This window comes from Chryseobacterium sp. ISL-6, from assembly GCF_018613715.1.
In the GTDB taxonomy this organism is placed as follows: domain Bacteria; phylum Bacteroidota; class Bacteroidia; order Flavobacteriales; family Weeksellaceae; genus Chryseobacterium; species Chryseobacterium paludis.
Genome location: NZ_JAGGPT010000005.1, coordinates 1 through 57,671 on the forward strand (window position 1 = coordinate 1; position 57,671 = coordinate 57,671).

Consider the following 57,671-nt stretch of genomic DNA (forward strand, 5'->3'; position numbering starts at 1 on the left):
CATCTCTTACAATAAAAGGAATGACCGTTAAGTTTACCGTAATAGTTTCACAGTCAATGAATTCTGGTGCATTTCCGCAGAATGTATATACAATGACATCAGGTCCTAAATAACCAGATGTGGGATTGTAGGTAATAACACCTGTAGAAGCGTTTATGGTAGCTGTTCCATGAGTTGGTGCTGTTAAAATTGAAACCGTACTTGGAACAGGAGTTTGTGTTGAACTTGAAAAAGCAGGTGTGATTACTTTAGTAGCACAAGCATTTACATTAATTGTTGTATTCTTAACACAATTGAAAACTTTATATACTGGTGTTGTTACAGTAGGGCATGTTCCCATTCCTACATTTACAGTATAATTTCCTGGTTGTGTAGGCGTGTAAGTATTGGTTGTAGCACCAGGAATAGCAACTCCATTTAGATACCATTGGTAGGTTTCATATCCATCATCAACTTCCAATACAATACCTGGTATACACTCTCCTGTTTTTTTAGCAATGACAGGAATGGATGAAAATCCGGCAAAGTATCCTCCATATCCTGCAGTATTGAAACCACCATTTACCCCTGCTGTTACAGCTTTGGTAGAAGTAATGGATAAATTTCCTGCAATTCCCTCAATGGCATAGGTTTGCCATTGGGTATTTCCGGTTAAAGGATAAGGGCCTTGCGCCGCTGTGGGTGGTGCTCCATTTACTAAAACAGTTGCACCAGTCTCCGTTAAAATATTTAATTTAAGACCTATAGTATTTGTTGAAATAGTAGGCATTTCGTTAATCTTACCGATTTCGTCAATTTTTCTGGGTAGAAAACAGTTTAAAGGTGGGATATAATTAAATCCACAGGTTGCATTACTGCTTCCAACTGCTACGAATTGATATAAATATACTTTTTTAGAAGTAGAAATAAACATATTAGAATGTGTTCCGGCGCCAGTTTGTGTTACATAATTGGTTTCATTAATTCTGTACCATTGTCCCGCATTTATTGATGCTGCTGCTGTAGTGGAACCATTTAGGAATATATCTGTGTTGTCTTCTACTGCGATAATAATCCCGCCTTCCATGTTTTCACTTGGAGCAGTTGATCTGGTTTTAACCATAGCAAATGTATTACCAAGTCTTTCTACCGGAACAGATTGATCGAGAACAGGATCTGAGCCTCCCGGGCTTCCCATTCCAAAGTTCCCATTACAGCTTCCATTGGTAAGGGAAATAGGTTTGTCTGCTACTACTTTAGCTCCAATAAATCCTGTTAGGTTTGCATTTACTCCACCATCACCAGCAAATAAGAATGATTGTCCTTTATTTAAAGTAAAAGTATGAGAATTCCCGGCAGGTGTTCCTCCAAAAAAGGTTACACCTATGCCATTCCATGTTACCGTAACAGTTGTATTATCTTCTGTAGCAAGAATTCCTGCTGTAAAATTATAGAGTGTGTTGGTCGAAGTGTTTGGGCTGGTTGCCACAAAAAACTCTTTACCAATACCAGCTTTTCCTTTACTTGTAATAATTTCTCCATGGGCACTCTGTGCCATTCTTAAACTGCAATAATAAGGTTTGTCTCCCTTAAGATACAGACCTTTATTAATGACTTTAAAACCATCAGCAGGAGTGCTGGCGGAAATTATATCATTATCAGTAATAGTATAAACCTTTGGATCACCTTTGCTAATTGTAAGTGTAGTAACTAAGGCATTATCACTGAAAATTTGCACATCAAAAGGAGTTACTGAATCTGTGGAAAGGTACAAGGCATTAGTATACTCGCCAACATTGGAATTGGCATAAAAAGGTGCTATCCAATGTTCTGTATCTCTTTGTGCAAAGACTGTATTAACTGTAAAAAAAACCAATACTAAACTGAGTAGAAATCTTTTCATAAACTTGGGAATTAGGATTTCTACAAATTTAAAATAATATTTGATATATTATTAATAAATAATAAGTGAAAGTGAAAAAATATTCTTGATTCTTTATTAAAATCTATATAGAATAGAAAACTTGTAATTTTATTGAGTCTTTTTCGTAGTATATAGCTTGATGAAGGATACTCACTTTTAAATTCAAATATAATTTTGATTGAATTTCTAGATTTTTCTACCACTAATAAAAAATCCCGATGAAACTTCATCGGGATTTTTATGTTTCTTTTAAAAGATTCGATTAGCTTAAGCTTACTCTTACAAATCCTGTAACTTTTAGATCTCCGTTTACAGATTTTACATAATCAGCAACAGACTGGCTTCCATCTTTAATAAAAGCTTGGTGTACCAAAGTATTTTCTTTGTAGAATTTCTGCATTTTACCTTTCAAAATATTGTCGATAATATTTTCAGGTTTTCCTTCTTTAGTAAGAAGTTCTCTTTCAATCTCTAATTCCTTGTCAATAGTTTCCTGAGAAACCATAGTCTCGTCTAGAGCGATAGGGTTCATTGCAGCAACCTGCATAGAAACAGCTTTAGCAGCTTCGTCAGCTCCATCTACTTTAGTAGAAAGAGACGTAATTGCAGCAATCTTGTTTCCAGCATGGATGTAAGCTCCTAGGTAAGGACCTTGAATTCTTTCGAAAGCACCAATTTCAATTTTTTCACCGATAACTCCTGTTTGCTCGATAAGTTTATCAGCAACAGTGATTCCGTGGAAATCAGTAGCAAGAAGCTCTTCTTTAGTAGCAGCAAAAATCGCCATTTCAGCTAATTCATAAGCTAATTCAATGAAAGCTTCGTTTTTAGCAACAAAGTCAGTTTCAGAGTTTAAAGAGATAATAACACCTAAAGTATTATCCTCGTTTACTCTAGCAATAACTGCTCCTTCTGAAGATTCTCTGTCAGCTCTGTTAGCAGCAACTTTTTGTCCTTTTTTTCTAAGGATATCTACTGCTTTTTCGAAGTCTCCTTCTGCTTCAACTAAAGCTTTTTTGCAGTCCATCATACCTGCACCTGTTTGGTTTCTCAATTTTGCTACGTCTGCAGCAGCTGGTGTATAAGACATAATATCTATTATTTTTTTTATTAAGATTACTTTTGATTTTTTAGTTTATTTTTGAGCAATGCAAAGATAATGATTTTAATGACAAACTAAAAAATGACTTTTTACGTTATTTTAATACTTAATAATTTATTTAAATGCTTCGTTAATGAAAAAAATTTTTCTACTTATATTTTTATGCATTTTTACACTTGGTTTTTCTCAGAAAAAGAAAAGAGCCAAATCTAAGGCTGTTGTGGAAAAGGAAACGCTCATCATATACACAGAGCAGGACGCTGAAAGCTCAAAAGAAGCGAGAGTTATTGCCGGTTTTTTAAAGCAAAATCCAAATCATGCTAAGACTGATTATTTCAAAAGAAAACTAATCGAAATTATCATGGCAGATAATTCTCCGGAAGCAAAACCAACGATTAAACCTATTAGTAAAGAGAAGATTGAGAAGATTGTTAAAAACAATGAATTAAATAGTGGAAAGACTGTAGCTGTAAACTCAGCACCCACATCGCCCGAGAAAAAAGTGAACTATGCAAGCATTAGTGGTAGTAAGAAATCTGAACCAAGTGAGGAGAATAAAAGAACAGCTGCAATGTTGACACATATTTTCAGTAATGATGCCAGTTTAAATGAAGCGTATATCAATATTAAAAACAGGTCTTCTTGTAATTTAATAGTAAAAATCAGTGGAAAAAAATATTACAATCTGACTGTTCCGGCAAAAGGGCAGAATTTTATTCTCATAGATAAAGGAGAGTATGTATTAACAACAATGGTTTGTGATGCAAAATATTCCTCAATCAAAAAGATAAGTAAGGATATTGAAATAGAATTGAATGTATCTGCTGAATAAAATGATTGATTACAGATATGAAAAAAGGTTAAGAATCAACATTCTTAACCTTTTTTATTTTATCCTTTAAATTGCCCCATTGCAATAAATTTTTCTTGTCGCTGGGTCTCAAGTTCTTGTCCTGTAAACTTCGAGAAAGCTTTTATATTTTGCAAAATAGAACTTTTTAAGTTCAGATATGCTGTTTCTGGATCATAATGTGCCCCTCCAAGAGGTTCTTCAATAATACCATCAATAAACTTTTCTCGTAAAGCATCTTTTGGCGTAAGATTTAAAGCATTGGCAGCGTCTTCTTTGTGATCCCAGTTTCTCCACAGAATGGATGAACAGCTTTCCGGTGCAATTACAGTATACCATGTATTCTCTAGCATATATACCTTGTTTCCTACACCAATTCCTAAAGCTCCACCACTAGCTCCTTCGCCAATAATATAAGTGAAAATTGGAGTTTTCAGCTGAACCATTTCAAAGATGTTTCTTGCAATAGCTTCCCCTTGCCCTCTTTCTTCAGCTTCCAGTCCTGGATATGCACCAGGAGTATCAACCAAAGTTACAATAGGAATATGGAATTTCTCAGCCAATTTCATCAGCCTTAAAGCTTTTCTATATCCTTCAGGATTTGGCATTCCAAATCTTCTAAACTGTCTTTCTTTCGTTGTTCTCCCTTTCTGAGTTCCTATGATCATCACTTTATGACCATCTAGGGTAGCTAAGCCTCCAACTAATGCTGGATCATCCGCAAAATTTCTGTCTCCGTGAAGTTCCAGAAAACTACCTTTATCTGTAATCCCTTTAATATGGTCTAATGCATAAGGACGATCAGGATGACGAGATAACTGTACTCTTTGCCAAGGAGTAAGATTCCCATAGATCTCTTTTTTCTTTTCTATGATCTTGTCCTCAATTTGACTACATGCTAATTTTACATCAACACCACTTTCTTCTCCTACTAAAGAACATGTTTGGTATTGATCCATTAATTCTTTTATAGGAAGTTCGAAACTTAAATATTCCATTCTTGAAGTAAATTTAATCTTTCAAATTTATGAAAAATTATGAGACTCTATTTAAAATTATTAATAGCATTGTTTATTCTTGCTATACTTTCTTCTTTTCCAAGTAGTTCTAAAATATCCGGGACATCAGGTCCTTTTAATTCTCCAACTAAAGCTAAACGAAGAGGCATCATCACTTTTCCCATTCCTAAGCCCTTATTTTCGGCAAAATCATGGACAGTTTGTTTTAAAACTTCAGCTGCAAATACCTCAGTACCATTGAATACATTGGCTAATTCACCCAATGTTGCAGAAGTTTCATCATTCCATGCTTTTTTAGCTGCCTTTTCATCATAAGAATCTGGAGCGACAAAGAAAAACTTTCCGTTTTCATAAATGTCCTTTGGGAAAGTAGCTCTTTCTTTCATCAAATGAATTATTTTGATCAGTTTTTCGTCTGAAATATTTGAAATGTCAAGATCTGTATTTCTTAAAATCGTTAAAATTTCTTTGTCGGATTTTAACTGAATATATTGATGGTTGAACCATTCAGATTTTTCTTTGCTGAATCTCGCACCTGCTTTGTGAACTTTATGAAGATCAAACTCTTTAATCATTTCCTCTAAAGGCAGGATTTCTTTATCATCAGCAGGAGACCATCCGAGTAAAGCAACCATATTAATAAAAGCATCCGGAAGATATCCGTTTTCTCTATAACCTTTAGAAATGTTTCCTGTTTCCGGATCTTTGAAATCTAATGGAAATACAGGAAAACCGAATTTGTCACCATCTCTTTTACTTAATTTTCCTTTCCCCTCTGGTTTTAGAATAAGTGAAAGATGAGCAAACTGCGGAGCATCCCATTGCATTGCCTCATATAATAAAGTATGTAAGCCTAGAGAAGGTAGCCATTCTTCCCCACGAATAACATGGGTTATTTCCATTTCATGGTCGTCAATTACATTAGCAAAATGATATGTTGGCATTCCATCATTTTTAACTAAAACTTTATCATCTAAAGTATTCGTATTGACAGATGATTTTCCACGAATGATATCCTCAAGATTTAAAGTCCTGTCAACTGGCATTTTAAATCTTACAACATAAGGTGTTTTTGCATCCAGTAATTGTTGCAATTCTTCTTCGGAAAGAGCAAGACTGTTTCTTAATCGATTTCTGGTTTTGTTGTCATATGAGAAAACATCTCCTTTTGCTTCATACTCAGCACGAATGGCGTCCAGTTCTTCAGGGGTATCAAAAGCAAGATAAGCATAATCAGTTTTTAATATCTGCTCTGTATACCTATCATAGATGTCTCTTCTTTCAGACTGTCTATAAGGAGCAAATTTCCCTCCTTTTTTAGGACTTTCATCAGGAATGATCCCGCACCATTCTAAAGCTTCTTCAATATATTCTTCAGCTCCCTCTACATACCTCGCTGTATCTGTATCTTCAATTCTCAATACAAATTCACCACCTTGGTTTTTAGCAAAAAGATAATCATATAATGCGGTTCTTACACCTCCCAAATGCAAAGGTCCCGTAGGACTTGGAGCAAAACGTACTCTTACTTTCTCCATTATCAATTTAAATTTTGTGCAAATTTACTTAAAACCAATTGAAGTGGCATTAAATAAAATTAACCTTTTGATGGATATAACCAAGATTGTCATATAGTAAAAGTTTTTAGATGGTACATGTGCTCTATTTATTTTTTTTCTTGTTGGAATTAACTGAAATTTTTAGGATAAATTTTAAGAAAACCATCATGATGATTAATAAATGGAAATAAAAGCAATTACGATTTAACTTTTTTTCCTTTAATTCAATGAATCGTGATGATAATTTCATTTATTGTAAGTAGTTGCATGGGGCTGTAAATTCCTTTTTTTGTGATTTATATCATGGGGTTATTTTTTATCACTACGGAAAGAGTTTTATCTTTGCAGAAAATTTTAAAAAATGATAAAAAAACAATTTTCATTTTGCATTAGTGCCATACTATTACTTTTTGTAGCTTCATGTTCTACAGAAGAACTTAATAATGAGACTACACCGGAAAATCTGAATCGTCTGAATCGTTCAGCTGCTGGGAAATCTGCAGGAGATGGGGTGTATGATGTTTTAGGGCATGGTTTTAATGCAACTGGCGAATATGCAAATGCTAATTCAGCAGGATTTCAGGTAATTGATATAACTAGATTAAAAGCTGAACAACCTGCTAGATTGGTGGCTGAAAATGTAGGTACTCAGGAATATAAAGAAGAATATGGTGAAAATGCAGAATCTTATTCTAAAATGGTTTCAACTAAAGTGGGAGTTACTGCAGGATTTCCATTATTTAAGAAAATTCTTTCAGCATCTTTTAATTTGTCTGTAACAAATAATAACAAATTTGATGCTAAGTATATTTATGGAAGTTATAATCTTACTATCAAGCAGAAGAGATTAAGATTAAATTCAACGGTTGATGCTTTGTCAAATTATTTAACTCCAGAATTTACACAGGATTTACAAACCAAAACTCCACAACAAATCGTTAATGATTATGGGACTCACGTATTAATGGATATTTATACGGGAGCGAAAATGGATATCCTATTCCAATCTGAAACGACCAATGAAGATCGTGAATATGCAGCTAGAGTTGGAGTTAAGGTAGGAGTGGCATCTATTTTTGATGCTAATGTGGACAATGATGTAAATACTTCAAGTTCAAATAAAAATTATTCTAAAAAATTAGCATACAAAACAAGAGGGGGAGATCCGTCAAAAGGATTGATGGGAGATTTAAATTTAGATCAAAGCAATCCTAAAATCAACTTTTCAAACTGGCAAAACAGTTCTACGCCTAGCAATTCTGTTTTAGTGGACTTTGGTAATAATGGATTAATACTTATTTATGATTTAGTAAAAGATCCAGCTAAAAAAGCTCAGCTTAAGGCATATGTTGATCAATATTTAATTGATAACAAAGCGTCTTTAGATTTTACAACATCAATGTTGTATGGTTATAAAAATGATGCAAGTAGTGATCATTATTTCTCTTTTGAAACTAATCTACAACCGTCTAGTTATTGGACAAACGAAGGACCGACATTTAGAGTATTTAAATATAAAGCACCAAATACAGTTCCTATTTATGCTTATAAGAGCACTTCTGGAACAGAGCATTATTTTTCAAAAAATAGTACTATACAACCGACTTCTTATTGGAATGAGTATATGGGGATTGCTTTTTATGCGTATAAAGAAGCTGGTGCAGGAAGAGTTGCAATCTATAATTATAAGGCAAGGAATACGGGTGATCATTATCTTTCTACATCTCCAAACTTAGGTCCATCTAGTTACTGGGTTAATGAGGGGATAGAATTTTATGCTCCAACGAACTAATTTAATAGTTGTCACATAAATATTTAATTCTATAAATAAACTGCTGTCAAAAAACTTGACAGCAGTTTATTTTTAAAATGTATTTTTGCAACATATAAAAATTGAAGCTGTAAATGAAAAAAGCAATCTGCCTTTTTATAGTCGGAGAGAAATATCAGAAATTGTTTAATAAAAGCAAAGTTCAATTTGAAAACTATGCCAAAAAATGTGAGGCAGATATCGTGATTATTGATAAGCCTTTAGATGAAACTTTTTTTCGACCTCTTTTATCTCAAAAATTATTGATTCCCTCAAAAACAGAGAATTATGATATTGTACTGTTTCTAGACTTGGATATTGTAATTTCAGAAGAAGCTCCGTCTGTTTTTGATTTTCTTCCGGAGGACAAGTATTTTGGTGCCGTTTTGGATCCAAGAGGAACAGAAGAATTTGATAAAACTTGGGGGCATATACCAAGAATATTGGAGGAAACGAGTGAAAAATATTTTACAGATCGCCATTTTGAAGCCCATCCTTTATTACAGGGAAGTATAAATGGAGGTGTTTTTGTTTTCCGGCCAAAAAGAGTAGCTGACATTTATAAAAACTATTATTTTTCAAATCATAACCAAGGAGCATTAAATAGTTTTGAAGAGACTCCTTTTGCTTACTTTTCTCAGATTAACAACTGGTTTGAAGCGCTGCCTGCAAAATTTAATACTCAGATTTTATACAAGATAAAAGGAACAGCAATTGGTCATCAAGTTGAAATTAGTGAAAAAAATATTCCCAAATTCTTTAGAAAATATTATTATAAGAAAAAAGGAAATTGTTTGTATCCAACAAGACAGTATAAAAACTTTGTAAAACGCATTATTGAAAACAATTTTTTCATTCACTTTTCGGCTAATTATCCTATAATATATAATTAATCTTATGAGAATACTTTCACGTTTATTTAGTTCTTTTATTACCATATCCTATGGTATAACTGTGTGCAATGAATCTAAAGAACTAAAAAAGCTCTTAGATACTTTGTTACCTTTAATTGATAAAAATGATGAAGTTATTGTATTGAGAGACATAACAAATCCTGATCAGAAAGTGGCTGAAGTATTAGAAAATTATAAACCGTATATTAAAATAGTGGAAACTAAATTGAATGATGATTTTGCGGCATTCAAAAATAATCTTATTAAATATACCAAGTGCGAATATCTTTTTCAAATTGACGCAGATGAATATCCTACTAAAGATCTTATAAGAACACTTAAGACTTATTTAAGAAAAGAGAGGAAGGGAGATTGTTTTTTTGTGCCGAGGATCAATACAGTTGAAGGAATTACAAATGAGTACATCCAAAAAATGAACTGGAGAATAAATGAGGATGGGTATATTAATTTTCCAGATTATCAACCCAGAATTATTAAAAACAATAAAAAAATATTCTGGAAAAATAGAGTTCACGAGACTTTTTATGGATATAAAAGAATCAAAGAAATGCCAAAAGATTACCACCTTTGCTTAATCCATGCAAAAGATTTTGAAAGGCAAAAAAGGCAAAATGATTTTTACGATACTCTTGCTGATTAATCCTCCCAAAAATATTTTCTGTTTTTACCAGTTAATTTATTTTTAAAATTTTTGAATTGTAATTTTATTTTTACAAAGGATAGGTTACGCAAAATATCGATTTTATCCAATAAAATTTTATTTTTGTCTTCTAATGCTTGATACTCCAATTTCATCAGCATAATTTTATTTTCTATATTTTCTGTTTTTTTTGATAGCATATTAGTTTGAATATACTCTAATCGTCTTTTCATCTTATGCCCTATAGACAGAGAATTAAAACTCTGCATATCATCTTGAGCTCTCTTTCCAATTTTTTTTGCCTCATTAGTATGACTAAAAACAAAATTCATTAATTGAGCAGCATGCAAGATATTTGGATCTGCCCAAAAAAAGCCTTTTTGTAGTTGCCCAATATTCTCTGTCAATTCTACCATTTTATATTCTACAGAAAATGAATTATTAATATTCATAAACTCCAAATTGCCTGAATAACCTGTTGCAATTACTGGTTTTCCAAGAGCCATTGCCTCTGCAATGGTTAATCCAAACCCCTCAGATCTATGCAATGATATATAACAATCACATTGGTCTATTAAAGATAACAACTGCTCTCTCCTTAGCATTTCTTCGATTATAATAATATTATTCTGCTGCTGTATTCTGTTTAAAAGTGTCTCCTTATCCTTAGGAAAATAGGTCGGAATGGACGTTTTGATTACTAATTGAACATGCTCATTATCTGAAAAAGCCTTTTCAAAAGCATCTATGATAGCAATAGTATTTTTTCTTTCCAGATGACTATTGTAATCAAACATGAAAAGAAATGTAAACTTATCCTTACTAAAATCAAATTTCTTGATTTTATCTATGTCAGATTCTTTTATTTCAATAATATGAGGAATATTAATAACAGGAATCGGGGACTTTTCTGCTATTATCTTTTGACAAAAAGAGGATGGTGTCCAAATTTCATTAAAAAGATCAAAATATTCATTGTAACTATCTGGGAATTCGGATAGTTCCCATGCCCAAAAACCTATATTATATTTGTTTCTAAAAAAATCTGCACCTTTTTCTTTAAAAAATGCAGGTATAGTATCTGGGTTAATATGTATAATATTTATATCATAAATCGGATGTTCAGAGAGATTTTCTAAAGAGGTGTCATTTAACCTATCTTGAAGATTAAGATTGAAGTTTATAGCCACATAAGGTATGGACACTGCTTCAAAGGCCTTTATATTACCCCTTATTGCTTCTCCAAAACCAATTTCCGCTTTAAAAAAGCCGCTAATATTTACTCCGAAATTACTTTCAGTCATCAAATTTTAATTTATTTTGTAAAAATAGAATATTTAATAAGATTGTTAAAGTTCAATATTTTGAATTTGTAAATTTACCTTATTGCTAAATGTAGATGAGCCCCTGTTACTTTTTATAATTGGCTTGTGGTATAATTTTATTCCAAATAGTTACTGTGTCATTTTCTTCATTTGCGATATTATAATTTTCTAAAATAAAACTAGAAGCGCTATTTCCTTTTTGTAAAATTTCATGAGGATCTTTTTCGTATATTTTTATAGATTCTTCTATTTTTTCTACGAACTCAATAATATTCCCATCTTCAACATAATTTGAGAATTCATCCTTGAAATACTCTTTGCCTCCCTGTCCCCTATATCCTATAACATAACAGCCACAGGACATTGCCTCTACAGGAGGTAATCCAAAGCCTTCTTTATGATTAAAACTTAAAAAGAAAATACTCTTTTTCATTATATCAGCTACTTCATGCTCTGATTTGTTATCTATAGGAACAAGCTTCCAACCATGTAAAGAGCCTCTCTGTTTTAATATAGAAATCACTTGCGTAACATCATCACCTAGCTTTCTAGGCATAAAACAAATTTGTTTTTCTTTATTTTCAGAATAATTAAAAATGTTATGATCAACTCCTAACCTCATTTTTAAGATGTTGGATGCTGAGAAAGCCAATTTCATGTAAGAAAGAGCATCTTCTGATGCGACAATAGTTGCTAGTGTATTAGGGTGATTATAAGGATTGATTTTGTAATCTTCGTAAATGGAAAAATATCCAAAAGTATAGTAACAATTTTGATTGAAGATAACTTTTGGAATATCAGGTTCGATAGAATGTATCTGAGGTCCATAAATTTCAGGAAATACAAGAATAGCATCTTTTCCAATTTTTTCGCTTCTTTGTTGTAGTAAGAATAGTGTTAGTTTTCTGAAAAAATTGATACTTTTATCTTTATATAAATATTTTAATTTCTTAAAAAGAAGTGGGCTGTATTTGATAGGTACATCAATATTAAACCAAGAGTCTTTTTTGCCAATCTTTTTATGCAATATATATGCACTAAAGCCATTTTTATTTAGTGTTTCTACCTGACGGTAGATTTGTTTAACTCCTCCACTGGCAAATTTATTATTTGGGCAGATGAAATATATTTTAGTTTTCATTAATGGAAAGTATCGTTTTTATCCAGTTTTTAATGTAATATTTTTCTTTGATCCACCCAGCAGGTTCTTCATAATCAGCTGTAATAAATTCTTGTGGAATATTAAAATTTCCTATGTTTTCGATGATTAGAATATTTTTAGGATTATAAAAATCATAATGTACGATTTCTTGATTGGTTGTAATAAGCTTTTTTTGTAATCCTATTGCCTCATAAGGTCTGAAAGATAGTCCTTTTTGATGCGGATGTGCTATATCCAGTATAATTTTACTGTCCAAATAATAACTGTAAGATATTGAAAAAGGAATAATTTCACTGATAACTTCTATTGTTTTTGGTAGATTTTGTTTGATAGGCGTCGATTTATACGTGAAAATTCTACCTTTTGCAGAAATACTATTTCTGTTAAAATAATTGAAAAAAATTAGGGTTTCTTCTATTCTTTTATCATATGTAGCTAAATAGCTCACATCATACTTTATTATTGAATCTTTATCTTTAACAAAGTAAAAATTTGTAACATGCTTTAGATTATATTTTTCGCAATCATCAGAATCAAAACTACAGCATATGTTAAATTTATTAATATATTCTTCTTGAGATGGGATTTTTTGAATACTGTCCCAGAATAAAGCGATAGAGTATTTAGAGTTTTTTATTGCTAGATCAAAGTCTTTTTTGCTTAATACATCAGGTCTATTAACTAACAATACATCATAATATGAGCTACTAATGACAGATTGAATGTGTTCATTTCTTTTTATATTCTTTAAATTTTTACCTAAAAATGTTTTAAGGAAAAAATTATAGATTTTTTCATAGATGTTTTTATATTGATAAGGAAGAGTAGAGTTAATATGTACTACCTCATAATCACTGTAATTTTTTAATCCTTCAAATACGACTTCATTAAAGCCGTAATACCCTGGAGCTATAAACAAAAGCTTCTTTTTCATAGTCTAAATATTCAGGTCAAATAATCTCTTTACCCAGTTGTCAAGTGTATAATAATGATAAATTTCATCAGGTATCTTTTCATAAGGCTGATTAAAGAAGTGTTCAGTAAGATTACTACAGGTTTCATCAAGAACCAAAATATTATTTGGATTATAGAAATCATAATCCTTAATGAGCTGATTGTCTGTAATAACTTTTTTTTCCAATGCCATGGCTTCAAATACTCTGAAACTTAAACCGTGTTGGTTTTCACGGGTCAAGTCAAGCAAGGCTTTAGAGTTTTTATAATAATTAGGAAGATCTTTATGAGAAACCTTTTTGATACCAAAGATTATTGATAAATTCTCAGGAACGGTTATAAACAGGTTTTTTAGTTGGTTTTTCCAACTTTTCTTTCCAATAATCATTATTTGAAACTTTAAGTTCAGTGCAATTAATTTTTTTGCCAGTAACTTAATGTACGAGACCCTCTTATTGTCATATGATGTGATATAGAAGAGATCTATCTTGGGATTTTGTTGTTCAAAGGAAAGATGATCCAGATAAATATAATTGGTCAGTTTCTCAAATTTATGTTTTTTAATATCAATAGCGTCAAACGAGAACACTTTGTCAAAAAGATCAAGTTTTTCATCTTCAACAGGAAATCTTTCAAGGCTATCATAGAGATAGGTGATTAATCTATAACTATAAGTTTTAATTTCTTCTAAAGTTGATATATCAAAGGCATCAGGATTCAAAACTAAAATTTGATCCTGGCGGCCTAATTTTATTAGAGAATCCAAAACAAACTGTTGCCTTTTTTCTGTTTTTAGATTTTTATTTAAGAAAACCTTGCTAATTGCATTAGTTGCTCTTTCTTGAAAATTAGAATGGGTAACATTGGCAATTTTGATATGATGTGCATCAATACCTTTTTTGCATAATGTTTCTACAATATGTTTATCATAACCCCAAAAATCATAACTAATTACACAAATCTTCATTCAACTAATTTTGTTCCCTTTTTAACGATTCATAAGTTTCATATACGCTTAACGCCTGTAAATATGAAAGTTGATACCCCTCTTTGCCATCTAATATTCCTAACCGCAAAATGTATGCCTTGAAGAATTTAAATGCTGTTTTAGTATATTGTGTTATTGTAGTAAATTTTTTCCCCTTATTTGATAACTCCTGGCCCTTTAAAATTCCGTAATGAATCATCTTGTGTTTGTAGGACTCATAATCTGAAACGGAAAAATGGAGTAATTTATTTTCCAATTCACCAATTGTTCCTGAAACGTCCAATGTTTCATGAACTTTTTTCTCTGAAATATATCTTGCTTTTGATCTTCTGAAAAGTCTAAAATTTTTATCAGTTTGAGTTCCCGAAAAATGAATAGGCTTTCCTGCAAAAAAGAATTTTCTATAAAAATAATAGGCATCCTTTTTATCAGATTTATTGAGCTCATTAATAATTTCAGCTCTTAATAGTGGCGTAATTCTCTCATCACCATCCAAAAATAAAACCCAATCATTTTTAGCATGATCCAGAGCCAGATTTCTTTGTTTTGTAAAATCTTCAAAGACATTCTGGATTATTTTTACTTTAGGATTAGCATCAGCAATTTCTAAAGTTTTATCACTACTAAAAGAGTCAATAATAACAATTTCATCGCAAAAATCAAAACATTCGAGTACTTCCCGAATGTTTTTTTCTTCGTTATAGGTTATGATTAAGCCACTTACTTTTTCAGTGAGTTCAGGCATATTTATTTTTTGAAATCTAAAATAGTTTTTTCGATAATTTTCACACAATCAAGTAAGTGCTCTTCAGTGATTACCAATGGTGGTGCCAATCTGATGATATTTCCGTGAGTTGGTTTAGCTAGCAATCCGTTTTCTTTTAATTTCAGACAGAGATTCCAAGCTGTAGAACTATCTGGTGTATCGTTAATTAAAATAGCATTTAATAAGCCTTTACCTCTAACTTTAGTAATCAAATCAGATTTTTCAATTAATTTTTCGATCTCGCTTCTGAAAAGTTGTCCTAATTGCTCGGCTCTTTCAGATAAATTCTCATCGGCAACAACATCTAAAGCTGCAATTGCAACCGCACATGCTATTGGGTTTCCACCAAATGTTGAACCGTGTTGACCAGGCTTAATGACATTCATGATTTCATTATTTGCTAAAACAGCAGATACTGGATACATACCACCTGAAAGCGCTTTTCCTAAGATTAAAATGTCAGGTTGTACATCTTCATGATGGCAAGCGATCAATTTTCCTGTTCTTGCGATACCTGTCTGTACTTCGTCAGCAATGAAGAGAACATTATGTTTTTTACAAAGCTCAGATGCATTTTTCAGAAATCCATCATTTGGAACATAAACCCCAGCTTCTCCTTGAATAGGTTCAACTAAAAATGCAGCAATATTTCCTGCTTCCTTGCTTAGTACTTCCTCAAGTGCAGCAATGTCATTATATGGGATTTTAATGAACCCGGGTGTAAAAGGTCCATAATTCTGATTAGCATCAGGATCATTAGAGAAAGAAACGATCGTTGTTGTTCTTCCGTGAAAATTATTTTCACATACAACTATTTTTGCAGCATTTTCAGAAATTCCTTTTACTTCATAACTCCATTTTCTGGCAAGTTTTACCGCTGTTTCTACAGCTTCTGCTCCAGAATTCATAGGTAATACCTTGTCAAAGCCGAATAGGGTTGTGATTTTCTCTTCGTATTCTCCTAAGTTAGAATTGTAAAATGCTCTAGAAGTTAAAGCTAATTTTTTTGCTTGATTTACTAAAGCTTCTACAATTTTAGGATGAGAATGCCCTTGGTTAACAGCAGAGTAAGCTGAAAGAAAATCATAATATTTTTTGCCTTCTACATCCCAAACAAAAACACCTTCTCCGCGGTCTAAAACTACGGGTAAAGGGTGATAGTTATGTGCTCCATGTTTGTCTTCAAGGTCAATAAAATACTGTGAGTTTTTTTCTGTTTCTACTGTTGACATATTCTTTTGGTTTTGTACAAAGTTAATAATTTAATATGATAAGGCATAAAATAAAAAACTGCCTCATAATGAGACAGTTTCTGCTTTTTTATATAAAATAATCCTAATGATTATCGTATTTTCTATCCATTACAAAACTCTCCATGAATTTTGTGGTGTAGTTTCCTGCAAGATAATCCTCATCATCCATTAGTTGTCTGTGGAAAGGGATTGTTGTTTTTACACCTTCAATATAAAATTCCTCCAATGCACGTTTCATTTTAGCGATTGCTTCCTCACGGGTCTGAGCCGTGGTGATCAATTTTGCAATCATTGAATCATAGTTGGAAGGGATTGTATATCCTGAATATACGTGAGTGTCAACTCTGATTCCATGCCCACCAGGAATGTTCAATCCTGTGATTTTTCCTGGAGATGGTCTGAAGTCAGCATAAGGATCCTCTGCATTGATTCTACATTCGATAGAATGTAATTTTGGATAATAGTTAATTCCTGAAATAGGCGTTCCTGCAGCCAAAAGAATTTGTTCTCTGATCAGATCATAATCAATTACCTGCTCAGTGATCGGGTGTTCCACCTGAATTCTTGTATTCATTTCCATGAAATAGAAATTTCTGTGCTTGTCTACTAAGAATTCTATTGTTCCCACACCTTCGTAACCAATAAATTCTGCTGCTTTTACTGCTGCATCACCCATTTTCTCACGAAGTTCATCAGTCATAAAAGGAGATGGAGTCTCTTCAGTTAATTTCTGATTTCTTCTCTGTACTGAACAATCTCTTTCAGAAAGATGACAGGCTTTACCGTATTGGTCTCCTGCTACCTGAATTTCAATATGTCTAGGCTCTTCAATTAATTTCTCCATATACATACCTCCGTTTCCGAAAGCAGCTACGGCTTCTTGAATGGCAGATTCCCAATGGTCTTTAAGGTCCTCAGCTTTCCAAACAGCTCTCATTCCTTTTCCACCACCACCTGCAGTTGCTTTGATCATGACTGGGTATCCTGTCTCCTCAGCTACTTTTACAGCATGTTCATAGGATTCGATCAATCCATCCGAACCTGGTACACATGGTACACCAGCCGCTTTCATAGTTGCCTTGGCATTAGCTTTGTCACCCATTTTCTCGATCTGTTCAGGAGAAGCACCAATAAATTTAATACCATTCTTCTGACAGATTCTTGAGAAATTAGCATTTTCAGATAAGAAACCATATCCAGGATGAATAGCATCTGCATTGGTTATTTCTGCAGCAGCAATGATATTTGGAATTTTAAGATAAGAGTCTTTACTCATCGCAGGACCAATACAAACTGCCTCATCAGCAAATCTTACGTGAAGACTGTCTTTGTCTGCAGTAGAATATACTGCAACGGTTTTGATCCCCATTTCTTTGCAAGTACGAAGAATACGCATTGCAATTTCGCCACGGTTGGCTATTAATATTTTTTTGAACATCTTTCCGAAATTTTAAATTATAAATTTTGAATTTTAAATTATTTTAAATGAAAAGTATTCATCTAAAATTTATAATCTTTAATCTAAAATTCCTTAAGATGGATCTACCAAGAATAAAGGTTGGTCATACTCTACAGGTGTAGCATCATCTACCAATATCTTAACGATTTTTCCGCTGATTTCAGATTCTATCTGGTTGAATAACTTCATTGCTTCAATTACACAAACAATTTTTCCGTTAGAAACCTCGTCACCTACATTTACAAAAACATCTTTATCTGGAGATGGCTTTCTGTAGAAAGTACCAATCATTGGAGATTTGATAGTTACATATTTGCTGTCATCAGAAGCGGCTTCAGTCTTTTCAGTAGGAACGACAGGAGTAGCCGTTTGTACAGGAGCAGCTGCTTGCTGTGGAGCAGTATGGTAAACTGCAGGTTGTGCATAGTTCACTTCACTTCCTGCTAATGGAGTTTTAATAGTGATTTCGAAATCTTTAGTTTTGTATTTTACTTCTGAAACCTCAGCTTTAGATACAAACTTAATAAGATTTTGTATGTCTTTAATGTCCATAAATTTGATATTTGATTTTGGGTCAAAGATACCAAAAAAACATAAAAAACAACAAAAAACCGTCCAATTTTATCAAAATTGGACGGTTTTTGTATTAAAATGAGGTTTTTTTAAAAAATAGCCTCTTAGTTTTCTTCAGTAGTTTCCACTGTTTTCTCCAATACTACTTTACCTCTATAGTAAAGTTTTCCTTCATGCCAGTGAGCTCTGTGGTAAAGGTGAAGTTCACCTGTAGTTGCATCTTTAGCTAATTGAGGAACTACAGCTTTGTAGTGAGTTCTTCTCTTATCTCTTCTTGTGGACGACTGTCTTCTCTTTGGATGTGCCATTGTGTAATAACTATTTTAATTTGATGAGCGATGAGATTTTTTTCATCATCTCATCATATTTAAATTATTTTAATTTTTGTCTTTTAATTTTTTAAGCGCTTCCCATCTCGGGTCACTTTCGTGTTCTTCTTCAACCTCTTCAATATCTTTAGGACTGAATTGATCAAGAATTTCTAAATCTTCATCGCTTACGTTTGGAGATACTTTTTTCATTGGTATGGAAAGCATCACATTCTCGTAAATCAACTGTGCTACATTGAAAGCGTGGTCTGTGCTTGGAATGGTAATAACGTTTTCATCACTATCATCATATTCTTCTCCAAACTTTACCAAAACTTTAATTTCATTCTCTATAGGATAGTCGAATTCTGCGTTTGTAATATCACAAACCAATTCTACAATTCCATTGATTTTTATTTCAAATTCTAAAAAAGTGGTGTGCTTTTCTAGGAAAGCATCTACCGTAATTCTAGGATTTGTAAATTCCTGTTCAGTGTCAAATAATTGAAAGAACGATTGATCTATCTCAAATTTGAACTGATGCTTGCCGTTTTTTAATCCGGAAAAGCTTACGTCATAGTTTCTTAACTTGTCCATAAAATGAGTGTGCAAAAATATGCATTTTTTTTATAATTACAAATAAAATGTCAAACAAATTGTTTTAAAATGCGTTTGTTTTATTTACGCTTCGTTTTCATCAGGCAAATCTTCGTCTATTCCATTGTCTATAACCATTTTTCTTGGCTGCATTCTATTGCTCATTAGATCATTATATTCACTCCTGTTGTTGAAAATTTTAATTGCTGTAAAAATAGCCTCCGTAAAACTTTGCTCATCTGCAATGTTTTTTCCGGCAATATCATAAGCAACTCCGTGGTCAGGAGAGGTTCTTATAAACGGTAACCCAGCAGTATAATTTACACCCTCTTCATAAGCTAATGTTTTGAATGGTGCCAATCCCTGATCATGATACATTGCCAAAACGGCATCGAAATTTTTGTATTTATTGGGCTGAAAGAAACTGTCTGCAGGAAATGGGCCAAAAGCTAAAATTCCATTGTCTGACAGTTCTTTTATAGCTGGTCCTATAATTTCTATTTCCTCGCTTCCAATAACTCCGCCATCTCCTGAGTGAGGATTTAATCCTAACACAGCAATTTTAGGTTTCTGAATACAGAAATCCTCTATTAGAGTTTGGTTTAAAGCTTTGATCTGCTTTTTGATTTTCTCTTTGGATATGTTTTCTGCTACCTTGGCAATAGGGATGTGATGGGTAGAAACGGCTACTTTTAAATCATCAGTTACTAGAAACATTAGCCCTTTTTTATTGAATTTCTCTTCAAAATATCCGGTATGACCTGCGTGCTTGAAGCCCATTTTTACCATTTCATCTTTATTGATGGGAGCAGTAACAAGAACATCGATTTCTCCTTTTATCAAAGCTTCAGTAGCAGCTTCCAGAGAAGCAATTGCCATTTGGGTAGACTCTTCCGTTGGAACACCTAATTCTACATTGGAGTTGTCTTTTGCAAGGTTTACCATATTTAGCTTTCCGCCTTGCGCTTGTGAAGCTTCATTAATATAATTGAAATTAAGATTCAGTTTAAAAATATTTTTCTGATAAGTAAAAAGTTTTCCTGATCCGAAAATTATCGGAGTAAAAAAATCTGTAATTGTTTTGTCTTTCAAAGACTTCATGATGATTTCAGGGCCGATACCATTGAAATCACCTATTGAAATTCCTACTCGTACTTTATAGTTTTTTGGACTCATTTTGATTATCTTTGAAGATTATAATTTTACAAATTTAGCAAAAAATAATATGTTCACAGGAATTATTGAAGCAGTTGGGGTTATTGAGAAAATTGAGGAAAAAGGAAGTAATATTGATTTTACTTTAACCTGTCCCTTTACCAATGAATTGAAAATAGATCAGAGTCTGGCTCATAACGGTTGTTGTCTAACGGTTGTTGATATTAAAGATGACCAATATGTTGTAACAGCGATTAATGAAACATTAGAAAAAACGAATCTCGGAAATTGGAACGTTGGAACAGTTGTGAACCTGGAGCGCTGTATGAAGATGGACGGAAGACTGGATGGGCATATTGTTCAGGGGCATGTCGATAAAACGGGAGAGGTTGCAGGAATTGAAAATAAAGACGGAAGTTATTTTATTACCATTAAATATGACAATGAAGGAGGTTTTGTAACTGTTCCTCAGGGTTCAATTACCATGAATGGAATAAGTTTAACAGTAGCAAAAAGTGAAGATTCTCAATTTTCGGTAGCCATTATTCCTTATACCTGGGAGTTTACCAATATGCAACATTTAAAAATTGGAGACAAAGTAAATCTGGAATTTGATATAATTGGTAAGTATATTGCTAGGTTAATTAATAAACAGAATGGCAATTAATAAGTACAAAGGATATAGCTTGAGAAATCGTGTGTTTTTCGGTTTCTTGTTGGTATGTCTTTTAAGTGTAGTTGCTTCATCTCTTGTTCCTTATTTTGTTTTAAGAAGCAATTCATTACAGCAAAGTAAGATAGACATGCAGGAAAAAACCAGTGCTGTAATGAGATTTCTGGATTATGCTGTAAGTCGTACTATTCTTGAGACAAAAGATCTTCCACAAGTTTTAGGAAATAAGATTTTCGAAATTGCAGATATTAATCAACATGATATTGTTATTTACGATTTAAAAGGTCATTATCTGCTTTCAAATAAAGATGAGGGATTGATCTCACAAAAGTCAATTCCGGTAGATATTGTTAATCGAATACTGACAACTGATGCCAGAGTGGATATCAGGGGTTATGATCAGGCTAAAGATGCGGTATTTACTTCCTCTTATATGGTTTTAAAAAACAATGTTTTGGAGCCAATAGGGATCGTATATATTCCGCTTTATCATAATGAATCATCTTATCTGGAGGTGCTTCATAAGTATGTTAAATATATCCTTTTAGTTGACTTTTTCCTTATCATATTTAGTATATGGATCAGTTGGGTAACATCAAACAGTTTAGCAAAAAATATTACTAAATTTTCTGATATGATTACCCGGATTACTTTGTTTGAGAACGAAATGCGTCCGATCAGATATTATAAGAATGATGAATTGAATGCCTTAGCAAGAGCTTATAACAGGATGATCCTTCAGATTCAGGATCAAAAAGAAAGGCTTCGTTTCAAAGCATCTGAGGAAGCATGGAGAGAAATGGCAAAGCAGGTCGCTCATGAAGTGAAAAATCCTTTGACTCCTATGAAACTTACCATTCAGAATTTTGAAAGGAAATTCGATCCACAGGATCCCAATGTTACGGAGAGGGTGAAATTGATGAGTAAGACGATGGTAGATCAGATCGATTTAATTGCTACTGTTGCTTCAGCATTTTCAGAATTTGCAAAGCTTCCTGAAAAAAACAATGAGACAATTAACCTTAATGCAGAAATAGCGGATATTCTTCGGGTTTTCAGCGATGACAGTGTTTTCGTTCATACGAACAAATCCAATATTATGATTAATATGGATAAGATTTATCTTTCAAGAATCATTACAAACCTTGTTACCAATGCGAAACAGGCTCAAAGTGATGATAGGAAATTAATCATTAATGTCGATATAGAACAGCATCAAAGAAGGGTAATGATTTCTGTACAGGATAATGGGGTAGGTATTCCTGATAATATGTATGAAAGAATATTTGAGCCTAATTTCACTTCAAAAAATAGTGGAATGGGATTAGGGTTATCAATGGTAAGAAAAATGGTAGAAGATTATAAAGGTGAGATTTCTGTGAAATCGGAAGTTGATAAAGGTTCTACATTTACGATCACACTCCCCACTAACTTATAGTGAAACCTTTTAAGTTTAAACAATTTGATATTCATCAATCCCCGGAGGTTTTCCGTGTTGGGACGGATGGTGTTTTGCTCGGAGCTCTAGCCTATGTAACAGGTGTACGAAAAGTGCTGGAAGTGGGTACAGGGACTGGTTTAATATCATTAATGCTTGCTCAGAGGAACTCCGATGCCGAATTTTTAGGATTAGATATTCAGGATGTGGCTGTAAACCTAACTAAAACTAATTTTGAAAATTCTATTTTTAGAGCAAGATTAAAAAATACCCTTCAGGATTTTAAAACTTTCGAAACCAATGAAAAATTTGATCTGATTGTTTCTAACCCACCTTATTTTGAAGAGTCTAATTCTGCTAAAGATAAAGTTGCCCGACAAACTGTTGAGTTAAATTTTAAGCAACTGATTTCAAAAGCTTTTTCATTGCTTTCTGAAAATGGAATTTTCTCCGTAATTATTCCTGTTGAGGCCGGAAATGATTTTATGAAGATTTCTGAAGATCATCATTTGTTTTTAAAAAGGAGAATTGATATTAAAGGAATAGAAAATTCAAAGACTAAGAGATTAATCTTAGAATTTTCTTTGAATCAAAGTAATATTGAAGAAGTTGATTTTGTGATAGAAAAAAGTCCGAGAAAATACTCGGACCAATATCTGGAACTCACAAAAGAGTTTCATATTTTTAGTAAATAATTATTCAAATAATTCTGTAGTATCCAATACTGATACTTTTCCATCTTCACATCTGATAGCTTCCCCCGGGAAATTTTGAATCATATGGTAATCATGGGTTGCCATTACTACTGCAGCTCCGTTTTCCAAAGCAACCTGCTTTAGAAGGGTCATGATTTCATTTGAAGTTTCAGGATCTAAATTTCCAGTTGGCTCATCCGCTAAAATAAGATCAGGATGATTTAATAAAGCTCTTGCAATCGCTATACGTTGTTGCTCTCCTCCGGAAAGTTCGTGTGGCATTTTATGCTTTTTGCTTTTCATGTTTACGCTTCCCAGAACTTCATTGATGCGATCCTCCATCTTTATCTTATCACTCCATCCGGTAGCTTCAAGGACGAATTTTAAATTCTTTTCTACGGTTCTGTCTGAAAGCAATTGGAAATCCTGGAAAACAATTCCTAATTTTCTTCTTAGATTAGGAATGTCAGAGGTTCTCATTTTAGCAAGATCAAAACCTACTACATCTCCATGTCCTGATGCTAAAGGAATATGTCCATACAGTGTTTTCAAAAGAGAGCTTTTTCCTGATCCCGTTTTTCCAATAAGATAACAGAATCTTCCTTTCTTAATGTTTAGATTAACGTCGGAAAGTACAGTGAAGCTTTTTTGGGCAATTTTTGCGTGCTGCAAAGTTATAATGCTATCTCCTATGATATTTGTATGTGGCATAATTCAATTTTAAAAGGGCTATTTCTAAAGAAAATCTTTTCAGATTTTAAAAATAGAAAAAAGAAACCTAAAGAACCTAAATTTTAGTAAATTTTAACAACAAAAAATGCCTGAAAAACTTCTTTTCAAGCATGATTTGTATATGATAATTTTGAGATTATCTCTTAGCGCGTGCAGCACTGATCGTTAAACTCTTTCTGCCTTTAGCTCTTCTTGCAGCCAAAACTCTTCTACCGTTTGGCGTTGACATTCTTTCTCTGAAACCGTGTTTGTTTCTTCTTTTTCTTTCTGATGGCTGGAATGTTCTTTTACTCATTACTATATATTTAAATCGTAATTATCTATTTATTTTTCAGGTTGCAAAGATATATATTTTTTTAGAAGTTACAAATTTATATTACTTTTTTTTGAAATAATTTCAAATGTTTTTTGTGTCATATTAATATGGTTGATTGTAAATAGAGCATCTATGTTGCTTAAATTAATGCTTAATGATTTATTTAAAAGCTCTATCTTTGGAGACTCAAATTTAAAGAACATAAAGATGTTTACACCAGCGGAACTTTTAGAAATTAATACACTACTTACTCCTGAAAATAAAATAGTTATTCTTACCCATTATAATCCTGATGGTGATGCTATCGGTTCCAGTTTAGGTTTAAAACATTATTTGAATGCTAAAGGAATTGTAGCTGAAGTGCTTGTGCCAAATGATTTTCCTAAGTTTCTGAAATGGATGCCTGAGGCGAGGAAAAATATTGTCGCTGAATATAAGAGAAAGATTGCTTTTGATCTGATTAATGAGGCTGATGTAATTTTCTGTTTGGATTTCAATTCACCTTCAAGAATTGGAATTTTAGGAGATTGGCTTGTGAAATCTACTGCAAAAAAAATCCTTATCGACCATCATCAGCAGCCTGAAGCATTTGATTATGTGTATTCTGATACGATTATTCCTGCCACTTCACAAATGATCTATCATTTCATTGAAGCAATGGGTGATGAAGATTTAGTGAATAAAGATATTGCAGAATGTCTTTATACCGGAATTATGACAGATACCGGAGGATTTCGTTTTCGTTCCACGAGTGCTACAACGCACCGTATTATTGCTAATCTAATTGAAAAGGGTGCTGATCCTTCTGTTATTACTTCTAATACCTGGGATACCAACACTGTCTCCCGATTACACTTACTTGCTTTAATTCTGGGAAGGATAGAAGTGGTAAATGATGGCACAGTAGCGGTTTTGTATCTGACAAGAAAAGAGCTTCAGGAATATGGTTTCCAAAAAGGAGATACTGAAGGTTTTGTTAATTATGGACTAAGTATCGTTGGCGTTAAAATGTCTGCATTTTTTATGGAAGATTTGTACGAGGATTTCATAAAAATATCTTTCCGAAGTAAAGATGATGTGGATGTGAATCAGTTTTCAAGAAAGTATTTCAATGGCGGTGGTCATATCAATGCGGCAGGTGGAAAATCAAATGAATCTTTACCTGATACCCTCGAGACCTTTAAAACCAGAGTGGCAGAAGAGAATTTGTAAGAAGGTAAAATCGTTTAGATTTAAGAAGTCATAAAGAGAGAAAAATGGTTTTTAAATTTTTGTATACCCCTTGCTCTCCAATTCTTTACAGGTGTATTCGTAGACCTGTTGGAACATTTCATCCAGATTTTTCTTGTGGAATAAACTAAATTTTGTCATTTTCGGCGGATCTAAGAAGATATCGCAGGAACTCACTTTAGAATAAACAGATTTTGCAATTGCTAAATGCAAAATTCTATCAAACTCTTTCATTAAACTCATTTTTTTTAATTCATCATAACTGATCGAATTAACATGAGATGCAATTAAGAAATCACATTTATCAATAATAGGTTCAATAGGTAAGTTATCTAAAACGCCACCATCTACATATATTTTTTCACCCATTCTTACAGGAGGAAGAACAAAAGGAACACTGGAAGAGGCTAACAGAGGTTGAAATAGTGGGCCTTCCGAGAAGAAATCTACAATTCCATGTGTCATTTCTGTTGCAGCAACATAGACAGGGATTTTTAAAATCTTGAAATCATCTTCGGGAAAGTAATCAGTAAGGAGTTTTAAAATAAAATTTGAGCTGAAAATCCCATTTTTAGAAAGCTTTAAATAGGATCTTGAAAAAAAAGTTGTATTCTTTACGATTTCCATCATTTCATCGGGCGTTTTCCCGAAAGAATAGAATGCTCCAACAATAGAACCTGCACTGGTTCCTGAAATAATTTGAGGTTTTAAATTATATTCTTCTAATGCTTTTAAAACGGCAATATGAGCTATTCCGCGCATGCCTCCGCCAGAAAGTGTCAAGCCGATAATGGGGTCCTTTTTTTTGGAAGAGAATAAACTCATTGAGGAAATTAATCTTTACTAAGATACAAGAAATTTTAATAAATCTGAACTAAGGTTCATCGCATTCTGAATCAACTTTTATGAAGAGAGAATTAAATTGATCACTCATTTTTTCATCATAGTTGGGTCTTTCAATTTTATTATTAGCACAGTTTCCCCATCCAAAAACAATCAGATCTATAATTGCATAATCTTTTTTATCAACAGAGTTGAGGCGGTTTTCAAATTCATTCATGATGTTTTCCGGATTGCCATTTCTTTTGCTCATTTCTAATCTCAGCTTCCGCCACTCTTCAACCATTTGAGTGTCATCTGAGATCAGTGCTTTTGCAAAATGGGTGCAGTCCTGAAATTTTTTGCTATTAAGTAAAACGGATGGGTCAGAATAGGCTATGATCTGGATTTTTTGCCTTTCATAATCTTGGAGCAGTTCCTGATATTTTTGTTTCTTCACATTTTGCCAAAAGGGAATGTTTACAATTTTCAGGTTTTCAATTAGCTTTTTCTTCTCGATGAATTCTTTCTCCAATTTTTGCAATATATGATCTTTATCTCTTCTTGTTTCCCGGAGAGCTTCAAGCCCAAAAACGTGCGGTGAATCTAGTAATAAGCCGTTAAGTTCAAAATATAATTTGTAGGTTCCTGTCAGTTCTTCCTTCGTGTACTTGGTCTCATCATAATACCCTTTATTATCACATAGCTCAGTGGTGAAAGTAAAGATGCCAGGTTTATTTTCTGGTGTTTTTATACTGTCCTTTTTGGTGTTTTCAGTTAATTGAATTGAATCCTTTGGAATACTCTTCGCTTCTGCAGTTTCTTTTTTGCAGTTGAGAAATACAATAAAGATGAATGAGAATATCCAGATTTTCATATACTAAATTTTATAAAACTAAATTTTTCGGCATATTATGAAGCAGCTCAGTGTTGATAATTTCGGCACAAATACTTGGTTTTTCCCAGTGTCCGTTATGTCCGCAATCTAAAACGTAAGATTTTATATTTGTTCTGTCAGGAAGATTGCTAATGGTGGTTTCTGTTTTTACCGCATTGTCATGTTTTCCTGACAGAACCAGAATTTTCGCTTCGAGATTTTCTATGACGTGTTTTTTATCTGTTCGTGCAACCATACCTTTTACACATGCTAAAGCCCCAAGGTTATTGGTAGAAAGGGCAACCTCTAAAGCTGTTTCTATTTTTCCTTCAAGCGTATCTCTTTCATTTGGATTGAATAAATTGGGGATTCCCGCTCTGGCATAATTTGGAAATGCTTCCTGAATAATTCGGTAACTTTTTATACGTTGTTTTTTCTTTTCCTCATCGTCAGCAAAGTAGGTGGAGAAAAATAAAGTTAAACTTTTTAGTGATTCGGGGTATTTTTCAGCAAATGCTAATGAAGTATAACCTCCCATGGAGTGTCCTAATAAATGAACTTTGTCAAGTTTTTGATCAACTAAGACTTTTTTTACTTCTTCAGCCATAAGTTCCATGGTATGAACATCGGCTAAAATTTCAGATTTCCCATGACCAGGCAGATCTATTTTTAGAAGAGTGAAGTTTTTTGATAGATGAGACTCAACATCACTCCAAATGGAAAGATTTTCCATAAAGCCATGAAGTAAAACTAATGTCTCTTTTCCATTTCCTGTTTTCTCAAAGTTTAGCATGCGTTCAAAAATTAAAAGTGAATATCGATATAGTCTACAAATCCTGAGCCGTTTACCATGTCCTGGAGTCTCCAGGTTTTTCCACCATCTTTGGATAGGAAAGTTTTTGTACCCTGTCTTATGTCTATTTTTCCGTTCTCATTTTCAGAAATACTTTGTGATATACTTCCTGTAAAATTCATATGTTTCTCAGAAACAATTTTCATATAACCTTGAATATGTACATAATCTTTTCCTGATTTTATATCCCCAAGAACTTTGTAGTGATCCTTTTCTCCTTCTGTCTTTTTGAAATTTACAGAACCCGATTTTTTAATAAGGTTGTGGGTGAATTTGTGATCTCCGTTAAAATCTTTAAAATAATTTGTACTTCTAATACTGTCATTTATTTTTGTTCTTGCAGCATTGATAGAATCAACAATTTTTATGCTGTCCACTTGACTTGATGTTGATTGCATTTCTTTTTTTGAACATGAAACGAATAAAGTGGCAATTGCAGCGGCGATTAAAATGTTTTTCATCGAAGAATAAAATTATATGCTCAAAAGTAAATAAAAAAGAGCATTTTTAAAATGCTCTTTCTTTTTTTATTTTGTTAATTCTTCGTAGACTTTTTTCTCCCAAGGCTTGATATCTGTAACGCCGTATCGTTCCTTTTTAGAAATAGCAATATTGTCTAACATATCTACAAAGTTCTTATAATTGGAATCGTCTGTAGGTTTTACAATGATAGTAAAGATTTCTTTTTTAGGAGCTTTTTTATAAGCTTCTGAAATTACTTTTGAGATATTTACTCCACTGAAGTTTGTCTCCTTTAAATTGTTGGTGTTTAAATCTTCTTTTGCCTCTTGGTGGTAAAACACTCTGTTATCTTTCCCGATAATAAATGTTATTTGATTTTGGGTGTCAATATCTATTGGTGGAGGTATAGGGTTGGGAGTGTGATCCTTTGCAGGCAATCCCAGATCCATTACATTCGGTTTCGTAAAATTGGTAGTGAACATAAAAAAGGTAATTAATAAAAAACCTAAATCTACCATTGGAGTCATGTCAATACGGATTAATTTTTTCCGTTGCTTGCTTCCTGATTTTTCTTGTGCGATAACTTCAGCCATAATACAATTTTTAAATGTTAAACGGTTTTTAATAAAGAATGAAGTGTTTTTCTTTATTTGAGGAAATCTATGCAAAGTTTATACCTAATTAAGTAAAGTGATAATAATTTAATTGTTTTATTGAATATTTATACTTAAATGTTGTTAAAATCAATGCATTAAAAAAGCCTTACCAAAGAGATTGGTAAGGCTGCATTATTTTAAGTTTAAAACTATTTATTCTGTTTGTAATAATTAACTCCGCATTCGAGGAATTTTTTAAAGTCCTCTTTTGGCATGTAGCCGGATACGGGTGAATTGATTACTTTTCCGTCTGGTGTAACCAATACGTAATGTGGTTGTGAGTTATTATTAAAATTCACTTGTTGGAACAAACTCCATCGGTCACCAATTGTTTTTACTTTTTTAATTTGCCCTTCCCCAAGATCAATTTTGGTTTTTTGATCCTCTGGAAGTTCTTCTTTGTCATCCACGTAAAGAGAAGCAAGAACAACATCATTTTGTAAAATAGGTAGAATATCAGGCTCGCTCCATACGAATTCTTCCATCTTTCTACAGTTTTCACAACCATAACCGGTAAAGTCAATTAGAATTGGCTTATTTTCTTTTTTCGCTAACTCAATAGCACTAAAGAAATCATGTTCAGGATGCATTCCCAGAATTCCATCTTTTTCATCATGGAAATAACTAACATTCAGCGGTGGCAAAATCCCACTCAATAATTGAAGCTTTGGACGTTCTGAAGGAATTAACCCTTGAATTAAATAGATGACAAATCCAACACCTAGTGCTCCCAATATTTTTCTTGTAATAGAGATCTTAGGTTTTTTGTCATCGTGAGGGAATCTGATCAGTCCAAATAAATATAGGGTAAGACCTATAGTAATGATAATCCAGATAACGATAAATAGTTCTCTTTTTAGGAAGAATGTTTTAGAAACCAAATCTGCTTTGGATAAGAATTTTAAAGCTAAAGCTAATTCTACGAAACCTAAAAAGACCTTTACTGTATTCATCCAGCCTCCTGATTTTGGAAGGCTTTGTAATGCTTGTGGGAATAATGCTAAAAGTCCAAAAATAATTGCCCAAGCTAATCCAAATCCTGCTAGTGCAAAAGTTAATAACATGGGTACATTCGTAGAACCTGTAACAGCACTTCCTAATAAACTTCCTAAAATTGGTCCGGTACAAGAGAATGAAACGATAACCAGTGTTAAAGCCATGAAGAAGATTCCGATAATTCCTCCTGCTTCTTCAGCTTTAGAAGATTTGTTGGCTATTGAGCTTGGTAATGTAATGTCATAATATCCAAAGAAACTTCCTGCGAAGAAAATAAATATAATGAAGAAGGCTACATTTAGCCAAACGCTCGTAGAAATTTCATTGAAAATATTTCCAGCGATTCCATTAATTAAATGGAAAGGAAGACTTAATAGAACAAATATTAATAAAATAAAAAATCCATAAATAAGGGCATCTCTTTTACCTTTTGCTTTGTTCTTATTTCCCTTTGTAAAGAAGGAAACCGTTAAAGGAATCATTGGGAAAACACATGGTGTTAACAAGGCGATTAAGCCCCCAATAAACCCTAAAAACAGATAAGTCCAATAGTTTTCGTCAACCTTTGAAGATTTAGTGCCACAATCAGTTAAAGGTTTTTTGAAATCTAGTGTTTCTATTTTTAATTGTTTAGGGTCTAAATGTGATGCTTCTGTAACAGTAACATCACCCTTTGCAGGATTTTCTACAACCTTTACTACTGTTTTCGCAGAATCTTTTGCAGCTTCTGTGGTGGTTTCAGGAATTACTTCTTCAGTAACTCCTTTTGGGGTTACTTTTTGATTAAATTCTAATGTATTGGGAGCAAGACAAACTCTATCATCACAAGTTTGATAGGTGATCTCTGAAGTTACGTCAGCTGGTTTTGTAGGATCTTTAAGTTTGAATTTTTGTTTAAAACCTGCAGAGTTTGAATAAAAAACAATGGTACCACCAAAAGCCTCTGAAAATTCCTCGTGCTTTTTTCCAACCTCTTGAAATTTTCCAATCAATTCTATGTTTTTCCCCGAAACTTTATACTCCGTAGGAATTCCTGTATCCTCAGGAATGTCTCTGGAGTAAATATGCCAGCCGCTTTCCATAGTAGCATTCAGTACTGCTTCATATTGATTATTTCCTAGATCATTGACTGTGAATTTAAATTTTACAGGATTTTTGATCTGTGCGTTGAGTCCTGAAAATAAGAATACCAAAGCTAATAACAGCCATGCTTTAAATTTACTTTTCATTTTTACTTTTAGTTAAAAAGGTTGAGGGTATATTTTGTTTTTTCAGTACATACAAATCGTCTGTCTTGTCTGTAAGGAATAACGCCTAATACATTTTTATTGCCGTCTGCTAATACCCAAATTTTTTGCTTCGCTAAAATAGATAATTTTTCATCCTTAAAAAACTTGGAAACTTTCTTTTTTCCCGAAAAGTATAATGGATAAAATAAATCGCCTTCCTGTTTTTTTCGCAAAACTAATGGAAACTCGATCTGTTCTGCATCAAAACACCATCGGAAACTTTTTTCAATATCAGTACCTGGAGGGATAAAGTCGTTAAGATCTATGTTAATATCTGTTGTATTGGAATTGAATTTTTCCATCAGAATAATTTCCTCTTCATTTTCTTTTTCATCGGTTTGATTAATAATAATTAATTCATTCCTATTGACAACCAACTGGTAATTACTGGAAAAAAAAGAACTTCCGGTTTCGGCATTAAAAATTTTTTTAATTTCCTCTTCCTGATTAAAGCCATATTTCTTCAGAATCTCAAACTTTACAAAATCACTTTCCTGATTTAGCTTTTCTTTTGATAGTATTTTATGGTCTTTGTTAAATATTAAAAGGTTATTTTCAATTTCCTGAATTTGTTTCTGAACAAAATCTTTAGTTTGATTTAAATAAGAAGATGTTTTCTTGAAATTTTCTAAAAAATGATCATTTGTTTCCATAAGTTTCGGAACAATTTCATTTCTGATCTTATTTCTTAGATAATCACTTTTTTTATTGGAAGCATCTTCTCTGTATTGAATATTATTATCTTTTGCAAAAGCATAGATCTCTTGTTTGGAAAAGCTTAAGAGTGGTCGCAGTATTTTATTGTCGTTTGCAGGAATTCCACTCAACCCAGTAATTCCGGATGCTTTTGAAAGATTGATAATGAAGGTTTCCAGCTGATCATTTAAATGATGCGCTGTTACGAGAAAGTCTAGATTTTCTTTTTCCTGAATTAGTTTAAAAAAATGATATCTGATTTCTCTGGCCCAAAGTTGAATAGAATTTTCTGGTTTGTTATCTTTCTCTGAAACTTCATACAAATGAAATTTAATATGATTTTTCTCACAAAAATCTTGTACAACTTTTTGATCCAAATCAGAATCCTCACCCCGAAGTTTATAGTTAATATGGGCGACCTCAAAGTCGAGCCCCAAGTTGTGGAAAAGTGACACTAGAACCATAGAATCAGCACCACCACTTACCGCTAAAAGATAGGTGTGTTTTTCTGGTAGGTTAACGAGATTTTCTAGCTGATCTTTAATACTTAATTTTTTCAACATAGATGTTGAGAATTTCTTTTGTGCAAAGATAATTCATATAATTCAATTGAATTTTCTAACTTTGATTCGTCTAAAAAAGATTATTTATGAAGATATTAAAAATTTTAGCAGTTTCTGCAATGGCGTTGGGAATGACATCTTGTGTCAGCAAAAAGCAGTATGATGCATTAAGTTCTAACTATAAGCAATGTATTGAAAACATCGGAGAAAGACAAAGAGAGATTCAGGATCTGAAATCTCAGAACTCTGCATTATCTGGCGAGAATAATTTACTGAAAAGTCAACACGATGCCCTAAAGTCATCTTTAGATGCTTGTTTGTCTAATACAGGAAAAAGTTCTGCAAATATTGATAAATTAGTAGGTGAGATTAATGCTTCCAACTCTTATATCAAGCAATTGATTTCAAATAATGCTAAAAACGATAGCTTGAACTTAGCATTGTCTAATAAACTGAAAAGATCATTGGATAATGTGACGGATGAAGATGTTCAGATAAAAGTATTGAAAGGAGTTGTTATGATTTCTCTATCTGATAAAATGTTATATAAAACCGGAGATTACAATATCTTACCTGCAGCTCAGGAGGTGTTAGGTAAAGTAGCGAAAGTAATCAACGATTACGATAAATATTCTGTATTGATCGAAGGTAACACAGATAATGCTCCTTTAAGTTCAGCGAATTTACCAAGAGATAACTGGGATCTTTCTGCATTGAGAGGTACTGCTGTTGCTAAAATACTACAAACTCAGTTTGGTGTTGATCCTTCAAGAATTACTGCGGGAGGACGTTCAGAATACAATCCTAAGGCAACAAATATGAGCGTTTCCGGAAGAGCTGAAAACAGAAGAACAGAAATTATCATTATGCCTAAACTTGATGAGTTTATGAAACTAATGGATATTACGCCTAAGAAATAATTCAAAAACTATAATAATAAATAAATCCCGAAGAAATTCGGGATTTATTCTTTTAATCAAACTAGTTCTTCTCTTTTCAATAATGAAATAATTCGCTTAAAAAATGAATCGGATAATTTGCGTGTCTTTTCTCCAGAAGAAGATACATTTTCGAGAGATCCTGTAACTCTTCTCTTTTGTTTAACTTTACTTACTTCTGTTTCCATGGTATATATAATATAATATTTGGTGTCGTTATCGCTTAGCAAAGATACCATGTATTGTCGGCGAAACCATCCGGGTTTTTACGGTATTTATAATGAGGGTTTCCCTATTTTTATCATATCTTTTGTTTCGGATTGAGGTATTTTTTTCTTTTATTTAGCTAAATTTGAATAACAAAAATTGGTAACATGAGTTTTTTTGAAGAAAAGAACGCTGAAATGGACAGATATTTGGAAGCACATGCTTCTTCAGAACCTGAAATTTTAAAAAAATTAAGGAGAGAAACTTTCCAGAAAACAACGCAGCCTCACATGATCTCCGGCTATCAGCAGGGAAGGCTTTTGACTATTATTTCCAAAATGATGCAGCCTAAAAATGTTCTTGAAATAGGAACTTTTACAGGTTATGCAACCCTTTGCTTAGCTACAGGCTTGTCTAAAGATGGAAAAATTACGACTTTAGATGTGAATGAAGATCTTGCTTATCTTCCCCAGAAATATTTTTCAGAAAGTGAATATTCAGAGCAGATATATTTTAAACTTCAGGATGCCAAAGATTTTTTAAAAGAAACTGAAGAAGTTTTTGATTTGGTTTTCATTGATGCGGATAAAGATAATTATGCTGAATATTTTAGATTAATTAAACCGCATACAAAATCTGGTTCTGTAATATTATTTGACAATGTTCTTTGGTACGGAAAAGTATTGGAAGAGAATCCAAAACAAAGATCAACACAGGTAATTAAGGAACTTAATGATTTGATTGCAAAAGATGAAGATTTTGAAAATCTTATTTTACCTTTGCGTGATGGCGTAAATTTTCTGAGAAGAAAATAAATTCAAGGGTTTTGGAGAATCTAATTCTTTAATCTTTGAATCATTCAATCTTTTAATATAAACTTAATGAGTAAAGGAATTTGTATTGTTACTGTAGCTCCTGTTCGTGCAGAAAACTCGGATAAAGCAGAAATTGTTACAGAGATATTGTTTGGTGAAAGTGCTGATATTTTGGAAGTAGATAAAAACTGGACCAAAATAAAGATGCACTATGATGGGTATGAAGGATGGATGGATACTAAACAAATAAGATCTGTTTCAGACGAAGAGCTTGCTAAAAGAAAGGTAACTTTAATTACTGAGGACTTTGCTTCAGTGTTAATGAATGATGGGAAAACATTACTTTCCATGGGTTCAGAAGTTGAATTTTCTGCAGTAGCATCCCGAAGAAGTCATGACATTCGTGAAAGTATTGCATTAACAGCAAGAGAATTCATTAATGTTCCTTACTTATGGGGCGGAAAGAGTTTCTTTGCAGTAGATTGTTCTGGTTTTACCCAATTGGTTTATAAGATTCACGATATAAAACTTCCTAGAGATACTTATCAACAGGCGGAAGTAGGAGAACCGCTAACGTTCGTTGAAGAAAGTCAGCCGGGAGACTTAGCCTTTTTTGAAAACCCCGAAGGAAAAATTATCCATGTTGGAATTATGCTGGAGAATCAGAAAATTATTCACGCTTCAGGAAAAGTAAGAATTGATATCCTGGATTCTACAGGGATTTTTAATAAAGAAATGAATAAACATACCCACAAATTGAGGGTCATAAAAAGTGTTCTTTAGTAAGTAAAGGAAATGATTTCAAAGTGTTTATTAATTGTCAGCATTATTTTACTTATTTCAATTTGGGTTTTTACCGGAATGAAATATGCAGGACTGCCAGATATTATTCCCACTCATTTTGATGCTCAGGGAAATATAAATGGGTATGATCATAAAAAAATGATATGGGTTGCCCCTTCTATTTCTACATTTGTCTTTTTTATTCTTGTTGGAGTTACAAGAAACCCAAATTCTCCGATGGTTCATGTTCCTGATGGTTTTCGTAACAAGAAATCAATACAAATATTTGCTTACAGTATCTTAATTCCATTTTTATTATTAATGGGAGATACTGTTGTAGAGAGTGTGTGGGTGGCTGAAGAGAAGATCAGGACATTAAGTAATATGATTTTTGTGTTTCTGGGATTATTGTTTATTGCTTTAGGGTTTAATATATTTATCATGCTCAAAAAAAGTAGAAATGAAAAACTCGAAAGATAATTCCGAACATTATATCTGGGGAAATAATTGTGATAGCTGGGTATTGAAAGATACTCCCGGGCTTTCTGTAAAGCAAGAAAAAATGCCTCCTGGTAGTGCTGAAAAATTACACTTCCACAAGGTAGCCAGTCAGTTCTTCTATATTTTAAGAGGAGAAGCTGTGTTTTATATCAACAATGAAAAAGTTTTAGTAAAAGAAGAAGAAAGTATTTCTATCTTACCTACAGTTCAACATTATATTGCTAATGAAGCAACAAAAGATCTTGAGTTCTTAGTGATCTCTAACCCCTCAACTAACAATGATAGAACCGAAATTGAAAAATAACTAATGTCTTTTATTTATAACATATTTGTCAATTTACTCGTTTTCGGAATGAGACTTTTTTCATTGTTCAATGAAAAGACAAAAAAGGGTTTTGAAGGTCGTAAAGAATCTTTAGCACTTGTTAAATCCAGCTTTTCTCCAAGCGATAAAGTTATTTGGATGCATGCTGCGAGTTTAGGGGAATATGAACAAGGACTTCCTGTTTTAGAAAAATTAAAAGAAGAATTTTCAGATCATAAAATTCTGATTACTTTTTTTTCTCCCTCTGGTTATGAAAACGTGGTTAAAAAGAAACATATTGCAGATGTTGTTTGTTATTTACCCTTTGATAGAAAGAAAGTTATAAAAGAGTTTGTCTCACAGTTTAATGTTAAACTATTTTTTACGGTAAAATATGACTATTGGTATAATCTCTTTGCAGAGCTGAAAAGCAGAAATGTAAAAGTATTTGTGATTTCAGCATTGTTTTATGAAAGGCAGTCTTTCTTTACATCCTACGGAAAATGGTTTGTAAAGGAATTGCAGAATAATGTCGATTGGTTTTTTCACCAAACGGGGTTTTCGTATGCTTTAGCTAAAAATGTAGGATTGGTAAAATCTTCTATAACAGGTGATACCCGATTTGATAGAGTGAAGCAATTGAGAAACGTTGATCATCATGTAGATTATATTAAAGACTTCAAAGGAAAAGACAAGACAATTGTTTTTGGAAGTTCATGGCATGCTGAAGAAAAAATTGCAGAGTTAATTACGGGGATGAATAGGAGTGTTAAAATTATTATTGCTCCCCATGATTTAAAAAGAGTTCATAATTTAAAACAAAGTTTTCCAGATTCCTTATTGTATAGTGAAATAACTAATGACCAATCGTTAATTAAGAATCAACAACTCCTAATTATAGATAGCATTGGTTTACTGTCTAAATTATATTCCTATGCTGATATTGCAGTCGTAGGAGGGGGGTTTCATGATGCCGGATTACATAATATTCTTGAAGCAGCAACGTACGGGGTCCCTGTCGTGTTTGGGGATCACTACAAGAAAAACCCTGAAGCAGATGAATTAATGTCTGCAAATGGAGGGAAAGCCTTCTCAAGTGAAGCTTTAGCTGCCGATTTTATTCTTTTTCTTCTTAATAACGATGAGGTAATTGAAGAAATGTCAGGTAATGCCAGGAAATTTGTAGATGATAAACCAGAATCTTCAGCACTTATTATAGAAAAAATCAAATCATTTTAAAAAGCCCTGGCTTTTTATTCCTTTTATAATCAGATCTAAGTTTTCGGGGATTCCATCGGATTTTAACCAATTAAAATCAAAACTATTATTGATACAAAGCTTTTGTAAATAATTATTTTTAAGGATCTTAGTTTCCAATTCTTCTAATAATTCATCAAATTCGATCCAATAATCTTCATCCAGTTTTTTTATGGTGAGCAGAGCTTTTATCAATTTATTGATCAGATAAAGATATAACTTGTAAACATTGTCGAATCTTTGATGGCTTAACTTATCATTATGATCTAAAATTTTATTGATCAGAAATAAATGAAGAGATACTTCACCAAATTTATCCGCGGTCACTTTTATATGTTCCGTAATTTCTGCACTTAATTTGCGGATGAGAACGAGGAAATATTTTGGATTGCTCAGATGTTTAGATGCGGAAAGAACTTTTTCTTCAATTAATTCTTCCATTTGGTCTCTTTTCTGATCTGTTGTTTCAGTGTCAATAAGCTCGAAATATAATTTCTTAGATAAAAGCTTATCCTTTTTAAGGAGTCTGAAAATAAGACGGTCTTTTTCTATAGAAGAAAAATTACTTAATGCAGTTTTGAATTCTTTTGAATATTCCATTAGTTGAAAATTTTAGAATATTTCATAAATCCATTTAAAGCCCAGTTGGCGGTATAGTATAATGATTTTAATGTAGAAAATTTCATAAAGTCTTTGTATACCAGATATTGATCTTTTATAATATGTTGTTTTTTTCTCGAAACGCTTGTTGAATGCATTCTGTATTTTGCCATAGTTTTAGGAAGAGGTTTTCCTACAGGGATTTTTTTAAGTAAATTCAGCCACATTACGTGATCTTCACGTTTGCTGCCTTCCGGGAAGTATTCTTTTCCTACTCTCTGGGAATCATACATTGAAGATAATAAAGACAGGCGGCATGTTTTTAATAGATTATCAAATGTAACCTCTTTGTCAGCTTTGAAGTCTTCAATTTGGGGAATTAGTTCTTCGTTACATCTGGCATAATTTGAATAGGCAATTTCAGCATTTTCACGTTTCATAAAATTAACCATTTCTTCTAAAAAATTGGGTTCCCAGAAATCGTCAGCATCTAAAAAAGTAATATATCTACCATTTGCTTTTTGTAAAGAAAGATTTCTTGCATGTCCGGCACCACCATTTTTTCCGGCAACAGATAGTTTTATTCTTGGATCACTGATCTTCCGAATAATTTCCACAGAGTTATCAGCAGATTTATCATCTGTGATCAACCACTCCCAATCTGTAAATGTTTGGCTCATTACAGAATGTATCGTTTCTTCCAAAAACCTGGCAGAATTATAACATGGAGTAATTATCGAAACTTGGGGCATGCGTGTTTTTCTGCAAATATAAGGTTTTAAAATATCTGTTTTATTGAAGGAATTTTAAGAAAATGAAAATTATAATTGCAAAACCTAAAAAAAATGACAGAGTATTTAAAAAAAATCATAATTTTAGGCCTTGAAAAATTTGATATATGAAGAAATTAGCATTACTATTTGCAGGTTTATCATTATTAGTAGCAACCGGGTGTAAAGATGATGATCCACAGCAGCTATTTCCAATTAACGGACTTTGGCAACCATTAAAAGAGGTGGTAACAACTGTTCCTGTAAATGGGGCTGGAGTATCAGACGAAATTGCCTACACAACATGCCAAAAAGATTCAAGATGGCTGTTCAATGAGGGGAGTACTGGAAAAAGAACAGATAAAGATGAAATAGGAAATCCAGCAATATGTAGTACAGTCTCTGAAAAGAATTTTACATATACCTACAGTACAAGTGATAACAGAATAGAGATTAAATATCAGGGAACTGTAGTTCCGGATAAAGGAAAAGTAACTACGCTCAATGAAAGTACAATGAATCTTACGATCGAAGATGCTACAGATCCTAATGTATACAAGTCAAAAACTATTACATTCAAGAGAATTCCTCAGTAATATATAAGACTTTACATATTAAATGTACAGATCTCATCTTCGGATGGGATCTTTTAGTTTAGTTAAAGCATGCTAATTAATTAAAAATTAAAGTTCTATTTCTTTTAAAATCTTTATTTTTGTAATTCTTCAAATTTTTTGAAAATAATTTTAAATAAAATCTATACATAAGTGTTTTACGATCATCAGCAGATAGAAAAAAAGTGGCAGAAATACTGGGAAGAAAAACAGACCTATAAGACTTCCGATACAACAGATAAACCCAAATTTTATGTTCTCGATATGTTTCCGTACCCATCCGGAGCAGGACTTCATGTTGGGCATCCTCTAGGATACATCGCATCTGATATCTATGCGAGATATAAAAGACATCAAGGTTTTAATGTACTTCACCCCGTTGGTTATGACAGTTTTGGACTTCCAGCTGAACAATATGCTATTCAAACGGGACAACATCCTGCAATTACTACTGAGCAGAATATTACACGATATGAAGAGCAGTTAAGAAAAATTGGTTTTTCCTTCGATTGGAGTAGAGAAGTGAGAACTTCAGATGCTTCTTATTATAAATGGACACAATGGATCTTTATTGAATTATATCATTCCTGGTATAATAAAAATACAGACAAGGCAGAATCTATCGAAACTTTAATTCAGCATTTTGAAGAAAAAGGAACGGAAGGTTTAAATGCCAATCAAAATGAAGAGTTAAACTTCACAGCAGAAGAATGGAAAAATGCTTCTGATATAGATAAGGAAGATACTTTGTTAAATTACCGTTTATCTTACAGAGCAGAAACGACTGTAAACTGGTGTCCTGCATTAGGAACAGTACTTGCTAACGATGAAGTAAAAGATGGTAAGTCTGAAAGAGGAGGTTTTCCAGTGTTTCAGAAAAAAATGATGCAGTGGAGTATGAGAATTTCTGCATATTCTGAAAGATTGCTTCAAGGTCTGAAAACTTTAGACTGGCCACAACCGTTGAAAGATTCTCAGGAATATTGGATCGGAAAGTCTCAGGGAGCTCAGGTAAAATTTAACGTTGAAAATCATAACGAAATTATCGAGGTCTTCACAACAAGGCCGGATACTATATATGGAGCAACATTCATGGTGTTGGCTCCTGAAAATCCTTTAGTAGATGCTATTACTACAGAAGCTCAAAAAGAAGAAGTAGATACTTATATTGAAGAAACTTCTAAAAAAACGGAGCGAGACAGAATGGCTGACGTTAAAAACGTGAGTGGTGCTTTTACCGGAAGTTATGCGGTCAATCCGTTCAGCAATGAAAAAATGCCGATCTACATTTCAGATTATGTATTGATGGGTTATGGTACAGGAGCGGTAATGGCTGTTCCAGCTCACGATGAGCGCGATCACAGATTCGCTAAGAAATTTAATTTGGAAATTAAAAAGGTTGTTGAAACCGATGAAGATATTCAGGAAAAATCTTTTGATTCTAAAACGAGTACTTGCGTAAACTCAGATTTTCTAAACGGATTAGGTTACGAGGAGGCTAAAGCAAAAATAATTGCTGAAGTTGAAAATCGCAATATTGGTCATGGAACCACAAATTACAGACAGCGTGATGCTATATTCTCAAGACAGCGTTATTGGGGTGAACCGGTTCCTATATATTATAAGGATGGAATGCCGTATACTTTGCCAGTTTCTGCTTTACCTTTAGAGCTTCCTGAAGTTGAAAAATATTTGCCAACTGAAGATGGAGATCCACCATTAGGAAACGCGAAATTTTTTGCGTGGGATGAAGCAAATCAAAAAGTAGTAGCTACAGATCTGATAGATGATGGAACTGTTTTTCCACTGGAATTATCTACAATGCCAGGTTGGGCGGGAAGCTCATGGTATTTCTTAAGATATATGGATCCTCATAATGAAGAAGGTTTTGCTAAAAAGGAATTAACAGACTATTGGGGACAGGTAGACCTATATATAGGAGGAAGCGAACATGCGACCGGACACTTACTATATTCCCGTTTCTGGAATATGTTCTTAAAAGACAGAGGATATATCAATCAGGATGAACCATTTCAAAAATTGATCAATCAAGGAATGATTTTGGGGATGAGTGCATTTGTGTATAGAATAGATGGAACCAACCAATATGTTTCAAAAGCTCTATCAAATGAATATAAGACTCAGAAGATCCATGTTGATGTTTCTTTATTAAAAGGTACGTCTGACGAATTGGATACTGAAGCGTTCAAACAATGGAGACCAGATTATGCAGAGGCAGAATTTATTTTAGAAGATGGAAAATACATTGTGGATCGTGAAGTAGAAAAAATGTCTAAGTCAAAATACAATGTGGTAAATCCCGATGATATCTGTAATGAATACGGAGCAGACGGATTAAGATTGTATGAAATGTTTTTAGGTCCGTTAGAACAATCAAAGCCATGGAATATGCAAGGGCTAAGTGGAGTATATGGTTTCCTTAAAAAATTCTGGAACCTATATTTTAATGGTGATGTATTTGAAGTTTCTGATGAAGAACCTACAAAAGCTGAATATAAAATATTACATACCTTAATAAAGAAGGTTGTTTTCGATATCGAAAACTTCTCTTTCAATACTTCTGTATCCTCATTTATGATTGCTGTAAATGAATTACAAAAAATAAAATGCAACAAACGCAATATTCTTGAACCCTTAGCCGTTATCATCTCTCCTTATGCTCCTCATATTTGTGAAGAGCTGTGGGGTCTGTTAGGAAATGATACATCTATAGAGTTTGAGAAATTCCCGGAATTGAATGAATCTTATTTAGTAGAAGATGAAATTCAGTATCCTGTAAGCGTAAATGGTAAAATGAGGTTCAAAATATCCCTATCTGCTCAATTATCGGCCAAAGAGGTTGAAGATTTGGTGATTAGCGATCCCAAAATGCAACAAATTTTGGAAGGAAAAACCCCTAAAAAAATCATTGTTGTCCCTCACAGAATTGTGAATATTGTAATTTAAAAAAAAATTAACATTGGTAAATTTGAAAAAATGAGGGGTTAATTTTTTCAAATTTTTAAAGTATTTTTAAATATTGGAGAATATCAATAAAAAAAAAGAAAATAATTGAAATATCGAAATCGTAATAATATTTCGTTATCAAAAAAAAGCAAAATGTTTATTTAAGACTCTTGTATTTTAATTAATTTTGCCTTTAATTTACAACTTGATAAAATTTTAAAACAATATAATTTAGTTAAATATGGAAATGAATGTTTCAAAAAATGATGAGCAAGTAATTGCTAGAAAAGCAGGAGGTTTAAACCCGGCTATTATTATTCCTATTTTATTCGTTATAGGAGTTTGTATTTATTTATTCGTATTAGGGAGTCCTGGTAACTTCAAAGATGCAGATAAACTAGGGAGTGGATCTGTAGCTTTTTCAAGTGTTGAAGGAAAAGACATTCACCCAGAGTCGTTTTTAGGTATTATCTACAAAGGAGGGGTTATCGTACCAATCTTGATTACTTTCATGATCACTGTAATCGTTTTCTCTTTTGAAAGATACTTCGTTCTTGGTAAAGCAGCTGGAAAAGGAAACTTAGATAGCTTCGTAGTTCAAGTAAGAAGTTTATTAAATCAAAACAAAATTGATGAAGCTTTAGAAGAGTGCGACAGACAACAAGGATCTGTAGGTAATGTAGTTAAAGAAGGTCTTACGACTTACAAAGCTTTATCTCATGACACGACTTTAAACAAAGAGCAAAAAATGGTAGCTCTTAATAAAGCTATCGAAGAGGCTACAACTCTTGAAATGCCAATGTTAGAAAAGAACATGATGATTCTTTCTACTTTAGGTACTGTTGCAACGTTAGTAGCACTTTTAGGAACTGTAATCGGGATGATCAAAGCATTCTTCGCATTAGGTTCAGGTGGTGGTACTCCAGATGCTGCTGCACTTTCTACAGGTATCTCTGAAGCCTTGATCAACACGGCATTAGGTATTGGTACTTCAGCTATCGCTATTATCCTTTATAACTTCTTTACATCTAAAATTGATGGATTAACTTACAAGATCGATGAGATCGCTATGAGCATCCAACAATCTTTCGCGGAATTCAACTAAGAATTTTTAGCAAGCTATTTGCATTAGCAATAAAAGAAGTTTAATTAAAAATAATAAAAATAATGGCGAGAGTCAAACCAAAAAGACATGGAGTAGTAACGGACATGACCGCAATGTGTGACGTTGCGTTCCTACTACTTACATTCTTTATATTGACCACTCAGTTTAAAAAACCTGACGTGGAGCAGATTAAACCGCCATCTTCAATATCAGAGAAGTTACTTCCTGATGCTAGTTTAATGACTATCAACGCTACTCCGGATGGAAAATTTTATTTCCAGCCTGTTGAGAACGCATCAGAGAGATTACAGCTTTTAGATAAAATGGGTCAAAAATATGGAATTAGTTTTGACAACAACGAAAAAGCTGCATTTCAAAAAGTACAAGCAATTGGGGTTCCTATGAACCAACTTAAAAGCTATCTTGATTTGTCAGATGAGGAGCAGAAAAGTTTTAAGAGTCCTACCGGGATTCCTATGGACAGTACAAATAAGCAGTTAGTAGACTGGGTACAACAAAGTTTGAGCGTAAATCCTGATTACAAATTAGCGATCAAAGGAGACGTTACAACTCAATATCCTAAAGTTAAAAGCCTATTTGAAGGTTTAAGAGATATCGATTTTCTTAAATTTTGGTTGATTACATCACAAGAAGGTAAACCTTAATATCACTAGAAATGGCAGAAGTACAAGTACAGGAAAAAGGCGCCAAAGGCGGCAAGGTACGTTCCAAGAAACAGAGTACCAGAGTCGATATGACTCCAATGGTGGACTTGGGTTTTCTATTGATTACCTTCTTTATGTTCACAACCACGTTTAGTAAACCTAACGTTATGGATTTGGGTCTTCCGGCAAAACCGAAAGAAAAAGATAAAAAACCACCTCCAACTGAAATTAAACTTTCTAACTCAATCTCTTTATTATTAGGTAAAGACAATAAGATTTTCTGGCATCAGCAAGATAATACATCTTTAACTGATCAGAATCTTAATGAAACTACTTTTGATAGAGAAGGTGTTAGAAAAGTAATTGAGCAAGCAAAAGCAAATGCGGCAGATAAAACTAAATTTACTGTTATTATCAAACCGACAGATGATGCTGTATATAAGAACTTTGTTGATATTCTTGATGAGATGGCGATTACCAAAAGCGAACAATACGGGGTTACCGATTTGAAGCCTTGGGAGCAAGCTATTTATAACAAGAAAGTTGGGAATAATGGAGCTGCGGCTACACCAGCTACAAAGTAATTTAACCATAAAATTGTAAATCTATGGCAGATGAAAATGTATACGGTCAGAATCTTACTTTAGACGAGATTGTATTTGAAAATAGAAACAAGGAATATGGTGCCTATGATCTGAGACATCAGTATCCAAGACTTCTGACAAAATCTTTTATTGTTGGAACGGCATTATTCCTAGTTGCGGCTTTGTCTCCTTTTATTTATCTTACTATTAAAAGACTTACAGCACCGGAAAAGCAAGAAGTTAAAGCTGATTTGGTAGAAATTCTTCAGGAAGATAAAATTATTGAGCAGCCAAAAGAAGAAGAACCACCTCCACCACCTCCACCTCCAAAAGAGGAGAAAATTGAGGTGATCCAGAACGTAGTTCCGGAGCCTGTAAAAGCTCCAAAGATTGAAACTCCACCACCGCCAATTTCTAAGCAGTTAGAAACGACGACTGGTTTAAATAATCAGGAGGGGGTAAAAGCTCCGGCTTACACACCACCACCGCCACCGCCATCTACAGGGACAAAAACTTCAACTGCTGAAGTGAAAGTTAGTGATACTCAGGTTTATACCGAGGTAGAGCAAACTGCAGAATTCCCAGGAGGTATTAACGCATTTAGAAATAAAGTGTCTAGTAACTTTGATGGTTCTGCGATGAATGGAGATGAAGGAGCTGTAAAAGCTGAAGTAACTTTCGTAGTTGAAAGAGATGGAAGTATTACAGACGTTAAAGCAACTGGTAAAAATTCAGACTTTAATTCTGAGGCAGTAAGAACCATTAAATCTATTAAGAATAAATGGAGTCCTGCTAAAATTAATGGACAATCTGTACGTTACCGTTTCAGATTACCATTGACAATGAATTTTGAAGGGTAATTTTTATCTTTAAATAATAATTAAAAAAGAGAAGCATATGCTTCTCTTTTTATTTTTTTTGGTATTTTTGTTGTATGATGTTCAATTGGTTATCCCTAGTTACAGGATTGTTTTATATTGTCTTAGGAATTGTAGTTATTTTTTACAAATTCTTCTTTATTATTTTAGAGCCTACTGTAGCGTATCCTCTTGGAGGCGTTATGATCCTATACGGAATCTTTAGAATTTATAGAGCGGTTTCAAGAATAAAAAATTCAGGAAATGAAGAATAGTATAAAAGTTATAATGCTTTTTGTTTTAAGCGTTATTGCTGTAAGTTGTAAAAAAGAGGATAAGTCTCCTTCCTATTATAAAGGAGATCTTACGATTCTTACAGATGAATCCTTTAAAAGTGTTACAGAAGCATTAGCTGATGGCTATATGATCAACTATCCTGAAGCACATATAAAAATCGTTACAAAGAAAGAAGATTTAGGCTTTTTGGATTTATTAAATGATAAAGCCAGAGTTGCTGTCATGTCAAGAGATCTTAGTTCTGAAGAACTTAAAGCCTATAAGGAGCAGGTTGGTTCTAAATTTCTTCCTGCCAGATTCGCTGCAGATGCAGTTGTTTTTGTAGTTCCGAAAAATTCTGCGAAGACCAGTATCTCAATGGATGAAGTTCAAAAAGGTCTTCTCTCCGAAAGTAAAGAGTTTATTTTTGATGGTGTGAATTCCAGTAATCTGAATTTTGTTGCTCAGAAATTAAAGAAACAACCTAAGGATCTGAAATTTTCTATTATTCCAGGTAGTGAAAATATTATTGAGCAGTTGAACAAGTATCCCGACAAAATTGGAGTAATTGGACTCAATACATTTAGTCGTCCTTATGATAAGACTTCTGAACAATTAAGAGATATGGTTAAAATTTTACCTGTAGAAAATAACGGAAAATTATATACTGCGGATGCTGCAGGTTTACGGGAAATGAAATATCCTTTTACAAGAATTTTGTATTTTTTAACAAATGAAGGGAATTTTAATATTGCTAATGGCTTTATTAGATATTCATGTACCCAATTAGGGCAGATGATCGTTCAAAAAGAAGGTTTGCAACCATATAATATCTATAAAAGAGAGGTGCAAATGCGTTAAAAAATATTAAATTAACTTTTTACCCTAAATAAATACACTATTTTGGTCTGAAAATTGTGTATCATTTAAATCGATTTAGAAAATATAAAATGAAAGATATAATGATTATGAATGTAAAAAAGATTGCTTTTGGAGCAGCGGTGGTATTTTTTGCCAATTTTTCGTTTGCACAAACATTGCAAGATGGTATTAACAGCATCGATAGTGATAAATTTGCTCAGGCAAAAACTAACTTCACTGATATGATCGCAAAAGCACCTACTGCTGAAAATTATTTCTATTTGGGAAATACTTTTCTAAGACAAGGTGAACCAGATTTTGCAAAAGCAACAGAGAGTTTCAACAAAGGTCTTGCAGCGGATAACAAAAGTTACCTAAACAAGATTGGATTGGCAGCTGTAAAATTAGGAAAAGGTGATAAAGCTGCAGTAGCTGAAATTCAGAAAATTGTAAGTGATTCAAGAGAAAAAGATGCTGAAGTATTGTTTAGAGCGGCTGAAGCTTTAACTTTATTTGAGAAAAATAACTCTCCTGACTTAGCAATTCAATTCTTGAATAAAGCAATCGAAAGAGCACAGAAAAAAGAAGTTCCAGCAAATTATTACTATACTTTAGGTGATGCCTACAGATTAAAGAAAATTCCTGGTGATGCAATGACGGCTTATGATAAAGCGTTACCACTTGCTAAAAATAAAGCTTCTGTTTATACAAGAATGGGGACTTTATGGATGGCTGCTCAACAATGGAAGTTAGCTAAAGAAAATATTGATAAAGCAGTTGGTGTTGATGCAACATATGCTCCTGCTTATAAAGCTTTGGCTGCCTATGATATCAAGTATCAGCAGAATGATAAAGCAACTCTGGATTTGATCAATTATACAAAATATGCAGATGAAGATCCATATACACAATTAGAAATTTCTAAACTTTATTTTACAAATGAAGATTATACTAATTCTAAAGCAGTATTAGATAAGATTTTTGACAAGATCGATGATCCAATCAAATTTAAATTGAGGGCTTATCAATTGTATGCTGATGGAAAATATGCAGAAGCTAAACAAAATATGGACAGCTTCGCTTCTCAGGCTGATAAATCAAGAATGCAGCCTGCAGATCAAGGTTTACAGGGGCTAATTGCTGCTGGATTGGCTAAAAACGAAAAGGATGCTGCTAAGAAGACTGCTTTAACAACTGAAGCTCAACAAAAAGTTGCTATTGCTAAAGCTGCAAAAGATGAAACCATGAAGTGGGATATGGAGCTTGCTAAAATTGCAGGCGGTGGGGCAACACAAGGTTCTGCAGATTCAGGACCAACAAACCCAACAATTGAAGGTTTAAAACAAAAAGTAGCTGCTAATACTCAGGATACTGATTCATTATTCAAATTAGCAACAGCTTATCAAGATGTTAAAAACTGGAATGGGGCAATCCTTACTTGGCAAAAAATGAGTACTTTACTTCCAGATTGGGCTCCTGCTTATTACAGTCAGGGATATTCTTATCAACAAGCTGGAAATAATGATGCTGCGAAAATAGCTTATGAGAAATTTATCAGTACTGTAAAGCCTGCCGATACGGAAGCTAATAAGCAGACTTTAGCATATGCTTACTTTGCAGTAGCTTATATGAGTAAAGACTCTGATATTGCTAAAGCTAAAGATTATGTTGCTAAGTCTCTTCAATTAGATCCAACATATCAGGATGCTGTAAAACTTAACGGCGAGATCAATAAGTAATTTAAAATTTAAATTATAGATATTAAAACTTCCCATTCGTAATGTTTGGGAAGTTTTTGTTTTAAACTTATCTTTGAAAATATGAAACGCCCTTGGTTAAAAATTCAAAAACATGAGCATAATTGTTGGGCGTTCCATCTGACATATTAAAAAATAAAAAGAACAGATGAAAACAGATATACTAGCTTTTGGAGCGCATCCTGATGACGTAGAATTGGGTTGCGGAGGCACAATAGCCAAATTGGTGTCAGAGGGTAAAAAATGCGTTATTGTTGATTTGACAAAAGGTGAACTGGGAACTCGAGGTACTGATGAGACCAGAAAACTGGAAGCTGCTGATTCTGCTAAGATTTTAGGCGTTTCTGCGAGGGAGAATTTAGGAATGAAGGATGGCTTTCTTGTTAATTCAGAAGAGTACCAAATGGAAATTGTGAAAATGATCCGCAAATACCGTCCAGAAATCGTTTTAGCCAACGCGATTGATGACAGACATCCAGATCATGCAAAAGGATCAAAATTAGTTTCCGATGCATGCTTTTTAGCAGGGCTTAGAAAAGTGGTAACTGTAGCAGAAGGAGAAAACCAAGAAGTATGGAGACCGAAGCATATTTTTCATTATATCCAATGGAAACATATCCAACCGGAATTCGTAATAGATATATCCGAACATCTTGATAAAAAGATTGAAGCATGTTTAGCATTCAAAACTCAATTTTATGACCCAAATTCTAAAGAACCGGTGACTCCAATTGCCACCAAAGACTTCCTTGAAAGTTTAACTTACAGAGCTCAGGATTTAGGGCGTTTATCGGGAGTTGCTTACGCTGAGGGCTTTACGACAGAGAAGTTAATTGCATTGAAAAATTTTGAAGGAATTGTTTTGTAATTAAAAATTCTTTCCTATATTTGCAACCACAAAACGGTGATTGTAGCTCAGTTGGTTAGAGCGTCGGATTGTGGTTCCGAAGGTCGGGGGTTCGAGACCCCTCATTCACCCAAAGAAAGTACACTTTTTAAAAGTGTACTTTTTTATTTTGTATCAATTTAAGATTAAAAAGAATCATAATTATTAAGATTCAATTCTTTTGTTTAATTTTTTTTTATTGATAATTTTCCGCAGAGCATATAAAACGGGGAGAAAAATTTTGAATCACATTAAATAGTGATGTGAAAAAATGATTGAATTTTAATTTAATGAAATTTGGTTCAAAAAAATAAAGAAATGCTATTATTTCCTAGATTTGTAAAAACTAACTCCGTTAAAACTCTTAAATTAAACGTCAATGGAAAATTATCTAGACAAGGAAAAATCGATTCATTCTAATTTTCACAAATTATATAAGTTTATTTATATAGTGCTGTTTATAAGTTGTTTGGGTTTTGCACAGGATAAAAAAGCTTCTGAAATTTACCATACACCAAATGGGATTTTTGACCAAGTTTTCGATAATGAAGGTCGAATATTGAAATTATCCGAAATTGAAATTATAAAACCTCATTCTACAGAAAATGGAAAAACAATATTAAATGCACAGTCTTTCACTTCAGGTATTTTTGAGCTTTATTTTGAAAATGGAAGTGGTATGGAAATTGTCGGAAATGCGGTTCATGACCAAAGAAGGTCTATAATACTTCAGGCATTTCTGGATATTTCTGATTTTATCAACACTCCTTTAAAAAACACAGGAAATAAGGTGAAGTTTTGGATACGAAATCCAACAACTGTAGGGTTGTCCTCAAATAAAGGTAGTTCTGCAAGTGCCTTTTATAGTTTTCCAACATTTTCAGCCGGAATTAGTAATCAAAATATTGATTTTGGGGGAATTTTAGATAATGAAATCTGGAAGACGATACATGCCGGAGTTGATTCGTATTCTAATACTGTTCTTCCTATTATTAACACAAATAGTGTCGGTGAGTTCTATCACGGTTGGGCATGTTTTAATTTTACAGGAACAGTAAACTGGAATTTAGATTATAATAAATATAATACAGCTACGGCATATCCAGCTAATTATCTTGATTTTTACTCCACAATAATTCATGAAGTTACACATGCTTTGGGGGTTAATAGTTTAATGAGATATAATGGAAACAGTTCTTTCTTTAATAATCCGGGAAATTATTTTACGAGATATGATAAAAATTTGAAAACAAGTTCAGATGTATCATTAATTATAAATTCTCCCGCAATTGGTGGCCAAATGTATGGTTTTAATTATAATTTAGCTATTCCAGGTCCTGTTTTATTTCCGAGCTGCAATGTATTTCCACCTGAATTTAACGGCAATAGTGGTTCTTTTAATTGTTCAAGTTCGATGAAGTATGTTGGTAATGTTACAGTGCCTGTTTACAATCCGCCGTGTTTTGAAAATGGAGGTAGCTTAAGTCATTTTGAAGACGCTTGTTACAACGGGAATTCTAACGATCAGTATTTTATGATGAGCGACCGGGCTTCCAGTTTTTTCGCTAAAAGAACTTTAACAAGTGAAGAAAGACAGGTGTTATGTGATATTGGTTATAGTCTTCAAGGAACTTTTGGAAGTACTAGCAACTTTACCTACAAAAATTATGGGGTCGCAAGTTGTGGAGGAATATCAATTGGCGGAGTTAATGACGGATTTTTAAATGGAGTTTATACTTATCAAGGCAATGGAGGCACAAATATTAGTATAGATGGAATATTGAGTAATGATTATACTAGTGGTTCATCGTCCAATTTAAGTTTTGAATTTGTTCAGGATTTATATGATCCGGATGCAATTATATCAGGAATTACCCCCACTTCATTTACATTCAAATCTTATGTCCCGGGTGTTCATCTGTTACGGTATGTGCCATTTGACAATATAACTGGGCAACGTGGAAACATTACCTATATTTATGTTAATGTTTTCAATCATTGTACAAGTGTTACTCAACCCAATTTGGTTAGAAATGGTGATTTTGAAGAACACAGTTACGCTCCCAGTTACACCAGTCAACTGTATAAATCATGTGGTTGGCAATCTCCAAGTTATTTCCCATCTCCTGATTACTTTAATTCAGATTCAACATATCCACAAGTAAGCATTCCTTCAAACGTATTTGGTAATCAGGCCGATAAAATCAGTGGAAACCAAGCTTATGTCGGAATGTTTATCTCTTCAAATAGACCTGCTTTATTACAAAATGTTTATAGTGAATCTTTAAAAACCGAGTTAACGAGTTCTTTGCTGCCGAACACTAAATATCAATTGTCTTTTGATGTATCAAAGGCTGATAATTATTTATTAAACGGCATAAAATTTCAAGTATTTATTACAGATGCTAATTTAGAGTTAACAACAGGCGGAATTATTCCAACTTCAAATATAACTTCGGATAAAGTTTTTTTGACAAATCCAACGTTTTCAAGCTCTACTTCGGCAACTGAATGGGAAACAATTACTTTTACATTTACAACTGGCAGCAACCCGAATTTAAAATACCTTTATATTGGGGGATTAAATAATGTTCAATTTCAAAATAGCAATGGTCCTGATGCATATTATTTTTTAGACAATGTTTCTCTAATTCCTGCTTCTCTGCTTGGGTTATCAGCATTAAATTTTGAGAACGATGATATTGAAGTTTTTCCAAATCCAGCTCATTCAATAATCACCGTTAAAAATTCAAACTCAAATATTAAATCTATTGAACTTTATGACATGGCAGGAAGGGTATTGAAAGCTGAAAAGGTAAATAAAAAAGATGTTCAACTTGATGTGTCAAATTATCAAGTTGGTACTTATTTGATTAAAGTAATTACAAACAATGGTGATGCCGTTAAAAAATTTATTAAAAACTAAGAAATGTATTATACTGTATGGCTTACTTCTATCAAAGTTGTGGAATAAAAACAATGCAAGAGTCAGAAAATGGTTCGAGATTATAGCAGCTAACAGCATACAAGTACACTTTTCAAAAGTGTACTTTTTTATTTTAAATATTTAATAAGGAAAATGGTCACTTTTAGAATTTTTGGACACAAAAAAAGCACCCTTTTTTCAGATGCTTGTGTTTTTAGATATTCTTTTTTTTAAACTTCGTCGTCAGAATCTATAGTATAAGACTTGCTTTTGAAGTCTTTGTCATGTTTTTCTGAAATTACATCCTCACCCTTTTCATTAATGATGAAATCTGTTGACTCATTGAACATTTCCTGGAAACTTTTAAAATCTTCTTTGTAAAGGTATATTTTGTGTTTCTCAAATGTAGCCTCTCCATTTTCTCCGAAATTCTTTTTACTTTCGGTAATTGTAAGATAATAATCCCCTGCTTTCGTCTCACGCACATCAAAGAAATATGTTCTTCTTCCTGCTTTTAACACCTTCGTGAAAATTTCATTTTCATGGCGTTCCTTGTATTCACTCATTGTTAGATATTTTTTAATCTTGTTAAGAACAAATATAAAAGATTTCTTTTAATCACAAAATTTTTTTTATGATTTATTTAACAATTTTGAATGAATCGGCTAAGCAGTTACAGAATTGGTAATTTCGGTAAGATTAATGATCTTATCAGCTTTTTGAGCGCTAGACTCTCTGTGTGTGATGATTATGGATGTTGCGTTATTGATTTTAGTGTCAATATTTTCAAGAATATTTTGCTCTGTTTCGGTGTCTAAAGCAGATAAAGAATCGTCAAAAATAATGATATTTGGATCCTTAATTAATGCTCTTGCGATACAAATTCTTTGTTTTTGGCCCCCCGAAAGCATCACTCCACGCTCTCCAACCGTAGTTTTGTATTGTTCTTTAAACTCTATAATGTTTTTGTGAACATCAGCAATTTTTGAATATTCAACTACTTTTTCATGCGAAGGATTGTCAATCGCAAAACCAATGTTATTTTCAATAGAATCAGAAAACAAATAACTTTCCTGAGGAATATAACCTATAAAATTTCTGTAAACCTCAAGATTGTGTTCTTTAAGGTTTTTACCATCAATCAAGATCTCTCCTTCCGTAGGATCAATTAGACGGCAAAGGAGTAATGCTATAGTAGACTTTCCGCTTCCGGTCTTTCCCATAATGGCTAGTGATTGTCCTGCATTAATTGTAAAACTTAGATTTTCTAAAGCTTTAATTCCTGTATTTGGGTAAACATAAGAAACATTTCTAAATTCAATGTCACCTTTAATAGAATAGTCATCGAAATTCTTATTAGTGATCTCAGATTTTTTATCTAAAAATTCATTAATTCTTTGCATAGAAGCCTCCGCTCTCTGATTAACCGAAGTTACCCATCCGACCATTGAAAATGGAAATATCAAAGTATTAATATACATGAAAAAGTCAGCGATTTTTCCGATGCTCAATTCTCCGGCAATGTATTTTTGGCCACCAATTACAATGATCGCTACATTTAAAAGTCCTATTACAAATAGGATAATTGTAAAAAAATAGGCTTCCGTTTTGGCTAGATCTAAGGCCTTATCCTGATAGTCGGTAACTTTAATACCGTAATTTTTTTTAATGTAATTTTCTTTGGCAAAGAATTTAACAACCCTGATCCCCGAAAAACTGTCTTGTACAAAAGTCGAAATGCCAGACTGGCTTTTCTGCATGATTTTTGACTTTTTATTGATGATCGAGCTTACCTTAAATATAAGATATGATAATATGGGAAGTGGTAACAATGTCCATAAGGTCATTGAAACATCTGTTTTTATCATATAGATGCTGGTGATAAGAAGCAAAATTACCAGGTTCACAACATACATGACACCAGGGCCAAGATACATTCTTACAGCCACTACATCTTCACTTAACCTGTTCATGAGATCTCCGATGGTAGTTTGTTTGTAATCAGTTAAAGATAATTCCTGATAATGTCTGTAAATCTTATTTTTTAACTCGTACTCAATTCTTCTTGAAGCAACGATAATTGTTTGCCTCATCATGAAAGTGAAGAATCCTGTCAATAATGAACAGCCTACAATGATAGCAACGTAAATCAATACCTGCTTATTAAAACCCATCTGTCCTCCTTTTGTAAGCTCATCTACGGATTTTCCCACAAACTGAACCTTATAGGTATTGAAGAAATTACTGGCGATGATGAATAATAACCCCCAAAACAATAATATTTTGTGTTTCCAAAAGTAAGGGTTCAGAGTTTTTAAAGCTTTCATATAGTTTTACAAAATTACAAAAATACCTTCACACTACGAATTTCATAAATTTTAAATTTTGTATCTTTGCACCCATAAAAAGCTCTTTGAATGTTAGGAAGAAGACAAATCCGTGAAAAAGTGGTAGAAAATGTATATTCATACTACCAGAATCCCATTAAGTTCGATGTTTTAGAGAAAAACATGTTTTCTAGTATAGAAAAAATCTATCATCTCTATATTTATCAACTTAATTTTTTAGTAGGTCTTAAAGATCTTGCGGAAAACCAAATGGAAATTGGGAAGAAGAAGTATTTGAAGACTGATTCTGACATTAATCCCAATCAAAAATTTATTAGCAACCAGGTGTTGATTAAACTTGAAGAAAATCCAGAAAGACTTTTCTTTACAGGACAACATAAGGAATTAAAATGGGATTTGCATGATGACCTATTGGTAAAAACTTTCCAAAGGATTACTGCTGGAAAGCGTTATCAGGATTTCATGAAAGTGGAAGAATATTCTTTCGAAGAAGATCAAAAATTTATCGGGAAATTATTTTTGCGATATATCGCTGAAAATGAAGATTTTCATGATTACCTTGGTGATAAAGAATTAACTTGGTATGATGATATTCACATAGCAAATTCAATGGTTCAGAAAACGATTGGTTTCCTTAAAGAAGACGAAGAAAGCAGAACATTGATAAAAATGATCAAAGATGAAGATGATAAAAGCTTTGCGGGTAAACTTCTTAGAGACACATTGAATAACTGGGAGAATAATGAGAAGAAATTAAGTGAGAGATTAGAAAACTGGGATTTGGAAAGAATTGCTTTGATGGATAAAGTTATCTTATCTACAGCTATTTCAGAAATTGATAATTTTCCTTTCACGCCTTCAAGAGTAATAATTAATGAATATATAGAAATTGCTAAAGTATTTGCTACTGATCGATCTAATATCTTCATTAATGGAATTTTAGATAAATATTGTAAAGATCAAAATAGAATTTAACATGAAAAAGACGTTATCAATTATCGCTTTGTCTATTATAGGCTTTGGTTTAGTTTCTTGTAAAAAAGAAAACAAAGAAGTTAAAGGTGCTGAATCTATAGCAGCAGATTCTGCCGCTGTAACTACAGCTCCTGCTGACTCTGCAACAGCTCCTGTAGCTGGAGAAACTGCAGCAGCTCCGGTAAAGTCTGACCAGCCATCTACATCAATTGCTCTATCAGAAAGTAATTTTGATTTTGGAAAGATCAAAAAAGGAGATAAAGTTCAGCATGTATATGAAGTTACTAATACCGGAAAAAATCCATTGGTAATTTCTGAAGTTAAACCTGGATGCGGATGTACTGCTCCTGATTTTACTAAAGAGCCTATCTTACCTGGAAAAAAAGGAAAAATTACATTACACTTTGATTCTTCAAACTTCGATGGAAACGTTCAGAAATATGCTGATGTATATGCTAACGTAGAAAAAGCTCCAATTAAATTAACATTCACAGCGAATATTCAACCATAATAAAATGAATACGTTAACCATATTTTTACAAGCACAGCCACAAGGTGGAGGATCTTCTATGATGCTGATCATGATGGGTGTGATGTTTGTCGGTTTTTATTTCTTAATGATAAGACCACAAATGAGAAAACAAAAGCAGGAAAAAAGCTTTCAGGAGAATCTGAAAGTAGGAAGTAGGGTAGTTCTTACTTCTGGTCTTCATGGAAGAATTGCTCAAATTCAGGATGATGGTTTTGTTATTGAAACATTATCAGGAAAATTAAAATTCGAAAAAGCAGCAGTATCAAGAGAATTTACTGATACTCGTTTTGGAGAAAAAGCAACAAAAGCAGCTGAAAAAACTGCTGAGAAAAAAGAAGTAATTGAAACTGAAAAGAAATAATTTTTAGTTTAAATCGTATAGTATCGGCGCGGTGAACTTTGTTCACCGCGCCGATTTTTTTATACCAGTTTGAATAGCTAATAAATATTTGATTATTTGACTTATCTATGGTTTAATCTATCTTTGCTTGATGAATCAAAATACAAATAAAACTGTTCTTATTTTAGGTGCTAATTCTGATGTTGCTAAGCAGGCAGGTAGACAATACTTGCAGAAGGGATTTTCTGTTATTGCAGCATCGCGAAATACGGAATCCTTGGAGAGTTTTGTAAGAGATAATGATTTAGATGTTTCAAGAATAAAGGTTTTATATTTTGATGCAGCTGATTTTGATTCTCATCAGAAGTTTTATAATGACCTTCCTGTAAAACCTGATATTGTGGTTTATGCCGCAGGTTTTTTAGTTGATAATCAAAAAGCTTTACGAGATTTCAAAGGAACTTACCAGATGATGCAGGTGAATTATATGGGTGGAGTCTCTATCCTTAATATTATAGCCATGGATGAAAGTAATAAAAGATTGGAAAGAATTGTTGGACTTTCTTCACTTTCAGGGGTAAGAGGAAGAAAGAGTAATTTTATTTATGGAAGCACAAAATCTGCATTCACACAATATTTAGCGGGGCTAAGACAAGAACTGTCTTCCAGAAAAGTCATTGTTAATGCTTTAGTGATTGGCTATATCAGAACTAAAATGAATGAAGGTCTGGAGCTTAATGATTCTTTAATGATGGAACCCGACTATGTAGCAAAGTTCATTGTTCATGCAGGTAATTCTTTTACCATTGTACCTAATCTTAAATGGAAGATAATTTATAATATTTTGAAAGTTTTACCTGAAAGTCTTGTTGCTAAATTGCCGTAATTTTTTTCATTTAATTTTTATTTTTGATAATTTATTTTCATGAAATAGAATAAATAGATTTATTTGTTGTTTTTGTGCTTATAGGTTTTCCAAAAGGCAGACTTCATAGAAATTGTGGATTACTTTTTTTTTCAGTATTTTTAAAATTCTAATTACTTCTTTTTACAAGATTCAATTTCAAAAATGATCATTGATTAAGCCTGAAACAGGGCTATTTTGCTATCCAATTTATTTTTTTACTATAATATGTACTTTAAACCAAAGGTTTAGAGTTTGTTGTTTTTT

The 57,671-nt window shown here is 33.0% G+C and carries 57 protein-coding genes and 1 tRNA gene; 30 read left to right on the forward strand and 28 right to left on the reverse strand.

Annotation, left to right across the window (positions count from 1 at the left end; all coding sequences use genetic code 11):
* Window positions 1-1,882, reverse strand: a 1,882-nt coding sequence (locus J7E44_RS07605; protein WP_251040525.1) for an Ig-like domain-containing protein, incomplete at its 3' end; no start/stop codon positions are given.
* A gap of 283 nt (window positions 1,883-2,165) precedes the next feature.
* Complete coding sequence (tsf, locus tag J7E44_RS07610; RefSeq protein WP_214827400.1) at window positions 2,166-2,993, reverse strand: translation elongation factor Ts; 828 nt, start codon at window positions 2,991-2,993, stop codon at window positions 2,166-2,168.
* A 145-nt stretch (window positions 2,994-3,138) separates the two neighbouring features.
* Between tsf and J7E44_RS07615 the strand changes: the two genes are divergently transcribed.
* Window positions 3,139-3,837, forward strand: a complete 699-nt coding sequence (locus J7E44_RS07615) for a DUF6759 domain-containing protein (RefSeq protein WP_214827404.1) — start codon at window positions 3,139-3,141, stop codon at window positions 3,835-3,837.
* A 59-nt stretch (window positions 3,838-3,896) separates the two neighbouring features.
* Here the strand turns inward: J7E44_RS07615 and J7E44_RS07620 are convergent, their stop codons facing one another.
* Together J7E44_RS07620 and gltX are read right to left on the reverse strand one after the other, a co-directional pair.
* Entirely contained in the window at window positions 3,897-4,853 is a 957-nt protein-coding gene (locus tag J7E44_RS07620; protein WP_214827407.1) for an acetyl-CoA carboxylase carboxyltransferase subunit alpha, read from the reverse strand.
* 47 nt (window positions 4,854-4,900) lie between these two features.
* Window positions 4,901-6,412, reverse strand: coding sequence for a glutamate--tRNA ligase (gltX, locus tag J7E44_RS07625; protein ID WP_214827410.1), 1,512 nt, complete (start codon window positions 6,410-6,412; stop codon window positions 4,901-4,903).
* Window positions 6,413-6,794: 382 nt separating this feature from the next.
* Between gltX and J7E44_RS07630 the strand changes: the two genes are divergently transcribed.
* The 3 genes from J7E44_RS07630 to J7E44_RS07640 all read left to right on the forward strand — a co-directional run bounded on the left by J7E44_RS07630 (window position 6,795) and on the right by J7E44_RS07640 (window position 9,797).
* Window positions 6,795-8,225, forward strand: a complete 1,431-nt coding sequence (locus tag J7E44_RS07630; RefSeq protein WP_214827413.1) for an MAC/perforin domain-containing protein — start codon at window positions 6,795-6,797, stop codon at window positions 8,223-8,225.
* A gap of 113 nt (window positions 8,226-8,338) precedes the next feature.
* Complete coding sequence (locus J7E44_RS07635; RefSeq protein ID WP_214827416.1) at window positions 8,339-9,136, forward strand: glycosyltransferase; 798 nt, start codon at window positions 8,339-8,341, stop codon at window positions 9,134-9,136.
* 4 nt (window positions 9,137-9,140) lie between these two features.
* Entirely contained in the window at window positions 9,141-9,797 is a 657-nt protein-coding gene (locus J7E44_RS07640) for a glycosyltransferase (protein ID WP_214827419.1), read from the forward strand.
* Here the strand turns inward: J7E44_RS07640 and J7E44_RS07645 are convergent.
* The 11 genes from J7E44_RS07645 to pdxA all read right to left on the reverse strand — a co-directional run bounded on the left by J7E44_RS07645 (window position 9,794) and on the right by pdxA (window position 20,358).
* The gene (locus J7E44_RS07645) at window positions 9,794-11,101 is read right to left on the reverse strand and encodes a glycosyltransferase (protein WP_214827422.1); all 1,308 of its coding nucleotides are present in this window, start codon (window positions 11,099-11,101) and stop codon (window positions 9,794-9,796) included. The genes J7E44_RS07640 and J7E44_RS07645 overlap by 4 nt on opposite strands.
* Before the next feature lie 106 nt (window positions 11,102-11,207).
* Entirely contained in the window at window positions 11,208-12,263 is a 1,056-nt protein-coding gene (locus J7E44_RS07650; protein ID WP_214827425.1) for a glycosyltransferase, read from the reverse strand.
* Window positions 12,253-13,218: a WaaS/CpsH family glycosyltransferase gene (locus J7E44_RS07655; protein ID WP_214827427.1), complete on the reverse strand. Its 966-nt coding sequence runs from the start codon at window positions 13,216-13,218 to the stop codon at window positions 12,253-12,255. The genes J7E44_RS07650 and J7E44_RS07655 overlap by 11 nt, the downstream gene beginning before the upstream one ends.
* A 3-nt stretch (window positions 13,219-13,221) precedes the next feature.
* Complete coding sequence (locus J7E44_RS07660) at window positions 13,222-14,205, reverse strand: WaaS/CpsH family glycosyltransferase (RefSeq protein WP_214827432.1); 984 nt, start codon at window positions 14,203-14,205, stop codon at window positions 13,222-13,224.
* A 4-nt stretch (window positions 14,206-14,209) separates the two neighbouring features.
* Complete coding sequence (locus J7E44_RS07665) at window positions 14,210-14,971, reverse strand: glycosyltransferase family 2 protein (protein WP_214827435.1); 762 nt, start codon at window positions 14,969-14,971, stop codon at window positions 14,210-14,212.
* A 2-nt stretch (window positions 14,972-14,973) separates the two neighbouring features.
* Window positions 14,974-16,224, reverse strand: a complete 1,251-nt coding sequence (gene rocD / locus J7E44_RS07670) for an ornithine--oxo-acid transaminase (protein ID WP_214827438.1) — start codon at window positions 16,222-16,224, stop codon at window positions 14,974-14,976.
* Window positions 16,225-16,327: 103 nt separating this feature from the next.
* Window positions 16,328-17,683 carry an acetyl-CoA carboxylase biotin carboxylase subunit gene (gene accC / locus J7E44_RS07675; protein ID WP_214827441.1) on the reverse strand — a complete coding sequence of 452 codons (1,356 nt, stop codon included), beginning with the start codon at window positions 17,681-17,683 and terminating at the stop codon, window positions 16,328-16,330.
* A gap of 93 nt (window positions 17,684-17,776) precedes the next feature.
* Window positions 17,777-18,256 carry an acetyl-CoA carboxylase biotin carboxyl carrier protein gene (accB, locus tag J7E44_RS07680; protein ID WP_214827444.1) on the reverse strand — a complete coding sequence of 160 codons (480 nt, stop codon included), beginning with the start codon at window positions 18,254-18,256 and terminating at the stop codon, window positions 17,777-17,779.
* A gap of 125 nt (window positions 18,257-18,381) precedes the next feature.
* Window positions 18,382-18,585, reverse strand: coding sequence for a 50S ribosomal protein L32 (gene rpmF / locus J7E44_RS07685; protein ID WP_034681046.1), 204 nt, complete (start codon window positions 18,583-18,585; stop codon window positions 18,382-18,384).
* Window positions 18,586-18,654: 69 nt separating this feature from the next.
* Window positions 18,655-19,182, reverse strand: a complete 528-nt coding sequence (locus J7E44_RS07690; RefSeq protein ID WP_214827447.1) for a YceD family protein — start codon at window positions 19,180-19,182, stop codon at window positions 18,655-18,657.
* Window positions 19,183-19,266: 84 nt separating this feature from the next.
* A complete protein-coding gene (pdxA, locus tag J7E44_RS07695) occupies window positions 19,267-20,358 on the reverse strand; it encodes a 4-hydroxythreonine-4-phosphate dehydrogenase PdxA (protein ID WP_214827449.1) in 1,092 nt (363 codons plus the stop codon).
* 49 nt (window positions 20,359-20,407) lie between these two features.
* Between pdxA and J7E44_RS07700 the strand changes: the two genes are divergently transcribed.
* From J7E44_RS07700 to J7E44_RS07710, 3 genes are read left to right on the forward strand one after another with little or no spacing between them, the layout of a single operon-like run.
* On the forward strand, window positions 20,408-21,004 hold the full coding sequence (locus J7E44_RS07700) for a riboflavin synthase (protein ID WP_214827452.1): 597 nt from the start codon (window positions 20,408-20,410) through the stop codon (window positions 21,002-21,004).
* Window positions 20,994-22,448 (forward strand): sensor histidine kinase, encoded by a 1,455-nt coding sequence (locus J7E44_RS07705; protein ID WP_214827455.1) that lies wholly within the window; start codon window positions 20,994-20,996, stop codon window positions 22,446-22,448. Before J7E44_RS07700 ends, J7E44_RS07705 begins: the two co-directional genes overlap by 11 nt.
* The gene (locus J7E44_RS07710) at window positions 22,448-23,143 is read left to right on the forward strand and encodes a tRNA1(Val) (adenine(37)-N6)-methyltransferase (RefSeq protein WP_214827457.1); all 696 of its coding nucleotides are present in this window, start codon (window positions 22,448-22,450) and stop codon (window positions 23,141-23,143) included. Before J7E44_RS07705 ends, J7E44_RS07710 begins: the two co-directional genes overlap by 1 nt.
* Here the strand turns inward: J7E44_RS07710 and J7E44_RS07715 are convergent, their stop codons facing one another.
* Together J7E44_RS07715 and rpmH are read right to left on the reverse strand one after the other, a co-directional pair.
* Window positions 23,144-23,854, reverse strand: coding sequence for a cell division ATP-binding protein FtsE (locus tag J7E44_RS07715; protein WP_214827459.1), 711 nt, complete (start codon window positions 23,852-23,854; stop codon window positions 23,144-23,146). It lies immediately after the preceding gene.
* A gap of 157 nt (window positions 23,855-24,011) precedes the next feature.
* Window positions 24,012-24,170 (reverse strand): 50S ribosomal protein L34, encoded by a 159-nt coding sequence (gene rpmH / locus J7E44_RS07720; protein ID WP_034681061.1) that lies wholly within the window; start codon window positions 24,168-24,170, stop codon window positions 24,012-24,014.
* 228 nt (window positions 24,171-24,398) lie between these two features.
* Between rpmH and J7E44_RS07725 the strand changes: the two genes are divergently transcribed.
* Window positions 24,399-25,403 carry a DHH family phosphoesterase gene (locus J7E44_RS07725; RefSeq protein WP_214829195.1) on the forward strand — a complete coding sequence of 335 codons (1,005 nt, stop codon included), beginning with the start codon at window positions 24,399-24,401 and terminating at the stop codon, window positions 25,401-25,403.
* A 51-nt stretch (window positions 25,404-25,454) separates the two neighbouring features.
* Here the strand turns inward: J7E44_RS07725 and J7E44_RS07730 are convergent, their stop codons facing one another.
* From J7E44_RS07730 to tilS, 7 genes are all read right to left on the reverse strand, one after another.
* Window positions 25,455-26,246, reverse strand: coding sequence for a patatin-like phospholipase family protein (locus J7E44_RS07730; protein WP_214827465.1), 792 nt, complete (start codon window positions 26,244-26,246; stop codon window positions 25,455-25,457).
* 49 nt (window positions 26,247-26,295) lie between these two features.
* On the reverse strand, window positions 26,296-27,117 hold the full coding sequence (locus tag J7E44_RS07735; protein ID WP_214827467.1) for a hypothetical protein: 822 nt from the start codon (window positions 27,115-27,117) through the stop codon (window positions 26,296-26,298).
* A 10-nt stretch (window positions 27,118-27,127) separates the two neighbouring features.
* Complete coding sequence (locus J7E44_RS07740) at window positions 27,128-27,910, reverse strand: alpha/beta fold hydrolase (RefSeq protein ID WP_214827470.1); 783 nt, start codon at window positions 27,908-27,910, stop codon at window positions 27,128-27,130.
* Between the two features lie 11 nt (window positions 27,911-27,921).
* Complete coding sequence (locus J7E44_RS07745; protein ID WP_214827473.1) at window positions 27,922-28,431, reverse strand: hypothetical protein; 510 nt, start codon at window positions 28,429-28,431, stop codon at window positions 27,922-27,924.
* A 66-nt stretch (window positions 28,432-28,497) separates the two neighbouring features.
* On the reverse strand, window positions 28,498-29,025 hold the full coding sequence (locus tag J7E44_RS07750) for a biopolymer transporter ExbD (protein ID WP_214827476.1): 528 nt from the start codon (window positions 29,023-29,025) through the stop codon (window positions 28,498-28,500).
* 212 nt (window positions 29,026-29,237) lie between these two features.
* On the reverse strand, window positions 29,238-31,313 hold the full coding sequence (locus J7E44_RS07755) for a protein-disulfide reductase DsbD family protein (protein WP_214827479.1): 2,076 nt from the start codon (window positions 31,311-31,313) through the stop codon (window positions 29,238-29,240).
* Between the two features lie 8 nt (window positions 31,314-31,321).
* Window positions 31,322-32,632, reverse strand: a complete 1,311-nt coding sequence (tilS, locus tag J7E44_RS07760; RefSeq protein ID WP_214827482.1) for a tRNA lysidine(34) synthetase TilS — start codon at window positions 32,630-32,632, stop codon at window positions 31,322-31,324.
* 86 nt (window positions 32,633-32,718) lie between these two features.
* On the opposite strand from tilS, the gene J7E44_RS07765 reads away from it, so the two are divergent.
* The 6 genes from J7E44_RS07765 to J7E44_RS07790 all read left to right on the forward strand — a co-directional run bounded on the left by J7E44_RS07765 (window position 32,719) and on the right by J7E44_RS07790 (window position 37,419).
* Window positions 32,719-33,552 carry an OmpA family protein gene (locus J7E44_RS07765; RefSeq protein ID WP_214827485.1) on the forward strand — a complete coding sequence of 278 codons (834 nt, stop codon included), beginning with the start codon at window positions 32,719-32,721 and terminating at the stop codon, window positions 33,550-33,552.
* 392 nt (window positions 33,553-33,944) lie between these two features.
* A complete protein-coding gene (locus J7E44_RS07770) occupies window positions 33,945-34,592 on the forward strand; it encodes an O-methyltransferase (protein ID WP_214827488.1) in 648 nt (215 codons plus the stop codon).
* A 66-nt stretch (window positions 34,593-34,658) separates the two neighbouring features.
* Entirely contained in the window at window positions 34,659-35,375 is a 717-nt protein-coding gene (locus J7E44_RS07775) for a C40 family peptidase (RefSeq protein WP_214827497.1), read from the forward strand.
* Between the two features lie 12 nt (window positions 35,376-35,387).
* The gene (locus J7E44_RS07780) at window positions 35,388-35,855 is read left to right on the forward strand and encodes a DUF1648 domain-containing protein (RefSeq protein WP_214827500.1); all 468 of its coding nucleotides are present in this window, start codon (window positions 35,388-35,390) and stop codon (window positions 35,853-35,855) included.
* Window positions 35,836-36,180 carry a cupin domain-containing protein gene (locus J7E44_RS07785; protein WP_214827502.1) on the forward strand — a complete coding sequence of 115 codons (345 nt, stop codon included), beginning with the start codon at window positions 35,836-35,838 and terminating at the stop codon, window positions 36,178-36,180. The genes J7E44_RS07780 and J7E44_RS07785 overlap by 20 nt, the downstream gene beginning before the upstream one ends.
* A 3-nt stretch (window positions 36,181-36,183) precedes the next feature.
* The gene (locus tag J7E44_RS07790; protein WP_214827504.1) at window positions 36,184-37,419 is read left to right on the forward strand and encodes a 3-deoxy-D-manno-octulosonic acid transferase; all 1,236 of its coding nucleotides are present in this window, start codon (window positions 36,184-36,186) and stop codon (window positions 37,417-37,419) included.
* Here J7E44_RS07790 and J7E44_RS07795 read toward each other — a convergent pair.
* Together J7E44_RS07795 and J7E44_RS07800 are read right to left on the reverse strand one after the other, a co-directional pair.
* Entirely contained in the window at window positions 37,411-38,037 is a 627-nt protein-coding gene (locus J7E44_RS07795; protein WP_214827508.1) for a deoxyuridine 5'-triphosphate nucleotidohydrolase, read from the reverse strand. The genes J7E44_RS07790 and J7E44_RS07795 overlap by 9 nt on opposite strands.
* The gene (locus J7E44_RS07800) at window positions 38,037-38,789 is read right to left on the reverse strand and encodes a glycosyltransferase family 2 protein (RefSeq protein ID WP_214827511.1); all 753 of its coding nucleotides are present in this window, start codon (window positions 38,787-38,789) and stop codon (window positions 38,037-38,039) included. Before J7E44_RS07800 ends, J7E44_RS07795 begins: the two co-directional genes overlap by 1 nt.
* A gap of 146 nt (window positions 38,790-38,935) precedes the next feature.
* Here J7E44_RS07800 and J7E44_RS07805 point away from each other — a divergent pair, with 146 nt between their 5' ends.
* The 12 genes from J7E44_RS07805 to J7E44_RS07860 all read left to right on the forward strand — a co-directional run bounded on the left by J7E44_RS07805 (window position 38,936) and on the right by J7E44_RS07860 (window position 52,305).
* Window positions 38,936-39,403 carry a lipocalin-like domain-containing protein gene (locus J7E44_RS07805; RefSeq protein WP_214827514.1) on the forward strand — a complete coding sequence of 156 codons (468 nt, stop codon included), beginning with the start codon at window positions 38,936-38,938 and terminating at the stop codon, window positions 39,401-39,403.
* Between the two features lie 171 nt (window positions 39,404-39,574).
* Window positions 39,575-42,388 carry a leucine--tRNA ligase gene (gene leuS, locus J7E44_RS07810; RefSeq protein ID WP_214827517.1) on the forward strand — a complete coding sequence of 938 codons (2,814 nt, stop codon included), beginning with the start codon at window positions 39,575-39,577 and terminating at the stop codon, window positions 42,386-42,388.
* Between the two features lie 241 nt (window positions 42,389-42,629).
* Entirely contained in the window at window positions 42,630-43,493 is an 864-nt protein-coding gene (locus tag J7E44_RS07815) for a MotA/TolQ/ExbB proton channel family protein (protein ID WP_172280800.1), read from the forward strand.
* Window positions 43,494-43,555: 62 nt separating this feature from the next.
* A complete protein-coding gene (locus tag J7E44_RS07820; protein WP_214827519.1) occupies window positions 43,556-44,158 on the forward strand; it encodes an ExbD/TolR family protein in 603 nt (200 codons plus the stop codon).
* An 11-nt stretch (window positions 44,159-44,169) separates the two neighbouring features.
* Window positions 44,170-44,742, forward strand: a complete 573-nt coding sequence (locus J7E44_RS07825) for an ExbD/TolR family protein (RefSeq protein ID WP_214827522.1) — start codon at window positions 44,170-44,172, stop codon at window positions 44,740-44,742.
* Window positions 44,743-44,765: 23 nt separating this feature from the next.
* The gene (locus tag J7E44_RS07830) at window positions 44,766-45,602 is read left to right on the forward strand and encodes an energy transducer TonB (RefSeq protein ID WP_214827525.1); all 837 of its coding nucleotides are present in this window, start codon (window positions 44,766-44,768) and stop codon (window positions 45,600-45,602) included.
* 74 nt (window positions 45,603-45,676) lie between these two features.
* The gene (locus tag J7E44_RS07835) at window positions 45,677-45,874 is read left to right on the forward strand and encodes a DUF308 domain-containing protein (RefSeq protein ID WP_373428030.1); all 198 of its coding nucleotides are present in this window, start codon (window positions 45,677-45,679) and stop codon (window positions 45,872-45,874) included.
* The gene (locus J7E44_RS07840) at window positions 45,864-46,736 is read left to right on the forward strand and encodes a PstS family phosphate ABC transporter substrate-binding protein (protein ID WP_214827528.1); all 873 of its coding nucleotides are present in this window, start codon (window positions 45,864-45,866) and stop codon (window positions 46,734-46,736) included. The genes J7E44_RS07835 and J7E44_RS07840 overlap by 11 nt, the downstream gene beginning before the upstream one ends.
* Before the next feature lie 89 nt (window positions 46,737-46,825).
* Window positions 46,826-48,475, forward strand: a complete 1,650-nt coding sequence (locus tag J7E44_RS07845; RefSeq protein WP_214827531.1) for a tetratricopeptide repeat protein — start codon at window positions 46,826-46,828, stop codon at window positions 48,473-48,475.
* A 166-nt stretch (window positions 48,476-48,641) separates the two neighbouring features.
* Window positions 48,642-49,361: a bacillithiol biosynthesis deacetylase BshB1 gene (gene bshB1 / locus J7E44_RS07850; protein WP_214827534.1), complete on the forward strand. Its 720-nt coding sequence runs from the start codon at window positions 48,642-48,644 to the stop codon at window positions 49,359-49,361.
* A 35-nt stretch (window positions 49,362-49,396) separates the two neighbouring features.
* Window positions 49,397-49,472, forward strand: a tRNA-His gene (locus tag J7E44_RS07855).
* 286 nt (window positions 49,473-49,758) lie between these two features.
* Window positions 49,759-52,305: a T9SS type A sorting domain-containing protein gene (locus J7E44_RS07860; protein ID WP_214827538.1), complete on the forward strand. Its 2,547-nt coding sequence runs from the start codon at window positions 49,759-49,761 to the stop codon at window positions 52,303-52,305.
* A gap of 230 nt (window positions 52,306-52,535) precedes the next feature.
* On the opposite strand, the gene J7E44_RS07865 is transcribed toward J7E44_RS07860, so the two are convergent.
* Both J7E44_RS07865 and J7E44_RS07870 read right to left on the reverse strand, forming a co-directional pair.
* Window positions 52,536-52,871, reverse strand: coding sequence for a DUF3276 family protein (locus tag J7E44_RS07865; RefSeq protein ID WP_034679055.1), 336 nt, complete (start codon window positions 52,869-52,871; stop codon window positions 52,536-52,538).
* A gap of 99 nt (window positions 52,872-52,970) precedes the next feature.
* On the reverse strand, window positions 52,971-54,632 hold the full coding sequence (locus J7E44_RS07870; protein ID WP_214827542.1) for an ABC transporter ATP-binding protein: 1,662 nt from the start codon (window positions 54,630-54,632) through the stop codon (window positions 52,971-52,973).
* A 90-nt stretch (window positions 54,633-54,722) separates the two neighbouring features.
* On the opposite strand from J7E44_RS07870, the gene J7E44_RS07875 reads away from it, so the two are divergent.
* The 4 genes from J7E44_RS07875 to J7E44_RS07890 all read left to right on the forward strand — a co-directional run bounded on the left by J7E44_RS07875 (window position 54,723) and on the right by J7E44_RS07890 (window position 57,386).
* On the forward strand, window positions 54,723-55,628 hold the full coding sequence (locus J7E44_RS07875) for a transcription antitermination protein NusB (protein WP_214827543.1): 906 nt from the start codon (window positions 54,723-54,725) through the stop codon (window positions 55,626-55,628).
* A gap of 1 nt (window position 55,629) precedes the next feature.
* Entirely contained in the window at window positions 55,630-56,139 is a 510-nt protein-coding gene (locus J7E44_RS07880; RefSeq protein ID WP_214827544.1) for a DUF1573 domain-containing protein, read from the forward strand.
* 4 nt (window positions 56,140-56,143) lie between these two features.
* A complete protein-coding gene (gene yajC / locus J7E44_RS07885; protein WP_214827545.1) occupies window positions 56,144-56,521 on the forward strand; it encodes a preprotein translocase subunit YajC in 378 nt (125 codons plus the stop codon).
* Window positions 56,522-56,651: 130 nt separating this feature from the next.
* Window positions 56,652-57,386, forward strand: coding sequence for an SDR family NAD(P)-dependent oxidoreductase (locus J7E44_RS07890; protein WP_214827550.1), 735 nt, complete (start codon window positions 56,652-56,654; stop codon window positions 57,384-57,386).
* The last annotated feature ends 285 nt before the right edge of the window (window positions 57,387-57,671 follow it).

Bases quoted from the DNA above. Each gene is read 5' to 3' on its own strand.
- tsf (WP_214827400.1), bottom strand. From the start codon at position 2,993: ATGTCTTATACACCAGCTGCTGCAGACGTAGCAAAATTGAGAAACCAA.
- J7E44_RS07615 (WP_214827404.1), top strand. From the start codon at position 3,139: ATGAAAAAAATTTTTCTACTTATATTTTTATGCATTTTTACACTTGGT.
- J7E44_RS07620 (WP_214827407.1), bottom strand. From the start codon at position 4,853: ATGGAATATTTAAGTTTCGAACTTCCTATAAAAGAATTAATGGATCAA.
- gltX (WP_214827410.1), bottom strand. From the start codon at position 6,412: ATGGAGAAAGTAAGAGTACGTTTTGCTCCAAGTCCTACGGGACCTTTG.
- J7E44_RS07630 (WP_214827413.1), top strand. From the start codon at position 6,795: ATGATAAAAAAACAATTTTCATTTTGCATTAGTGCCATACTATTACTT.
- J7E44_RS07635 (WP_214827416.1), top strand. From the start codon at position 8,339: ATGAAAAAAGCAATCTGCCTTTTTATAGTCGGAGAGAAATATCAGAAA.
- J7E44_RS07640 (WP_214827419.1), top strand. From the start codon at position 9,141: ATGAGAATACTTTCACGTTTATTTAGTTCTTTTATTACCATATCCTAT.
- J7E44_RS07645 (WP_214827422.1), bottom strand. From the start codon at position 11,101: ATGACTGAAAGTAATTTCGGAGTAAATATTAGCGGCTTTTTTAAAGCG.
- J7E44_RS07650 (WP_214827425.1), bottom strand. From the start codon at position 12,263: ATGAAAACTAAAATATATTTCATCTGCCCAAATAATAAATTTGCCAGT.
- J7E44_RS07655 (WP_214827427.1), bottom strand. From the start codon at position 13,218: ATGAAAAAGAAGCTTTTGTTTATAGCTCCAGGGTATTACGGCTTTAAT.
- J7E44_RS07660 (WP_214827432.1), bottom strand. From the start codon at position 14,205: ATGAAGATTTGTGTAATTAGTTATGATTTTTGGGGTTATGATAAACAT.
- J7E44_RS07665 (WP_214827435.1), bottom strand. From the start codon at position 14,971: ATGCCTGAACTCACTGAAAAAGTAAGTGGCTTAATCATAACCTATAAC.
- rocD (WP_214827438.1), bottom strand. From the start codon at position 16,224: ATGTCAACAGTAGAAACAGAAAAAAACTCACAGTATTTTATTGACCTT.
- accC (WP_214827441.1), bottom strand. From the start codon at position 17,683: ATGTTCAAAAAAATATTAATAGCCAACCGTGGCGAAATTGCAATGCGT.
- accB (WP_214827444.1), bottom strand. From the start codon at position 18,256: ATGGACATTAAAGACATACAAAATCTTATTAAGTTTGTATCTAAAGCT.
- rpmF (WP_034681046.1), bottom strand. From the start codon at position 18,585: ATGGCACATCCAAAGAGAAGACAGTCGTCCACAAGAAGAGATAAGAGA.
- J7E44_RS07690 (WP_214827447.1), bottom strand. From the start codon at position 19,182: ATGGACAAGTTAAGAAACTATGACGTAAGCTTTTCCGGATTAAAAAAC.
- pdxA (WP_214827449.1), bottom strand. From the start codon at position 20,358: ATGAGTCCAAAAAACTATAAAGTACGAGTAGGAATTTCAATAGGTGAT.
- J7E44_RS07700 (WP_214827452.1), top strand. From the start codon at position 20,408: ATGTTCACAGGAATTATTGAAGCAGTTGGGGTTATTGAGAAAATTGAG.
- J7E44_RS07705 (WP_214827455.1), top strand. From the start codon at position 20,994: ATGGCAATTAATAAGTACAAAGGATATAGCTTGAGAAATCGTGTGTTT.
- J7E44_RS07715 (WP_214827459.1), bottom strand. From the start codon at position 23,854: ATGCCACATACAAATATCATAGGAGATAGCATTATAACTTTGCAGCAC.
- rpmH (WP_034681061.1), bottom strand. From the start codon at position 24,170: ATGAGTAAAAGAACATTCCAGCCATCAGAAAGAAAAAGAAGAAACAAA.
- J7E44_RS07725 (WP_214829195.1), top strand. From the start codon at position 24,399: ATGTTTACACCAGCGGAACTTTTAGAAATTAATACACTACTTACTCCT.
- J7E44_RS07730 (WP_214827465.1), bottom strand. From the start codon at position 26,246: ATGAGTTTATTCTCTTCCAAAAAAAAGGACCCCATTATCGGCTTGACA.
- J7E44_RS07735 (WP_214827467.1), bottom strand. From the start codon at position 27,117: ATGAAAATCTGGATATTCTCATTCATCTTTATTGTATTTCTCAACTGC.
- J7E44_RS07740 (WP_214827470.1), bottom strand. From the start codon at position 27,910: ATGCTAAACTTTGAGAAAACAGGAAATGGAAAAGAGACATTAGTTTTA.
- J7E44_RS07745 (WP_214827473.1), bottom strand. From the start codon at position 28,431: ATGAAAAACATTTTAATCGCCGCTGCAATTGCCACTTTATTCGTTTCA.
- J7E44_RS07750 (WP_214827476.1), bottom strand. From the start codon at position 29,025: ATGGCTGAAGTTATCGCACAAGAAAAATCAGGAAGCAAGCAACGGAAA.
- J7E44_RS07755 (WP_214827479.1), bottom strand. From the start codon at position 31,313: ATGAAAAGTAAATTTAAAGCATGGCTGTTATTAGCTTTGGTATTCTTA.
- tilS (WP_214827482.1), bottom strand. From the start codon at position 32,632: ATGTTGAAAAAATTAAGTATTAAAGATCAGCTAGAAAATCTCGTTAAC.
- J7E44_RS07765 (WP_214827485.1), top strand. From the start codon at position 32,719: ATGAAGATATTAAAAATTTTAGCAGTTTCTGCAATGGCGTTGGGAATG.
- J7E44_RS07770 (WP_214827488.1), top strand. From the start codon at position 33,945: ATGAGTTTTTTTGAAGAAAAGAACGCTGAAATGGACAGATATTTGGAA.
- J7E44_RS07775 (WP_214827497.1), top strand. From the start codon at position 34,659: ATGAGTAAAGGAATTTGTATTGTTACTGTAGCTCCTGTTCGTGCAGAA.
- J7E44_RS07780 (WP_214827500.1), top strand. From the start codon at position 35,388: ATGATTTCAAAGTGTTTATTAATTGTCAGCATTATTTTACTTATTTCA.
- J7E44_RS07785 (WP_214827502.1), top strand. From the start codon at position 35,836: ATGAAAAACTCGAAAGATAATTCCGAACATTATATCTGGGGAAATAAT.
- J7E44_RS07790 (WP_214827504.1), top strand. From the start codon at position 36,184: ATGTCTTTTATTTATAACATATTTGTCAATTTACTCGTTTTCGGAATG.
- J7E44_RS07795 (WP_214827508.1), bottom strand. From the start codon at position 38,037: ATGGAATATTCAAAAGAATTCAAAACTGCATTAAGTAATTTTTCTTCT.
- J7E44_RS07800 (WP_214827511.1), bottom strand. From the start codon at position 38,789: ATGCCCCAAGTTTCGATAATTACTCCATGTTATAATTCTGCCAGGTTT.
- J7E44_RS07805 (WP_214827514.1), top strand. From the start codon at position 38,936: ATGAAGAAATTAGCATTACTATTTGCAGGTTTATCATTATTAGTAGCA.
- J7E44_RS07815 (WP_172280800.1), top strand. From the start codon at position 42,630: ATGGAAATGAATGTTTCAAAAAATGATGAGCAAGTAATTGCTAGAAAA.
- J7E44_RS07820 (WP_214827519.1), top strand. From the start codon at position 43,556: ATGGCGAGAGTCAAACCAAAAAGACATGGAGTAGTAACGGACATGACC.
- J7E44_RS07825 (WP_214827522.1), top strand. From the start codon at position 44,170: ATGGCAGAAGTACAAGTACAGGAAAAAGGCGCCAAAGGCGGCAAGGTA.
- J7E44_RS07830 (WP_214827525.1), top strand. From the start codon at position 44,766: ATGGCAGATGAAAATGTATACGGTCAGAATCTTACTTTAGACGAGATT.
- J7E44_RS07835 (WP_373428030.1), top strand. From the start codon at position 45,677: ATGATGTTCAATTGGTTATCCCTAGTTACAGGATTGTTTTATATTGTC.
- J7E44_RS07840 (WP_214827528.1), top strand. From the start codon at position 45,864: ATGAAGAATAGTATAAAAGTTATAATGCTTTTTGTTTTAAGCGTTATT.
- J7E44_RS07845 (WP_214827531.1), top strand. From the start codon at position 46,826: ATGAAAGATATAATGATTATGAATGTAAAAAAGATTGCTTTTGGAGCA.
- bshB1 (WP_214827534.1), top strand. From the start codon at position 48,642: ATGAAAACAGATATACTAGCTTTTGGAGCGCATCCTGATGACGTAGAA.
- J7E44_RS07860 (WP_214827538.1), top strand. From the start codon at position 49,759: ATGGAAAATTATCTAGACAAGGAAAAATCGATTCATTCTAATTTTCAC.
- J7E44_RS07865 (WP_034679055.1), bottom strand. From the start codon at position 52,871: ATGAGTGAATACAAGGAACGCCATGAAAATGAAATTTTCACGAAGGTG.
- J7E44_RS07870 (WP_214827542.1), bottom strand. From the start codon at position 54,632: ATGAAAGCTTTAAAAACTCTGAACCCTTACTTTTGGAAACACAAAATA.
- J7E44_RS07875 (WP_214827543.1), top strand. From the start codon at position 54,723: ATGTTAGGAAGAAGACAAATCCGTGAAAAAGTGGTAGAAAATGTATAT.
- J7E44_RS07880 (WP_214827544.1), top strand. From the start codon at position 55,630: ATGAAAAAGACGTTATCAATTATCGCTTTGTCTATTATAGGCTTTGGT.
- yajC (WP_214827545.1), top strand. From the start codon at position 56,144: ATGAATACGTTAACCATATTTTTACAAGCACAGCCACAAGGTGGAGGA.
- J7E44_RS07890 (WP_214827550.1), top strand. From the start codon at position 56,652: ATGAATCAAAATACAAATAAAACTGTTCTTATTTTAGGTGCTAATTCT.